Raw genomic sequence first — 57,532 nt, forward strand, 5'->3', positions numbered from 1 at the left:
ATCGGATGTCTGCCAGATATCGATGCCGGTTACCTGCCCCTCCGGCAGGCGATGCGCCGCGCCAATCGCCAGCAGACCGCGCCCGCAGCCAATGTCCAGAACGTGTTCGTCTCCACGCCACACCAGCTTTCCCAGAAGTTTTTCGCGCTCTGGGACTTTTCGAAAACTGCTCCAGATCATGGCAAGGGTGCCAAAGGTCATGAAAGCAGCAGGCCATTCCATCCAATTGATGCGAAGCGGCATGGAATCCACAAAACTCAGGCCGTAAACCAGCCACAACAGCAGCGAAACAACCGTCATGTTGCGCACGACATCTGGTGCGTCGAGGCCATAGGGAAAGAGCTTTTTCATAGGGCGCATGTTCCAGTGGGATGAAAAACCAGCCTCGTCCCTGACAGTTGGAGCAGCTTATGCCGCGGCTGTCTTCATGCAAATCATCCCTGTGTGTCTGCGATGTGATTCGCCCGTCAGGATACGGCCATGAGGCGCAGATCTCCCGCCACGGCGGCTGTATTTATGCTCACCAGGCGCTCTTTCATCAGCCATTCCGGGCGTACGCTGTCTAGAGTGTGGATCGGAACAATTCGCCCCTCACGTGCCGTCAGTGTGGACGCAGCCTGCTGTGCGAGCGGAGAGTCGGCTTCCATCAGCATGGTCGAACATTCCGGCAGCGCACCCGGATCAACGCGCTGGACCCAGTCTTTCAGTCCTGCCGAAAGACGCGACATCCATTCCACAGCATGGTCCGGTCCTAGAACCAGCGCAACGTTCCCCGTGCCCAATGCCATACCCACAGCTCTCAGAATCGCGGGCCAGCTATCTCCGGCGCACAGGACTGGCCCACCGGGTACAAGACTGTAGGTTTCTGTCTCGCCGGATGGAGCAGGCAGCGTCATCGTCAGCCCGACCATACCGTGCGAGATGTCCTGCCTTATGCGTCTGGCAGAAACCGCGTCCCGGCTTTCGAGAAAGGTCACAAGGCTTCGGGCCGCATGAGGGATCATGCTGGCTGTCGTAGCGCCTTTGGGTACGTGCCAGGGATTGACCTGCGCGCTCATGCGTCTCAGCGCAAAAGGACCGCCCATCTTGGGACCCGTACCTGACAGGCCATGCCCTCCGACGGGACGGGAGCCTGCCACGGCCCCCAGAAGTCCTCGGTTGACGTAAATATTTCCCGCAGTGCTACGCGCTACCGCACGGTCGATGGTGGAAGACAAACGGGATTGGATGCCGAAAGCCAGCCCATATCCCGTGGCGTTCACCGCATCAATCACCCCGTCGAGTTCGCTGCGGGCATAGCGGCGGATATGTAGGACCGGACCAAAAACTTCGTTGCTGATATCTGCAACGCGCCCGATTTCAATCAGGGTGGGAGCTACAAAATGCCCATGGCGGCAGGTTTCTCCCGGTTCAAGGCTCCATATCGGCCGACCTGCCCGCCGCATGCGATCAATATGGTCCTCGATTTCAGCCTGAGCCTCCGAGGAAATAACCGGTCCTATATCCGTTAGAAGACGCGCAGGATTGCCGATCGAGAGTTCGCGCATGGCACCGCGCAGCCTCTCCAGAAACGCGTCCGCACAGTCTTCCTGAACGAGTAGGATGCGGAGCGCTGCACAGTTCTGCCCGGAACTGTCGAACGCTGAGGAAATGATGTCGCGTATGGCCTGTTCGGGCAGGGCGGAACTGTCCACGAGCATCGCATTTTGCGCGCTCGTCTGCGTGATGAGTTGAACGGGCAGGCCGGTTCGTCCTACCCGCCCGAAAAGGCGGCGGGAGAGGTCTTTTGCGGCGGCTGTGGCGCCGGTGAACATGACTGCGTCCACACGCATGTCTTCCACAAGTGCGGTGCCCAGAGCTGCATCGCCGGGCAACATGTGCAGCGCTTCGGGAGGGACGCCCGCATCATGCAGGATCTGCGTCGCGCGGGCTGCGATCATAGGGGTTTGTTCGGCTGGTTTGGCAATGACGGCATTGCCTGCAGCCAGCGCGGAAGCAACCTGCCCCGTAAAGACGGAAAGCGGCGCGTTCCATGGGCTCAGACACGCCACAATCCCCAATGGCGCCACCTGCACGCGATGATCACGCCCTCGCAGACGCTCTGCATCATATCGCAGCAGATCGACCGCTTCCCGCAGCTCACGAACAGCGCTGGAGAGCGTTTTGCCTGCCTCACGGATCAAAAGAGCCAGAAGCTCAAAGCTTGCGGCTTCCATAAGGTCTGCAGTGCGATCCAGAACCCGGGTCCGCTGTTCGGGCGATTGCAGGGACCACGCCGTCAGGCCCTGTTCAGCAGAAAGCAGTGCTGCGGTGAGTGTCTCGCCATCTGCTTCCACAACTTCCGCAACACGATCATTGCGCTCCGCGGGGTTGTAGAGAATGCGCGGACGTCTTGTTGGGGCAGGCGCGTCCGGCGTTATTGGTTCCAGTCGATAGACGGGGCCAGCACGATCAATGGACGTTTCAAATGACCGCAGGGTTTGCTCGTCCGTAATGTCAAAGCCTGCTGAGTTCCGATGTCCTGGTTCAAACAGGTCTGAAGGAGCGCGAATGGATGGATTTGCACATTCGGATGCAGGGATTGCCCGCGCGGCCCTTACTGGATCGACAATCAGTGCTTCGACCGATACGGCCTGAGACGCAACCTGATTGATGAAAGAAGAGCTAGCACCATTTTCAACAAACCGGCGAAGAAGATAGCCAAGTAGTGTTTCGTAGGTGCCAACCGGCACATACACCCGGCAGGGTACGTCGAGGCCTGATGGACTCAGAACTTCCCGAGACAGTGTTTCCGCCATGCCATGCAGGCATTGGAATTCGTAGCGGCCAGCCTGAAAGGGGCCTGCGATTGTGTGGATATGTGCGATCGTCTGGGCGTTGTGCGTCGCGAACTGGGGATAGATTTCTGCTGGTGCGCTCAGCATGCGGCGGGCGCAGGCGAGATAGCTCAGATCCGTATGGCATTTGCGCGTAAAAACCGGGAAATCCAGCCCCTCCACCTGTGCACGCCGGATCTCGCGGTTCCAGTAGGCGCCCTTGACGAGCCTGACCATAATCCGCCGGTGCGTACGAGCGCCGATATCGATCAGGATATTCAGGAGTTCCGGTGCGCAGCGATTATAGGCCTGAAGTGCGAAGCCCAGACCATTCCAACCCTCCAGTTCCGGCAACGTGCATAGCGCCTCGAACACGTCGAGCGCGATATCCAGACGTTCGCTTTCTTCCGCATCGATCATGAGACCGATATCCAAATGCCGTGCGCGGATGGCCAGCCTCTGAAGGACAGGCAGGAGTTCGTCCATGATGCGCGCGCGTTTCGTGCGGCTGAAACGTGGATGCAGTCCCGAAAGCTTCAGGGACAGGCTGGGGCGCTCATGGATCGTTCCCGAAACACCGGCATGTTGCCCAAGTGCCTCAAGCGCCTGTTCACATCGCTCCAGAAAAGCTGAGGCATCCGTGGCCGTAAGGGCAGACTCTCCAAGCATGTCATAGGAAAAAGTAAATCCGCGTGCTGCCTGTTCCCGACTGGCCTTCAGGGCTGCGTGAATGTTTTCTCCGGGAACGAACTGGCTGCCCATTATGCGAATGGTGCGGTCCATCGCACGCCGGATCATGGGTGCGCTTGTCAGTGATGTCAGGCTCCGGAGACTGAAGCCCTTTGAAGCCGTCAGGCGCCCTGCCAGAGACATGCCTTTGGCAGCCGCATTGACCAGTAGTGATTTGTCGCGCCCGATGTTGCGTGCCCAGTCTCCTTTCCCGACCTGATCTCGGATCAGGGCATCCTGCGTGGCTGTGTCGGGAATACGTAGCAGGGCTTCAGCCAGTCGTAGCAGAGACTGACCTTCCGCAGAGCCGAGGGGAAATGCCTGCATCAGGCTCTCCAGCGCTCCGGGATCACGCTCGCGCATCTGAAGAGAAAGCCTGCGCGCGAGATCCGATACCTGCAGCGCCTGTTCGCCATCGGGTGTTGCGTCTGCCATCAGCGCTGCAACGCATTCCGCCTCCGGCCTGCAACGCGCTGCGGACAGAGCATCCCGCAGGGCTGAAGGCACCGGGCGTGAAAGCAGAAACTCGGAAAACACGTCGAGTGAGCGCGGTAGCGGCTTCGTCGTCGGGTGGGGCATGTTGTCCATCCAGTCCAGGCGAACAAAGCCTGTGGCGGCTTCGTAACTATGGGCGGTCTATCAATTTGGTGAGGGAAGTGAAGGGGTAAAAAGCCTTTTCTGCCTTTAGAGTTTCCTTAAGGAAGCTCAGGCAGTGTGGCGTGGAAAGGATACCCCATGCCCCATAGCCAGCTCGAAACGTCTCTTGAGCAGACCGCCTGCGCCGCTTCAGGGAGGAGAGAGGAACTCGAGAATGCGGAGTTGCTGTTTGGCAGCGGATTGCTCGACGAGGCGCGGAATTCTGCGTTAGCGGCCATGGAAGAGTTCCCGCTTCCTGCGTCTCTGATGTTGGGGCGGATTGCGCTTCGGTCGCAGAATTTTGTGGAGGCTGACTACTATTTCCGCAGGGCGCTCGAATGTGAGAATGCAGCCACAACACGCCTTTTCCTCGTTGCGGCATTGACGGGCGCGCGGCGCCCGCAAGAGGCGCTTTCGGAACTGTGTGTTGCTATTCGGGAACTGCCCGAAACTGCCCGAATGATGTTTCAGGTTGGCGGTCTGTATGAAGCTCTGGAACAATTCGAGGATGCCGAGGCTTTTTACGAGCGAAGCCTGAAAAAGCAGCCCGCTCCACGCGTGCAGCATCGTCTGGGAACGGTACTGCTGATGCAAAACCGTGTGGCAGACTCCATTGCCGTGTTTGAAAGCTTATGCAGAGCCGAGCCCGGGAACATCGATTATCGCATCGATCTGGGCACTGCATATGCGCGATCCGGCAATTTTGAAAATGCATTATCCTGTGCGCTGGAGGCAATTCGTGCGCGGCCTGAGGATGTTATGGCACTCAATAACGCGGGTTATGCGTTGCAGTGCCTTAACCGGAGCCAGGAGGCACTCCAGTTCTATGACCGGGCTGTGGTGGTTGACCCGGATTATGCGCCCGCCCGTTTTGGTAGAGCAGTGGCTCTTCTCAAAAATGGCGCCTTCGCAACAGGCTGGGCAGAGTATGACTGGCGATGGCTCCACGGTCAGAGCATGCGAACAGACCTCAAGGTTCCATTCTGGCATGGAGAGGATCTTACCGGCAAAACGATTCTTCTGCACTCGGAGCAGGGGTTTGGCGATACGCTCCAGTTCATTCGCCTTGCTCAGGATGTGGCAAGGCTTGGTGTCCGTGTATTGGCACACGTGCCCCCGGCTCTCGTCAGGCTGATGGAGAATGTTGAAGGGCTGGCTGGCGTATATGCGGCATGGGACGGAAGTGTTCCCATTGATTATCACTGTCCGTTGCTCAGTGTTCCTGCACGAATTGGCTTGATTCCCGCTAATTTTCCAGCCGCGCCATATCTGTCCGTTTGCCCGGAAATGCAGAAGGAATCTGGGGAAAAGCTCCGGCACACAGTGGCGGGGAAGGGAGATAAGCCAGATCTGATCGTAGGGCTGGTCTGGGCAGGCGACCCGCGCCCGCATGATAAGGCCGCTGCACACACTGATGGCCGTAGGAGTATGACGCTGGCGGATTTCGCACCGCTGGCCCGCGTTGAAGGCGTGCGTTTCGTCAGTTTCCAATTCGGGGTTGCCCGCGAACAGATTTCTACAGCACCCTTTCCCATTACGGACGCAATGGATGGCGTAACCGATTTTCTGGATACCGCTGCCTTGTTGTCCGGCATCGACCTTCTGATCAGTGTTGATACATCGATTGTGCACCTGGCTGGAGGGCTCGGTGTGCCGGTGTGGGTGCTATCGCGTGCAGATGGGTGCTGGCGCTGGGGGGAGAACGTCAGTACGACCCCGTGGTATCCTCAGACCCGTATCATCCGTCAGGAAAAAGCCCATGACTGGGCGCCAGTCATAGCGGAAGCTGCGGGTCTTTTGGGGCAGGTGGTAGACATCTATCGGACGACTCTGGCTGGGGTCGCGTGAAAATCAGGCCACCATCATCTCTGCAATTGTCCGGGCAATTTCTGCGATGATCGCATTCCCCGCATTTGCGGAGAGGGGGCTTCCAGTCAGATAGATCGAAAGGGCGAATGGCGTCTTTTCGGGAGGCATAATGAAAGCGATGTCGTTGATCGTTCCACGACTTCCCGTTCCAGTCTTGTCTCCGACTCTCCAACTCTTGGGAACACCAGCCCTGATCCGGGCATCGCCAGTCTGATTGGCAACCATCCATTCCAGCAGTGTCCGGCGCGATGCAGAGGAAAGCGCATCGCCGCTAAGAAGTTGTGTGAGATTGCGGCTCATAGCTTCGGGAGTTGTGGTGTCTCTTGGATCACCAGGAAGGGCTTCGTTGAGTGCTGGCTCCCAGCGATCCAGTCTGGTCACCGTGTCGCCGATACTGCGCGCAAAAGCTGTCACCATAGCTGGGCCACCCAGCACCCGAAGAAGCGCATTGGCGGCCGTGTTGTCGCTGTAGCTGACGGCTGCACTGCACATATCCCCCAGTGTCAGATCAGCCGTTCCAATGTGTGGCTGAGTGATGGGCGAATAGTGCATGAGATCCTGAGGGCGGATCAGGATCTTTCGACTCAGGCTCTCCCGTCCTCTGTCGACCCGTGCCAGAACGGCTGCGGACAACAGCGCCTTGCAGGTGCTGCACATCGGGAAGCGTTCCCCACCGCGATACGTGACAGCAGGTCTCGTTGTTCCTGAAAGATACGCACAGACGCCCAGCCTTCCCCCGCTTTTGCGTTCGATCCATGCCAGCTTGCGATGAACATCATCTTCGGCAGCTCTGAGCGTGGTTGGGAGAGAGGACAGCAGAATTCCCGCCGTTAACAGACGTCGTGTCATGTAAGGACGAGGCATGTTTTTATTCTTTTCACGAAAAGATCCGCGGGTGTTCTTATGTCTGCCCGCAGAGTGCTGTCGTTTGCAACAGATGTGAAAAGGTCATGCATGGGTGGTGGCTGGCCCAGGATTTGGATACGGGCCCTGAAAACAGAAAAACCGGGCCATCAAGCCCGGTTTTTCTGCTGGTATCTCAGAACTGACAGGTTTTAGCGCGGGGCCAGAACCATGATCATCTGGCGGTTCTCAAGACGGGGCATCTGCTCCACCTTCGCCTGCTCTTCCATCTCAAGCCGGATGCGTTCAAGCATCTTGATGCCAAGCTCCTGATGAGCCATTTCGCGGCCCTTGAAGCGCAGGGAAACCTTGACCTTGTCGCCGTCCTTCAGGAAGGACTGCATAGCCTTGAACTTCGTCTGGTAGTCATTTTCATTGGTGCTTGGACGCACCTTGACTTCCTTGATTTCGACGACCTTCTGCTTCTTGCGAGCTTCGTTCTTCTTCTTCTGCTGCTCGTACTTGAACTTGCCGTAATCAAGAATCTTGACAACAGGCGGTTCGGCCGTGGGGCTGATTTCAAGCAGGTCGAGACCTACCGAGAATGCACGTGCCAGAGCATCGCGTGTCGTCATGACACCGATCATCTCACCATCAGCGTCGATCAGACGTACCTGCGGTACACGGATATCCTCGTTGACGCGCGGTCCTTCGCGGGTCGGCGCGGCTTGTTGCATCGGCGGTCTAGCTATGGTCGGCTCCTGTCGTCAGTTTCGTCGGAAAACCAGCTCACCAGGCACCACATCCAACCTGCCAGAGCAGGACGGGACATGTGCGGAAGCCAATTCCGTTTTTCTGCACATAGTCCTGCCCATGCTCTGGTGCAAGGGGATTACGATCAAACCTGACGTGCGCGGGCGATATCAGGCGCCATAGCTTCGTTTGACAGTGTTTTTGTGGCGTCTTCGAGTGAAAGTACTTCCTGAGTCGCGCCCCCTAGACGACGCATGGCGACTTGTCTCAACTCCGCTTCGCGACGTCCCACCACCAGAATGACAGGAACACGCGCGAGGCTGTGTTCGCGGATCTTGGCATTGATCTTTTCGTTGCGAATGTCCGTCTCAACCTGAAGCCCGGCAGCCTTGAGAGCCTGCGTGACTTCGAGGGCGTATTCGGCGGCATCCGTCACGATGCTGGTAACCACAACCTGCGTCGGGGCCAGCCAGAGGGGGAACTTGCCCGCAAACTGTTCGATCAGAATGCCGATGAAACGTTCGAAACTACCCAGAATGGCGCGATGCAACATGACTGGACGATGGCGCTGGCTGTCCTCGCCGATATACGACGCGTCCAGACGTTCTGGCAGAACATAATCCACCTGAAGGGTTCCACACTGCCAGTCACGACCGATGGCGTCTGTCAGAACGAATTCCAGTTTGGGGCCGTAGAAGGCGCCTTCGCCGGGATTGTATTCATATGAGACGCCTGCCATTGCGCAGGCCTTCTTAAGCGAACCTTCCGCACGGTCCCAGACCTCATCGGAGCCTGCGCGTGCTTCCGGTCGATCGGAGAACTTGACCCGGAATTTATCGAACCCAAGATCGGCATAGACCTCTGCCAGCATCGACACAAACTTCGCGGTTTCATCCGCGATCTGATCGTCCGTGCAGAAAATATGCGCGTCATCCTGCGTGAAGCCTCGAACGCGCATGATGCCATGCAGTGAGCCCGAGGGCTCGTAGCGATGACAGGCGCCAAATTCGGCCATGCGTAGTGGAAGTTCGCGATAGGAGCGCAGGCCATGCCGGAAGATCTGCACGTGGCACGGGCAGTTCATCGGCTTGAGCGCGAGTGTCTTATCCTCGTCTTCTACAGTCGCGATGAACATGTGCTCGCGATATTTGTCCCAGTGGCCCGAGGCTTCCCACAAGGCGCGGTCAACAAGTTGCGGCGTGCGGACTTCCTGATAGTCGTTCCGCTCCTGGGCGCGGCGCATGTAATCCTGCAGAACCGTGTACAGGCGCCAGCCTTTGGAGTGCCAGAAAATTTGGCCGACCGCCTCTTCCTGAATGTGGAAGAGATCCATCTCGCGGCCGATACGGCGATGATCGCGCTTCTCGGCTTCCTCAAGGCGCAGGAGATGGGCGTCCAGCTCCTTCTTGTCGCGCCATGCGGTGCCATAGATGCGGGTCAGCATGGGGTTGCGGTGATCTCCGCGCCAGTATGCACCAGCGACACGCATCAGTTTGAAGGCCGTTCCAACGTCCGCTGTGCCGCGTAGATGCGGGCCGCGGCACAGGTCGAGCCATTCGCCCTGGCGGTAAATCGAGATCTGCTCGGTTTCCGGAAGGTCGCGGATCAGTTCGGCTTTGAAATTCTCGCCACGCTCTTCGAAAAAAGCAATGGCATCGTCGCGGTCCCAGACTTCGCGCACGAAAGGCGCATTGGCCGCAACGATCTCGCGCATCTTTTCTTCGATGGCTGGAAAGTCTTCCGGAGTGAACGGCTTTTCACGGGAGAAATCGTAATAAAAACCGTCTTTGATGCTTGGCCCGATCGTGACCTGCGTCTCTGGCCACAGAGCCTGCACGGCCTCTGCCAGAACGTGCGCTGCGTCATGACGAATCATCTCGAGCGAATCTTCGTCCTTGCGCGTGACGAATTTTACGCCTGCATCAGCGGCAATTTCAGTCCCTAGATCGACCAGCTTGCCGTCCACTTCCATGGCGAGGGCGGCTTTTGCCAGCCCCGGGCCAATCGAGGCTGCGATGGTCGTGCCCGTCACAGCCCCGTCGAACGTGCGGACGCTACCGTCGGGTAAGGTGATGGCGGGCATGGAGATCGCTCCTCTGCGAGTGGCTTCCGTCAGACCTCTGACGGAGAAATGGAACGCGTAAATGCCCTCAAGCGTGCTCGACCTGCAAGTGCCAGCAACACAAAAGAGCGTATCGTTACGCTGTTTTCAGGCTTGATCGGGCGTCTGGATGACAAGTGCCGCAATATTCTGGGCGTTTGGTTGTCGCCCTTCACGCCAGCCAGCATCCATGAAATGAATGATCGGCCAGATGCCATAATACGCATCCCGCACGACGTCCGCGTTGCTGTAAGCATAAAAAAGCGGATCAAACAGAACGTATTCGTGCTGTCGTCCCTCATGGCGTGTGCGATGCGCCAGAAAGCCCGCAGCGACCGTAACGGGTGGTCGGGGCACCATATTTGTTCCAAGCAGCAATGCCGGGTCGATACCAAGCTCCGTGAGGCGATGGTCAATCATCGGGGCGTAGATATCGGGTGTGTCTCGATACGAGCGCAGGAAATCTTCATAGCTCGCCAGGAAATAATAGCGAAGGTGATAGCTTTCCTTGCTGCTGCCAGCCTCCGGGGAGGCTGGCAGCCCTGAAAATGCATCTGGAAGATGGGCCAGCTTCTGACGCGCGAAACTGCGGATATCTTCGTAATCTGGTCTGTTATGCAGGTGGATATAGACAAAAGGCGTCCGAACGCAGCGATCGGCATGGACGGTTCCGGGTGCATGCAGGCCACGATCGAGGCTTACGATCGTGTTTGCGCGGAAAAGGGCACGCGGCACAGATTGCGGGCGGTAATATCCAGGAGCCTCAGGAACATTCAGCAGGAGCCTGTCCGTTATGAGGGTCGCTTCTTCATTCTCGAGGGTTGCAAACTGCGCCAGAATTTCTGCTGGATTGACCGAAAGACGGTCCAGGCACAGGGCAAGAAGCTCGTCACAATCCATGGGTAAAGAAAAATCGCAGAGATTTTGCTTATCCCAGCCGCGGATCAGATCTGCCATGATCTCACCCTTGCGCAGAAAATCGCTGTGCTCCGTATATTCGCGAACAACCTGAACACCTTTTTTTTCATAGGCTTTCAGGATTTTCAGGACGTGTCTGTCTGTTGAGCCGTTGTCGATGACTGTCAGGTTGGTGAGACCGAAAATGGCCCCGTGCCAGAGAATCCAAGGTTCAAGGAGCGTGGCTTCGTTTTTCTGCATCGTCACGCAACGGACCACGGTCATGCTGGCAGCAGAGCCTCCACGCGCGACGCTGGCAGAAGCGCCAGATCAGCGACAATCAGCGAATTCGTCTTTTGAGGAGAAATGGTTAGCGGCGCCGTGAGGCGTGGGTCGCTGTCACCAGAAAAAAGCGTCAGGCAAGGGGTATCCATCGCCGCAGCAAGGTGCATCGGGCCGGTATCATTGCCAATCACAATCTCCGCATGCCCCAGGACCCCGGCGAGGTCGGGGAGGGATGTTTTGCCTGTGAGGTCTATGCTGCCTCGGCAGGCGGCGTGAATATCCTGACCAAGTGGGATGTCCGTGTCTCCACCGACGATGACGGGTGTGATTCCGCGGTCTGCCAATGCTGATGCAATGTCTGCAAAACGGGAGACAGGCCAGCGCTTGCGGGGGCGGTGAGGTGCGGCGCCCGGGACGAGAACCGCATACCGGCCGTTGATATGAGGGCCACGCGTTTTGAGCCACGCTGGCACTTCACGGGCAATCGGTGTGATGCCCGCGCTGCGAAGCTGGTCATCCAGCCTTGCCAAAGTGTGCATGTCGTTGCGTGAAGGGTTCGCGTGGGGGTGGCTGCAGCCTTTGGAAATTCCGCACCATGATCCTGCGTCAGAAAGCTTGAAATAGCTTTTTGAGCGCCCCGATGTCTGAAGGTCGAACACCTGATCGAAGCCGCGAAGATTGCGCGAAAGCCGCAGAAGACCGAGAGGATTGCGGAGCGAAGGGCGCTCATCCGTCACGACATTATCGAACCACGGAGTTTCCTGAGCGAAAGCCACAAAAGGCGCTGTCGTGAGGAGTGTGATGGACGCATGGGGGTTCGCTGCGCGAATGGAGGCGAACGCGCCGAAAGCCTGAACGAAGTCGCCCAGTGCGCCGAGCTTGATGACGAGGATGCGGGTCATGATACCCGCTTTCTAACAGGGTCCACCGAAACGCCAACCGTCAAAGAGGGTTGGTGATTCGGCATGACCCCGCGACGGCCTCTATCAGGCCGTTGTATCAAGGCCAGCAGAAGCCTTGCTGGCAGAAGCGTCGGGCGCGCCCTTGGCGACAACGACCATGGCAGGCTTCAGCAGGCGGTCCTTGAGTTTCCATGCTGGCGTCCATGCCTGCATGACATGACCAGGAGTGTGCTGGTCAGAAGGCTGCTCGGCCATCGCCTGATGCAGGTTTGCATCGAAAGGCTTGCCGGTCGGGTCTTCGCAGGTGATGCCGTGGCGTTCGAGAATGCCAAGGAAGGAGCGTTCCGTGCCCTGAAGACCTTCACGCAGCTTGGTGATGAGTGTGTCTTCGGAATCCGTATGCGCAGGAAGAGACGCGATTCCGCGCTGCAGGTTTTCTGCTGCTTCCACCACGTCGCGTGCGAATTTCTGCACCGAATACTGGCGGGCATCTTCCACTTCGCGCTTGGCGCGTGTGCGGATGTTCTGGTTTTCCGCTTCTGAGCGAACCCAGCGATCCTTGACCTCGGCCAGTTCCTCTTCGAGGGCGGCGATACGGGCCTCAGGCGTGGTTTCTTCGAGAGTATCGTTGGACGTTTCGTTCATGCCGGGAGTCTCGACGCCCGCGTGAGGCGCGTCGTAGGGCGTTTCCGGCGTGGTGTTCTGGTCTGTCATGTCACGACCTTTTTCTATGGGGCGGGCCATCGTGCGGCCCCGCACTTCTTCACGACATAGCGACGATTGTGACGAAGACAAGGGTTGCATGTGTGTACGATGTCATTGAAATGCCCATTTTCCGCCACGGTGCGTGTTACGTTATAGAGATATGACGCACCAGATTTCAGAAGACGGACCCCTTATGGAGACGCCCCGCACCCCTTACGTGCCGCCTGCAACGCAGGCGCCAGCCGCACCGGCTCCTGCTGCAGCGCCGATTATCGCGCTGGTGGATGACGACCGGAACATTCTTGCTTCCGTCCAGATGACGCTCGAATCCGAAGGCTTCGTCGTTCACACCTATACGGATGGAGAAAGCGCGCTTCAGGGAATCACCACACGGCCGGTCAGTCTGGCAGTGCTTGACGTAAAAATGCCACGCATGGACGGCATGGAGCTGCTCCAGCGCCTTCGGGCACGCTCGACCCTGCCGGTGATTTTCCTGACTTCCAAGGACGAGGAACTTGATCAGCTCATGGGGTTGCGTCTCGGCGCGGATGACTACATCACCAAGCCATTCTCCCAGCGTCTGCTGATCGAGCGTATCCGTGCATTGCTGCGTCGACAGGATGCAAGCCGCGCAGAGGCGACGGGTGCTGTGGCGCTTGGTTCGGCAATCGTCCGAGGCAAGCTTTCACTCGACGAGACACGCCATCAGTGCCTGTGGGACGGTCGCGATATTGCGTTGACCGTCACGGAATTCCTGTTGGTCAAGGCGCTGGCCCTGCGTCCGGGAATGGTGAAATCGCGCGATCAGCTCATTGATACGGCGTATGGCGACAATATTTATGTCGATGATCGCACGATCGACAGCCACATCAAGCGCGTCCGCAAGAAATTCCGTCAGATTGATGACAGCTTCAACCAGATCGAGACGCTGTATGGAATCGGTTACCGCTACAAGGATGAGTAATCAGGGGTGAGATGTTTCGTCTGCGCCCGTAGAGGTATTGCCACGCATGGCTGATCGCCCGCCTTCTCCGGTGCCCGCATTGCATGTTTCGCCTGAAGAGGCGCGTCAGCATCGCCATATACGGCGCCGAGCCGGGTTCCTGCGGCTTTGGCTGGCGCCTCTGCTGCGTGCCATTCAGAGGCGTGGTCAGCGCTTTCCAAAAGCGTCCGTGGCATTCTCCCGGGAGCGCCTGCTCTCACCATTGCTGATCCGAATCCTGTTGCTGAATGCGCTCCCTCTCGCGCTTCTTGCGGTGACGCTGCTGTTTCTGAACCAGTTTCAGAACAGTCTTCTCGAAACGGACGTCAATACGCTCCGTGAGCAGGCACATATCTATGCGGGCGCACTTGGGCAGTCTGCCGTGCGCGAGGCGCCAAAAACGGCAGGGCATTCTCTGCCGGGCGATGATCTGATGCTGGATACGGCTCTGGCCCGGCGCCTGCTGATGAGCCTGACGGAGCCAAGTCCGAACGCCCATGCCCGCCTCTTCGATCCTGACGGAAAGCTTGTCGCCGATAGCCGGGGCCTTCCTCACCACGTTCATGGCGCGTCGGACGTGCAGGCTGTCGCACCCAACGATCCGATTGATGCAGACGGGGCGTGGCACCCCCCGCGTAACAACGTGTTGGAGACGTTCTACGACTGGTTGCTCTCGTTGCTGCCTCTGGCGTCGAGCGGCGATATATCTACTCTGGATACGCCAGTTTCCGATGCTGATGGCCCTAATGATGCCCAGCCCCTGAAAGCACAGTCCGAGCTTCCCCCGTTCATTCGGCGAACTGCGGACAGGCAATTGGTCATTACGGTCGTGGAGCCCGTCATTCACGATGGACAGACGGTTGGAGAAATCCAGCTGACGCGTCATGCTCCTGAAGTGGACCGCTCGCTGTTTGCCGTGCGGTCATCCATTTTGTCGTTGGTGCTGGTCGCGTTGTCCGTGACGGTTCTGCTGTCATGGTATCTTTCGCTCACGATTGCGCGCCCATTGCTGACCCTCGCACGGGCGTCACACGACATGAGTGCGTCTGATAGCGGGCGGACGGATCTCGTGCCGGAGCGTTTGCTGGCCAGACGCGATGAAATCGGCGGCCTTGCACGTGCGCTTCGTGGGAGTGCGCTCGCTCTGTGGGCACGCATGGATGATATCGAGCGTTTTGCCGCAGATGTCAGTCACGAGATTAAAAACCCGCTTTCCTCGATCCGCTCAGCTATCGAAACTTTGCCGCGGATTGAGAACATCGAACGCAGGGACCGGCTCCTGGGGATTATCGGGAGCGATGTGAGGCGGCTGGATCGTCTTATCAGCGATATTTCCGATGCAAGCCGCATTGATGCGGAGCTGTCACGTGCGCGGCCGGAGCCTGTGGCTGTGGTTGCTCTGCTTTCGATCCTTGCTGAAATGCATCAGACCACACGCAAGCCCGAAGATCCCATTCTGCGCATGGATGTACGCGAACAGACTCCTCCGCTCCGTGCTCTGGCTGTTGAGGACCGGCTTGTTCAGGTGCTACGAAATCTGATCGGCAACGCCGTGTCGTTCTCTCCTGAAAAGGGTGTGATTGCGCTGCATGCGAGTGCCCGAGAGGTTGCGGGGAGCGGGCCGGGAACGGGAAGTGTTGTCGAAATCACGATTAGCGATCAGGGGCCGGGCATTCCGCCCGGCAAACTAGAGAGCATTTTCGACCGTTTTTATTCAGAGCGGCCGCACACTGAGAATTTCGGGCAGCACTCGGGGCTGGGTCTTGCCATCAGCAGGCAGATTATCAGCGCACTTCGTGGGAATTTGTTTGCCGAAAACATCATGGATGCTTCTGGCGTGATCAAAGGTGCCTGTTTTGTTGTTCGCCTGCCGCGCGCGCCCTGAACGAAGATCTACGCCTGTTCCGTGCTCTACGCCCCGGCTTTGAAACGATCTGACAACTAGGGTGTCCTGCGGTGGGGGCGTATTTTCAAGAAAAAGAAGCGTCGAGACAAAGGGGATTGCGAGCACCAGAACGGCAAGTGGTCTTATGGTCATGGCGCTTTCTCCCTTCTTCAGGCGTGTGGTGTGGTGACGGATGCAATGCGGGTCTGCTGCGCTTCCTGCTTCACGCGGGCCAACCTCCGAAGTTTCGCCAGATCATGGCGTGCGTTTGCTTCGCTGTCTTCCTGGCATTCCGTGAAAGCCGTCGAAAATGCATCGCTGTTCTGGGTAAGGCTGCTGCAGACAGATTCTGCGGCTTTCTGCACGCGCTGCTTGGCTTCATTCCAATCCGTGTCACGGGTGAGGTCCAGGCCGTCAAGTTTAACGGTGCTGCTCAGCGTGTTTGGAAAAGGGGTGATGCTCGCCCGGGCATTGTTTAAGGGAACGGCGAATACGGCAAGTAGCGCTGCGGAAAGAATTGAAAGACGGATCATGGCACGAAAACTCCTGCGGAAAACTGACGCTCATGGCGTCCAAATTTCTCTATGCAGGTCTCGTGCCAAACCTTATTGAGCGCCAAAAAATATTCAGAAAATTCGCCATGAAGCTAAAATAATCTCCATTTTGGCTTTCTAGAGCATTTAATGGTCAATTTTTTCAAAATGGATGTGGGGAAGCAATCAGACTCAGGGCGATACGTTGATCGGGATGAGGAAATTTCTGCACGATACGGAGCGTCAGAGCTGGATGTGCGGGAGCGAGCGCTTCGTGAAGCGTGTTCTGGCACTGTGCAAAATCGTCGCCACTGCGGAGCATTGCCGCAATATGGCGTGTGTGTTGCAGTGTAAGGCTGTGATCCGCGAGGGCAGTGGTCAGCGCCTGCAATGCGACCCTGCATTCGTCACTAAGGCGCTGGGGGCGGTCCCCGACTGGCCCCATGCCGTTGAAATCTATGCAGGTCACTTCGTCACCGTGGACGGTGACGTTTTCGTTCGTGGAGAAAGTGCCCAATGGTTCAGGTTCCCGGTCCGCCTTGCGGGCGTCATAACCCTGCTGTCGGAGCACTGCAATCCATCCATGCGTCGTGTGTTGCGCTCGACGGCTTTGCGATTCTGTTCACCGGGCCTTCCGGTGCGGGGAAATCAGACCTTGCTCTGCGCATGATTGATGCGGGATTCGTGCTGCTCGCAGATGACCGGGTTGAGCTTGATCACGCATTCGCTACCGCTCCTGAAAATCTTCGCGGGCTGCTTGAGGTCCGGGGTGTTGGTATTCTGCGTCTGCCGTTTGTGGAACGGGCAGAAATTCTGCTCCATGTCGGACTCGGTGCTTCTGATAGCAGGCTCCCCGAGTCCCGCCGTGATCCTCTGACGGGTGCTGTAAGTCTGAGGCTGGAGGCATCGCATCCGGCGGCTGTAGCCCGGATAAGGGCAGCGTTTCTTGCGTGTCGGGGTGTTTACGGATGGCATGCCGGGGTCGGCGATAGCTGACGTGACAGGCTTTGTATCGAAACTGTTTCTACAAGCCGAAAATAGGGCTAGAGTGTGGCACATGACGCCGGAGCATGTTTCCGAACCTGAAACGCCAGTAGGTTTTGGCCCCAGAAGGATCCTGATTGTCACCGGTCTGTCCGGTGCAGGAAAGTCGTCCATTCTGCGTGTGCTGGAGGATCTGGGATATGAGGTCGTGGATAATCCGCCCCTCAATCTTCTTGATGCGCTCGTAACACGATCCGGTGCCAAGCTTGCAATTGGTATTGATGTCCGCAGTCGTGGGTTTGCGGTGGGGAAGGTTCTGGAAGGGATTGTCAGGCTCAAAAGCCTTCCCGGAAATGAGGTACAGCTTGTCTATGCGACTGCGGAGCCCGAAATCCTGCTACGTCGCTTTACTGCCACGAGGCGCCGTCATCCGCTGGTAACCAGTGGAACCGTTCTCCCGGGAATCGAAAAAGAAACCGAGCTTCTGGCGCCATTGAGAGCCCGGGCGGATCTGGTTGTTGATACATCGGACCTCCCATCCCCTGAGCTGCGCCATCTCATTGAAATGCGCTTTGGAGACGGGACCGAAGGGGGGCTGACGGTTGCCCTGATGTCTTTCGCCTATCCTGCGGGGCTTCCGCGTGAGGCCGACATGGTTTTCGACGCACGCTTCCTTCGCAATCCTCACTATGATCCCGAGTTGCAGCCCAAAACAGGTCTTGATCAGCCTGTTGTGGACTATGTAAAGGAAGATCCTTCCTATGCAGCGTTTTTCGCCCATATACAGGGGCTGTTAAACCTTGTGCTTCCTCGGTTTGTGGAAGAGGGAAAGAAATACGCAACGATTGCGGTCGGGTGTACGGGCGGCAGGCACCGTTCGGTGACGCTCGTTGAAGAACTGGCCCGCACGCTGCCGGTAACGGCGCCTGTAGGCCCCATAATGGTTTTGCATCGTGAACTAGCCCGCCAGGGCCTCTCGTCCTGGCGCTGGGCCGTGCCTCCCCTCACGAGAGTGGACGTACAGAACGAGGAACGCGGATGATCGGGCTTCTGCTCGTTACACATGGACGCCTTGGTGAAGTGCTGCTGGAAACGATGATGCATGTTGTCGGCCCTCAGCAGCAGATTGGCGTTGTGGGTGTCAGTGATACGGATGATCCGGCGTTACTGAGGCCACAGGCGGATTCTATGGTGAACCACCTTGATACCGGCGATGGTGTTCTGGTCCTGACGGATATTTTCGGAAGCTCTCCTTCGAATCTGGCGCTTGCCCTGCGCGAGCCGGGCCGGGTCGAGGTTGTTTCCGGGGTGAATGTTCCGATGCTTGTAAAGATCGCCAAGACACGCGGTGACCTGGACCTCGCTGCATGCGTGGAAAAAGCAACCATGGCGGGGCGCAAGTATATCGCTGCTGCGTCGCAATTGCCTGCTCCGTGTCTACATGGTGGGCGGATTGCCTGCGCATCATGAATGACACCACTATTTCCCCGCGTGTTGTCACAATCGTCAATCATCTTGGGCTTCACGCCCGGCCAGCTGCCAGAATGGTGACGACGGCCGAGCAGTTTCAGGCTGAAGTGACAGTCTCACGTGGTGGAAACAGTGTCTCGGCGCTGTCGATCATGGGCTTGATGATGCTGGGTGCCGGGCATGGTGAGACCGTGACCCTCAGCGCGCATGGTCCTCAGGCGCAGGAAGCGCTGGATGCTCTGGCTGCCGTCATTGCAGACGGATTTGGCGAGCGTGACTGAGGCATCTTCCAAGGCCACGAGCCGAACGCCCCGCAAAACTACATCCCGTAAAATCGCTCATTCGGTGCAGGTGCTGCACGGCAAGGCCATCACACAGGGGATAAGCCTCGGTCCGGCGGGGCGTGTGGAGGAATTACCTCTTCCCGAGATCACCCAGCGTCTCAGTGCAGTTGGACCCGACGCGGAACAGGCCCGGCTTGATGGCGCGATTACGCGCGCATTACGTCAGATTGAGAAAATGCGCGACCGTCTGAGCGGCCTTCCGGAAGAGGGGCGGGAGGAAGTAGCGAGTCTACTGACGGTCTATGAGCGGATGCTGGGCCCGTCCCGCCTGATCCGTCAGGTGCGAGCGAAAATCGCGCAGGATGGCCTTTGTGCGGAAGCGGCTGTTGCGGAGGAAAGCGAGTCTCTTGCGCTTCAGGTTGCGCGGGCAGCGCAGGCAATGGCGGATCGGGGCGATGGCGCCCAGCCGGATTCTTCACTGAGGCTTGCAGGTGAGTTCGAGGAAATTGGCCGTCGTCTGCTGCGGAATCTGACAGGCATCTCCTATCGCGCTTTTTCAAGTCTGGCACCTGGATCGGTTCTGGTTGCCGAACAACTGCGGCCTGCTGATGTCGCGATGATCGATCCGGCCAGAATTGCGGCTGTCGTGACGCAGGGCGGTGGTGGCGCTGATCATACGGCCATTCTGCTGCGTGCCCTGGATATTCCCTCAGTGCTTGCCGTACCGGATCTGATGGCAAGAGTGGGTGAGGGAGACATGCTCGTCGTGGACGGGCATTTGGGCACAATTACGCTCGCGCCAAATGAGGCTGAGCTGCGTCTTGCCCGTGAGGCAGCCCAGCGTGAGGCACAGGAAAAGCGCAGTTACGGTCGCCTGCGTCGCCTTCCGGCTCAGTTGCAGGGCGGCGAGGCAATAGAGCTTCATGCCAATCTGGAGCTACCGGCAGAACTGCCCATGCTTTTGCGTAATGGTGCGAAAGGAATTGGACTTCTTCGCAGTGAGTTCCTTTTCGGGGAGCGGGAAGACCTGCCGGATGAAGACGGTCAGGCCGCTGTTTACCGCTCTATCGTCGCAGGGATGGATGGTCATCCGGTAACGATCCGCGTGCTGGACTGGGGTGGCGAAAAAGGCCGTGCCTGCATGCGGCGCCTCGGTTTGTCAGACAGTATTACTGATGGAGACAACCCTGCGCTCGGCCTGCGCGGCCTGCGTCTGCTTCTTCGGGTGCCAGATGTTCTCGAGGCTCAGTTTTCTGCAATTCTGAGAGCTGCTGCTCCCTCTGCCGATGGAGCAATCGGGCAGGTTCGGGTTCTACTGCCGATGGTCACGTCTGCTGATGAAATCGTGGCGGCACGGGAAATCTATGAGAAGGTCGCGCGCAGGCTCAAGCGCCGTGGCGAGCCGATGCCGGAGACACTTCCTCCTCTCGGTATCATGGTGGAGACACCAGCCGCGGCTTTGACGGCGGATTCGTTGGCTCAATACGCTGATTTCATTGCGCTCGGCACCAACGATCTGACCATGTACACTCTGGCGGTGGATCGTGCAGACGCTGCCGTGGCGGACCGGTACAGCCCGTTGCACCCCGCGGTTCTGCGTTTGATCAGCATGACAGCCACCTCTGCTTTGCGGGCGCATCGTCCGATTTCAGTCTGTGGCGAAATGGCTTCTGATCCAAGGGTGGTCGCGTTGCTCATTGGGCTTGGGATTCGGTCATTTTCAATGAGTTCTGCAGCACTTCCGCGCGTGAAGCGTCTGGTTCGTACGCTCACGCTGGAAGATTGTGATCAATTGCGCAGGCAGGTGATGTTGGAAACCGATTCCGAGGTCATCCGGGATCTGATTCGTAACTTTGCAACCTGATCCGATGAGACAGCTATCGTATTCGGGTGCTGTGATGCCATATTGAGATCATGGTTTCTTTGGATTCTTCTGCAGCGCTGATTTCCTCCTCCGAAGCGCCGGTTTTCCCGGCGCCTGTTCTTGATCGTCTGGATCGCGCCGAAATCTGGTGCCGTGAGCACGGGCAACGCCTGACCGAGACACGTCGGCAGGTCCTTGGGTTGATCCTGTCTGACGTCAAACCATCCGGTGCCTATGATCTGCTGGCAAAACTCAGGGCGACGCACGCCAACGCTGCGCCGCCTACGGTTTATCGGGCGCTGGATTTCCTGCTAGAAACCGGTCTGATCCATCGGATTGAGCGGCTGAGTGCATTTGTCGGGTGTACCCATGCCATTGATTGCGGGCATGGGTGCGATCATGCGCAATGGGGTGTTCACCGGGCACAGTTCCTGATCTGCAGAGGGTGTGGAAAAGCTCGGGAGTTGGAGCAGGATAGCGTTGCAGTTGTGCTCCTCGAAGCTGCCCGGGCCGTGGGGTTCCAGCCGGAATCTGCGACAATCGAAATCGAGGGGCTGTGTGCCGTGTGCCAGCGCAAGGACAAGGCAGCCGATAGCGATCAGGCCTGACGGTCTTGAGCGTGCGCCATCCCCGAAGGCCCGCTCTGCTTTTTCAGGATCTTCCCAAGCGGCCTGCGCCTGTGGTGCGTCGGGCGCATGTCAACAGAATTGCTGGCGACGTGCAGCCTGATCTGCTGGAGTGGACACCCCCGCAGACGCATCTTCCCGGTCCTGAGGTGGATCTTCAGCTTTTCTCGCCACTGAATTTTCGACCACCCTCGGGCGACGCATTTCTTTATCATCTGACAGACACTGCAAGCGCCACACGATATCTGAGCGAAGGTTTGCCCCTTCAGGATGATCTGGCGCTGCTGGATGCTATCGTGATGGTCAACGCCCTTTCGGAAAACCTCCCTGACAGAGATCTGACGGTTCTGCGTGTTCGGCGCAGGCTTGTCCGGCGCTGGCTGCGCAAAGGGACGGCCGAGGGGCATGCATGTTATGTGCTGGTCCAGAATGCCAGCGATGGCACATGACGAACAATACAGGAAAACAGCTATGGCAGGGAACGGGGCAGCAGGACTTCTGGCGGAAGTAACGCGTGGTGGGCGTGTGGAATCCTGGCATCTGGGGCGCGCAGTGGTCGTGGATGCGGATGGCAGGATTGTCTGGTCCAGCGGAGACGTCGAAGACGCTGTCTTTCCGCGTTCTACGGTCAAATCCCTTCTGGCAATCGAACTTGTCGAGAGCGGTGCTGCGGACCGTTTGAGGCTAGGGGATGATGCGTTGGCTCTGGCGTGTGCGTCTCATGGTGGAGAGGCGGCGCATGCGGCCGTTGCCGCGTCCATGCTGGCATCTGTAGGGCGGGACATGTCGTCTTTGGAATGTGGAGCGCACTGGCCCCTTTATGAGCCGGCTGCCCGGGCGTGGGCTGTTGCGGGACACGATGCCCCTTGCCCATTACACAACAATTGCTCCGGGAAACATGCGGGGCTCGTGTGTCTGGCTTGTGATCAGGGGGTCGATCCTGCGGGTTACATTGATCCCAGGCACGAAATCCAGCGCAGGGTCACTGACGTTCTGGAGGCGGTTACAGGGGCGCATCATGGAGACGAAAACCGGGGCATAGATGGATGTTCCATGCCAACCTATGCGATCCCTTTGCGGGCACTGGCCCATGGATTTGCACGTTTTGGTACGGGAGCAGGTCTTTCGCAGGGCAGGGCGCATGCTGTCGCCCGGCTGAGAAAGGCCGTTGCCGCAGACCCGTTCATGGTTGCGGGTACGGGACGTTATGACACGAAGATCATGAACCATTTCGGTGAGCGCACGTTTATCAAGATGGGTGCCGAAGGTGTCATGGTGGCCAGCCTTCCTGAGGAAGGCCTCGGTATCGCAGTGAAAACCAACGATGGCGCCAACCGCGCTGCTGAAGTGGCCATGTCTGCCCTTCTGCAGCGCTTTGGCGCAAAGAGCGTCCTGAAAACGGATGCAGACCGGGCTGTTCTGGCTGAGGCTTCAACGCAGATCATGCGGAACTGGCAGGGCAGAATCGTGGGTGAGCTTCGGTCAGCCATCGAAATAGACTGATTTCGTGATAAGATTAAATTATTGGACATTTTTTACGTAGGGGAAAATGTCCGCTTCACAAAGAGGTAACGCGACTCAATGAGTGACCAGGTTGAGACCGGACAAATGACATCGGACGTGGATGACGATGACAATGCGTCGTCGATTTTTGACGCCACGAAATTCAAGATCGTTGCCATCGGTGTCATTGCGGCACTGGCTGGCCTGATGTCTGGCCTTGATATTGGTGTGGTGGCGGGCGCGCTTGAACCGTTCGGTAGGCAGTTTCATGCTTCCACGATCGCTCTTGAATGGGTTGTCAGCTCCATGATGGCGGGTGCGGCTGTGGGGGCGGTCAGTGCAGGCTGGCTCTCGCATTCATTGGGCCGAAAGCGCTCTCTCATTCTGGGTGCCGCTGTTTTTGTGGGGGGAACGATCGGTTGTGCGTTGAGCTGGTCTGTTCCGTCGATGATCGTCTTCCGCGTTGTGATGGGGGTTGCGGTTGGTATCTCTGCATTTACTGCGCCGCTCTATCTTTCGGAGATAGCAAGTGAAGAGACTCGTGGTGCCATGGTCTCGACCTATCAGCTGATGGTGACGGTCGGAATTTTCGTAGCGTTTCTCTCTGACACGTATTTTTCCTACACCAACGACTGGCGCATGATGTTCGGGGTGGCGGGTATTCCGGCCATTCTGTTCCTGATCGGCGTTCTGTTTCTTCCGTATAGCCCGCGCTGGCTGATCATTCAGGGACGACATAAGGAGGCCCGGCAGGTGCTGTTGGATCTACGTGATGACCCGCTGGAAGCAGCGCAGGAAATCCGAGCAATCCGTGAGCAGCTCCAGACGAAGCAAAACGGTTTTGCGCTTTTCCGCACCAACTCGAATTTCCGTCGCTCTGTTGCTCTGGGTGTCATGCTTCAGGCCATGCAGCAGCTCGCGGGCATTAATATCGTGATGTATTACGCCCCCAAAATTCTTGAGGCGGCGCATTTTGATGCCCATTCCCAGATGTGGTGCACCGCTATCATCGGTCTGGTGAACATGCTGGCCACATTCGTCGCTGTGGGTCTGGTGGATCGCTGGGGCCGCAAGCCCATTCTCTATTCGGGCTTTACTATCATGGCACTTGGCATGGCCTTCCTGGGTGTCCTGCTGAATAATGGGATGGAAACGCAGTCCTCCCAGATCATCGCTGTGTTCTTGCTTATGGTGTTCTGTGCTGGCTTTGCGATGTCTGCTGGCCCGCTGATGTGGGTGCTGTGTTCGGAAATTCAGCCTCTGGCAGGTCGTGATTTTGGTATTTCCATATCCACGCTGACAAACTGGGTGACCAACCTCGCGGTGGGTGTGAGCTTCCTTTCTCTTATGCAGATGCTGGGATCGGCGGGAACCTTCTGGCTTTTCGCGGCTCTTAATGCGCTCTTTCTGGTGCTAACGATCCTGTTTGTTCCTGAAACAAAAGGCATGTCGCTTGCGAAAATCGAGAAGCGCCTGATGAAAGGCACCAAGCTGCGACATCTGGGGCGGTAAAATATTTCGTCGATTTCCGGATTTTTCGATGCGTCCGACCCTTTGGGTCGGACGTTTTGTTTTGTGCTGCAGAAACTGAGGATTTTGACATGGGCGAGTTCCGCACGACTTCCACGAGGGATGATAGTAGCGGATACGCCTTTGTCCTGCTCGTTTACGGGCTCTATATTGCGCGCTTCTTCACGGCGATCACACTGCTAGTGGGTGTGATTGTGGCGTATGTCCTGCGTGGTTCGGCGTCCGGTCTTTTGCGTGCTCATCTGGATTGGCTGATAAGGCTTTTCTGGTGGGACGTTGGAATGCTGATGCTGTCTGGTGTTTTGTTTGGCGGCTGCTTTTTCATTGAGCCTCCGGGCAGCTCTGGCTGGGGGCAGCTGGTTTTTCTTGTCCCGATTGTCGTTTTTCTGATCTGGAACGTCGTCATGCTTATTTCGCTGGTCTTTGGCTTGCGGGAACTCATGCGGGATCGACCTCCGGTGGGCAGCCGCTTTGGCGGGGGAGGCTCCTGAAAACTGGCGAAATGCGCCATTTGGCTCATTTGACGAGAATAGCTCTGAGTGTTTTTGCCTGAAAACAGGTGTTGGCACGATGTTTGCATCAGAACTTTTGTTGATGCCATGCGCACCCAGGAGTTCAGGAATGTACGCCACCTATACCCCCTACGAGCCTGCCAGGGCTGACGCCGGACGCGATCTCGTCCTGCTGATTTATGTGCTTTATGCCGTCGGATTTTTTACAGGAATTACGGCGTTTATCGGTGTGACGATTGCTCATATGTCTCGCCGTTCGGCAACAGGCCTCAAACGCGCGCAGTTGGACTGGCAGATCCGTCTTTTCTGGTATGGCGCTTTTGCCCTGGCCTTGATCGGAATGCTTCATCTGATGGTTGCAGGCCTTGGGGCCATTACAGGTGGTCTGGGGCTGGTGTTCATGGTCGTGCCGTGGGGCCTCACACTCAGCTGGGCCATCCTGACCATCTGGGCCATCGCTCGCGGTGTGCATGCAGCTCTTCTGGGGCGCTCCATCGCGTCCCGCCCGTTCTGATCGAAAGGCCCTGACATGAACATTCGTAGAAATCTTGCCGTTGCGACGCTTGGTGCACTGTTCTGCACATCCGCTTTGCCTGCTATGGCTGCGCCTCTCAGCATGAGCACGCTGTCTGATGATATTCGGTTGGACAGTCTTCCTGAAGGCGGGACCCTCAACACCGTCAGTGGCGATGTCCGTGTGCAGTCAGTTGGGGGGGCACTCTCTGCTAATCTTGCGAGTGGAGATTTTCAGGCAGGAAAAGTTGTTGGTGGGCTGAATGTTCATTCCGCCAGCGGCAACATCACCGTCGACACTGTCACGGGACCGGTGGATATCCGCAGTGCCAGCGGGGATGTGGATCTCCATAAGGTTGAAGGAACGGTCAATATTGAACTGGCCAGTGGAGATGTCGATCTTCCTTCCGTCACGTCTAATATGCACGTTCGGACTGCCAGTGGCGATGTGAAGGCAGCATTGGTCGGCAGTGGCGGAACCTCCCGGAGTGTCGATATCCGCACAGCGTCAGGGAATGTCGTCCTGCATTTGCCGCATGATTTTGACGGTAGGCTGGATCTTGGGCTGACAGAGACGGCCAGCACGGTTGGCAAATACCACATTACTCAGGATTTCGGCCTCAAGGTTGAGACCGGTGAGTGGGAGACGCATGGTCTGGGGGAGAAGACGCGTCGCCTTTACGTCGTTGGAACCATTGGGTCTGGCCGGGATGTAGTGAAGGTTCATGTCGCGCACTCGAATATTACGGTCACGCATGACTAGTACGAAGAATGCTGTCGTTGAGCTGTGACATCATCTGCCCGTGAGGGAGCTATATTTTCCGTTGTAGGGAGTATCAATTCCCAATAACCCGGAAGTCAGTTCTATGAGGGGGGTCACGTCGACCACTTGCAGGAACAGGAGACGGACCAATGGAAAAAACACTCTACGCCACGATGCGTGCTCTGCCGGGTCAGGAAGAGCACGTTGCCTCCCTGCTGAGCGCGTTGAGCAAGGACGTACGCGCTGAGCCTGGGAATGTACGCTTTGTCGTCTACAGGCTTGAAAGCGATCCGGCGTTTTTCCATGTGGAAGAAACCTACCGGGACCAGAAAGCTTTCGAAGCCCATATCGCGATGCCTCATGGACGCCGTTTCAACGACGCCATCAAGACACTTGTCGAAGGCGGTGCCTCAACCGTTGTCTTTCTCACCGCCGTGAGCTGAGGTCTTTCCGCGCCAGCCCAGGCGACGCAGTGTCTGGGCCATGTGCGGTGCGGGGTTCGCCTCGGCGCTCAGTGTTTCCTCATCACTCAGCGTGACGTTCAGGCTATGCGCCAGAAGGTGAAGCCCGCGGGGATCGCGCTGGCCGTAGATCGGGTCTCCCAGGATTGGGGCTCCGATGCTGGCACAATGGATGCGCGCCTGATGTGTACGTCCGGTCAGGAGTTCCAGTTCAAGCCAGCAAAGACCATCCGCACGGCCCAGAACCCGCCAGCGGGTATGTGCGGGATCGCCTTTTTTCGCCGCGATCATCTTCCAGCCCTTTTTGTCGGACTGACGCATCAGGGACGTGGTAATTTCGCCGGAATCCTCGGTCAGGTTTCCTTTAACTACAGCCCAGTAGAGCTTGTTGACGCGACGCTCCTGAAAGGCTTTCTGGGCCTCCAGCAGGGCTGATTTCCGGCGTGCAATCAACAGGCAACCCGACGTATCCGCATCAAGACGGTGCGCAAGCCACGGGCCACCACGCGGGTGTGGCGTGAGGCGGCTTTCTGCTGAATCTTCTGTCTGGGGGCCGGGATGCACGGCAAGGCCTGCAGGCTTGTCCAAAATCAGGAAGCGCGGCGTTTCCAGCAGGATGGGAAGCTCTTTCCCCTCCTTGAAAATAGAATACGGAGTAGGGGAGGGGGGAGCCTCACGCCGCTTGTTGGCTGGCGGACGCGAAGGCAGTTCAGGCTTTTGCTTGCGGGAAGGTTGCCTGGAGCGATTGTTTTTCAACGACTATTCTTCATCTGTACGGCGGCGCACGAGGATCTCGCGTTTGCCGACATGGTTTGCGGGGCCGATAATGCCTTCTTTTTCCATCTGATCGATCAGCTTTGCAGCGCGATTGTAGCCGATGGAGAGATGGCGCTGGATAAAGCTGGTCGATGCGCGGCCTTCACGGGCTACGATATCTACTGCCTGATCGAAGAGACTGTTTTCAGTTTCAGAAGCGTTTCCGCCACTGCCGCCGCCTGAGCCACCGGAGGACGGTCCCTCTTCGTCCTGACCGGAAACGACGTCATCATTATAGATCGGTTCGCCCTTGGAGCGAAGATCCGCCACAACGGCCTCGACCTCGTCATCGCCCACAAACGGGCCATGAACGCGTGTTATGCGGCCGCCACCCTGCATGAACAGCATGTCACCCTGACCAAGAAGCTGCTCTGCGCCCTGTTCCTGAAGAATGGTGCGACTATCGAACTTGCTGATGACCTGAAAGGAGATACGCGTTGGGAAATTGGCTTTGATGGTGCCGGTAATCACGTCCACGGAAGGGCGCTGGGTTGCCATGATGACATGAATTCCCGCGGCACGGGCTTTTTGGGCGAGCCGCTGTACGGCAGTTTCGATTTCCTTGCCTGCGACCATCATGAGGTCAGCCATCTCGTCGATGACGACGACGATGTACGGCAGGTTTTCAAGTGGAACCTGCTGTTCGTCAAAGACGGGTTTACCCGTTTCCGGGTCGAACCCGGTCTGCACGCGTCGTGTTACCATCTCGCCTGAGGAGCGTAGTTGGCGCACACGGTCATTATAGCCGTTGATGTTACGGACCTGTAGATGCGCCATCAGACGATAGCGGCGATCCATTTCCTGCACGGTCCATTTCAGGGCGCTGACCGCCTTTGCGGGTTCCGTGACAACCGGTGTCATCAGATGCGGAATACCGTCATAGATCGACAGTTCCAGGATTTTCGGGTCGATCATGATCAGGCGGCACTCTTCCGGGCTTAACCGGTAGAGAAGCGACAGGATCATTGCATTGACGCCAACGGACTTACCTGAGCCTGTCGTACCCGCGACCAGCAGATGCGGCATCTTGGCGAGATCCGTATAGACTGGAACGCCCGCGATATCCTTACCGAGCGCGATTTGCAGTTTTCCGGTGCTGTTCGCCCATTCCGGCGTGTAAAGCAGTTCCGAAAAATAGACAGTTTCGCGTTTGGCGTTCGGGACTTCGATGCCAATCACGTTTCGGCCCGGCACAGTGGCGATACGCACACTCAGAACCGAGAGCGAACGCGCAATATCGTCGGCCAGACCGATAACACGGGAAGAGCGTATGCCGGGAGCAGGCTCCAGCTCGTAAAGCGTGACGACCGGACCTGCGTGAATATCACCTATGGTCCCCTGCACGCCGTAATCGGACAGCACGCTTTCCAGAAGACGCGCATTGGATTGCAGTGCTTCCGGGGAGGGGCCTGTGGAAGCAGCAGGAGGGGGATCGCGCAGAAGGCTCAGGGGTGGGAGCACCCAGCCAGCGGCAGGTGCAGGCGGACGCTGCTGCGCCGGGCGGGGTGCAGGCTGTGCGGGACGATCTCCCATGCGCATACCAAACAGTCCACGGCGCGGTTCCTGCGAGGGCTGGGCCTGCGGCACAAACTCAGCCTCGGGCTCATGGTCTTCATCCATGCGTGCTGGTGCAGGCTGGCTGTCGCGTTGGCGTGCAATTTGTGCAAGGCGCTCCGCATAGGGATTGGATGGGACGTTTTCCTGCTCTTCTGGCGGTGTACGGCCGTCCGTCGATGGAGAGCGATCCTCCGTGCCAGGACGATGAGTCTGCCCGGCTGAACTGCCTTCGCGGCGCATGACGGCAGGACGTTCAAGCGCCTCTTCCGTTTCGGGCAGTGGGGGCTGCATCCAGCCTGTATTTTGCGGAATAAAGGGCGCAGGGCGCGTGTGTGGGTCGCTGCGGCCAAAGTTGCGCCGCAGGAATGACATTGGCGCGGCATCTGCTGCCGGGGCTCCGGAGGCTCCCGGTTGCGGGTCATAAAGCCGTGCGTCCGGTGCGGGCCGATCGGATGTGGCTGGTGCGTTCATGCGCTGTGCAAGGGCGAAGGGCTGGCGCCCCACCATCATGACACCGCGGCCCATGGCTTGCCATTCGCGCCATTGAAGACCCATGGCGAGGGGCATCAGAATGCCCATCAGAAGCAGGACGAGAAGAACCGCAATCCCACTGCCCGCCGCACCGATTTCGTCATGCGCTGCGCCAAGAATTTTCTGCGCCAGTGATACGCCAAGCTGGCCACCGAGGCCATTCGCTGTTGGCCATTCGACGTTCAGGCCGGGCATCAGGGTCTGAAGTGTGCCAATGAACGTTGCGCCTGCCGGAAGCAGGAGCAGCGCTGCGCCAATCCTGAGCAGTGGCAGGCTCATGCCATGATGGCGGACCATGCGCCATGCCCAGGCGAGCAGCACCACGATCGGCAGTCCACTGCCAAGGCCAAGCCATTGCACCAGACCATCGGAAATGGTGGCGCCGGTTCGGCCAAGCAGGTTGGTTGGCTGGGTACCCGTCGAGGTGTTGAAGGAGGGATCGTGCGGGTTGAAGCTCCAGAGCGCGATGCCGATCCCGACAGCGAGAATAAGCAGGCCGAGGCCGAGGAGTTCCATAAGGCGGGCCCGCAAGGCACTCCGCAGACCAGGGGTCATGTGGCGGTCGTGCTTCTCACGGACGAAATTTCGAACTGTACTGGTCGATCGGCTGAACGCGGCCAAGTCTCGTCACCCCGTCGGTTTTTTGAATGGCGGTACTGGAAAGTTCTGTGAACTATAGCCGACAGGGCTCTGAATACAGAGGAAAAATTAAGAAGACGTGACCGAATGTCTCCATATCGTCACCTGGGCTGCGCCAAAGCGTCGGCTGCACAGGATTTCGGGCACAAATGTGGCAGAAACCGGCTTCAATCCTGCGATGAACGGAACAAATTCTTCCGTTGCGCCTGTTTCGGCAACAATAAGTGCGTCTTCAGCGATCCATCCATTTCGTGCCAGCGCGCGCAGACCCGATTCGACGAGTGATTTTCCGTATGGCGGATCCAGAAAAATCAGCGTGTGTGGCACATCCGCTTTGGGCGGATGGGTAACGCTGCAACTCAGGACGCGGGAGACATCACGGGCCTGACAGATATCCAGATTGATGCGCAGTGCAGCGAGGGCCGCACGATCGCGCTCAATGAAGGAGGCCCGGGCCGCACCGCGGGAGAGGGCTTCCAGGCCCATGGCCCCCGTACCTGCATAGCCGTCCAGAACGATGGCTTCCTCAAGGGCTTCACGGCCATACCAAGGAGCATGGACAAGCATGTCGAAGATAGCCTGCCGGGTGCGGTCCGATGTGGGCCGCGTCCGCTCGCCTGCAGGGGCTGCAATCGTCCGGCCCTTGTTCTCTCCACCAACAATCCGCATTGCTCAGCGCGTCCGGCGGCGAACGGGAGCGGCGAGGCCGGGGATCTGTTCTCGCAGGGTCTTGCCGGGCACTTCTTCAAGCTCACGCGCCTTGAGCGTACCGAGCTGGAAGGGGCCATAGGACACGCGGATCAGGCGGCTGACATGCAGGTTCAGGCCCTGCATCACCCGCCGGATTTCGCGGTTTTTTCCTTCCTTGAGGCTGACGGTGAGCCAGGAATTATCGCCCTTTGTGGAGTCCAGCCCGGCTTCGATCGAGCCGTAGCGAACGCCTTCGAATTCGGAGCCATGGATCAGCTCGGCCAGACGTTTTTCATCCACGACGCCAAATACGCGCACACGGTAGCGGCGGATCCAGGCACTGCCCGGTAGCTCCAGCCGACGTGCAAGCTCACCGTCATTGGTAAGCAGCAGCAGGCCTTCGGAGTTGATGTCCAGCCGCCCGACACTGACGACGCGTGGCATGGCTTCGGGCAGGGATTCAAATACCGTCGCACGGCCCTGTGGGTCCTTGTGCGTGGTCATCAGCCCGTCAGGCTTGTGATAACGCCAGACGCGCGTGCGCTCAGGCTCGCCCACGGGATTGCCATCCACCAGCACGATGTCGCCTGATTGAACGAAGGTTGCCGGGTGCGTCACCGGCTGCCCGCCCATCGCGATGCGCCCTTCCTCGATCATGCGTTCCACGTCTCGCCGGCTGGCCACACCTGCGCGGGCCAGGAACTTGGCGATGCGTTCGCCTTTCGGGGTATCGGTATTTGTTTCTTCGGTCATCGTGCTGCCTCCACCAGCGCCGCATACAGGCGACGGTCGCCGGGGTCGAGGGTGAATTCGGGATGCCACTGCACACCAAGGGCAAAACGGGCGCTTTCAAGCTCGATTGCTTCAATAACACCATCAGGCGCCAGAGCGCTGATTTTGGCGCGTCCAGGCGTCCGGACAGCCTGATGATGTGAAGAATTTACGGACATCGTGCTGCTGCCGACGATCCGGGCAAGCTGGGTGCCGGGAAGAATGGACACTGCATGGCCGGGTTCGTGGCGGGGGTTGGGCTGTTCGTGCTGCTGTTCGGGAGGCAGATGCTGGATCAGCGTGCCTCCTGCTTCCACTGCAAGCAGTTGCATGCCGCCACAGATGCCAAGCACAGGCCTGTCTCGTACCAGTGCTGCACGCAGAAGCGCATGTTCGGCGCTGGTGCGAGAGCTTTTGAGGGTGGTGAGAGGGTGTGGCTCTTCTCCATAGAGAGCGGGATCGACATCAAATGCACCGCCGGTAATGATCAGTGCGTCCAGCCGGTCCATCAACGCATCGGCATTCTGACCGTATCCCAGACATACCGGCAGACCGCCCGCTTCACTCACGGCTGTCAGGTAATTTTCGCGGAGGGCATGAAACGGATAGCGCGAGAAAGCTCTCTCGCTGCCAGGTTCATGGTCAAGCGTGATGCCGATCAGTGGTGGACGCGGAAGTGTCATGGCCGCATCATCACATCATGATCCAATCCGATACAAGCCGCGCCATGCAGGAGGCGCTCGATGCTGCGCAGGACGCGGCTGATCACGGAGAGGTGCCGGTAGGCGCTGTGATTCTGGGGCCGGATGGCTGCGTGCTGGCTATTGCCCGGAACCGCGTGGAAGAAATCCATGATGCATCCGCGCATGCCGAACTGCTGGCGATGCGTGAGGCTGCCCGCAAGCTTGGATCAACAAGGCTCAATGGTTGCACGCTGATTGTGACGCTTGAGCCGTGTCCCATGTGTGCGGCTGCGATTGTGCATTTCCGTATCGAGAGGGTGGTGTTCGGTGCATATGACCCGAAAGGTGGCGGCGTTGAGCATGGGCCACGTATTTTCGAGAGGCCAGGATGTCTGCACAGGCCAGAAGTGGTTGGAGGTCTCCGCGAGACGGAGGCCTCCCACCAGCTGAAACGCTTCTTTCAGGCGCTTCGTATTACGAAAGATGTATGCCTTACGGATGTTTCACGCGCCCGTCAGCTTGTTGAACGGGAACATAGTCCATAGTTCATCGCTAGTAAGACATTCATGTCTGATGAAACATTCGGGACCATTATGACCTCACGTTTCCGCGCTTCTCTCGCTGCCCTCGCCGCTGCTACGATGCTGACGGCTCCTGTTGCCATGGCCGATACAGGTGCCATCAAGCCTCAGACGCAGGTCCAGGCGCTCCCGAACTTCGTAAACCTCGTCAAGCAGGTGAAACCGGCTGTTGTCTCCATCACTTCCCACATCAAGGAGAGTGTAGTCGATCAGGAAGAAGGTGGCGGCATGGGAGGCGGCCAGCAATCCCCGTTCCCATTCCCGTTTCCGTTCCAGATGATGCCGCAACAGCAGCAGCCGAACCGGACAGTCGAAGCACGCGGATCGGGTTTCATCATTTCGGCTGATGGTTACGTCGTCACGAACAACCATGTCGTTAACGGTGCCACCAAGGTTACGGTGACGCTCGATGACGGTACGACACTGCCAGCCAAGATCATTGGCCGTGACCCGAAGACGGACGTCGCACTTTTGCGCGTCAAACCCAGTGGCAAGCTTCCATATATCGAGCTTGGTGAGTCCGATGATGTGCAGCCTGGTGAATGGGTCGTGGCCGTCGGTAATCCCTATGGTCTTGGCGGGACAGTGACGGCGGGCATCGTATCCGCTTTGGGTCGTGACCTGCATTCTGGAGCCTATAACGACTTCATTCAGATCGATGCGCCGATCAATCACGGAAATTCCGGTGGTCCGCTGTTCACGCAGGATGGCAAGGTCATCGGGATCAATTCCATGATCATTTCGCCTAATGGCGGTGGCTCGATCGGGATTGGCTTTGCCATTCCGTCCGACACGGTGAAGTCTGTTGTGACACAGCTTGAGAAGACCGGTCATGTCACGCGAGGGTATCTGGGCATTGAGGGGCAGGATATCTCGCAGACGATGGCGCAGGCGCTTAATCTGAAATCGCCAGAGCCGGGTGCTCCCCCGCGTGGAACTCTTGTGGCGTCTGTCTCCAAGGGCAGCCCTGCTGAAAAAGCTGGCGTAAAGAGTGGTGATGTCATCGTCACGCTGGATGGTCATCCGATCCGCAACGGCCACGATCTTGCTGTGAAGGTGGTTTCCATAGCGCCGGGAACAGCAGCGACGCTGGGTCTGCTTCGTGATGCGAAGCCGATGGACCTGAAGTTCACGGTAGGTAATCTCGCCGCACAGGAGAGCAGTGGCAGCGGTGCGGGCAATGGTGATCAGGCTGCGGGACCGGGCAAGCTGGGCGTTTCGCTTGCATCCCTGACGCCTCGCGCACGTCAGGAACTCGGGCTGGACGAGAGCGTGCAGGGTGCTGTGGTTGCTGATGTTGCGCAGGGCTCTCCTGCTGATCAGTCTGGCATTCGCCCGGGTGATATCATCGTGGCGGTTGGTAGCCATGTGACGCCGAACCCGCATGCGGTTGTCGCACAGGTTCACGATGCGCTGGGCCGCAAGCAGCCGCCGCTACTGCGTATCCTGCGTGATGGTCAGCAGCTTTTCGTTGCGGTCTCTCCGACCGGCAATGACGACAGCGATGACAGCTCTTCCGGTGACGCCCAGTAAGAGGGTTATCTGAAATCTGTGCTTTCCCGACCTGCGTGACAGGTCGGGAGAGTTCAGCCGGGTGCCGTTGATGTATCGAGAGAGCCTGTTGCGAAAGCCAGGCTCGCTGCCGCGATCAATGCGGCGTAATATGCGTCTGATTGTGCAAGGCGTGCATCCAGCAGCCCGTTTTCGATAATGGTTGCCTGCGTGACTGATCCCTCGCCGTTTCTATAGGCTGCCAGTGCTGCGTCGAACCCGGTTTGCGCGGCGATGTGCAGTTTTTGCGAAGCTTCGTAGGCGCTCAGACTGGAGCGCAATCCGTTTTCCGCCGCTACGATCTGGCGAACGGAATTGTCCTGTGTTTCCTGCAACGTTGTTTCAGCACTGTCGGACTGGTTTTCGGCCTGTCTGAGCATTGCGGCCCGCATACCACCATCGAAAATTGGCACGCTGATGCCGCCAAGGATCAGGCTGCTGAAGCGGTTGGAGGCCAGATTGAGCGTTGGCGCGCTGTCTGACCCCACGCCGGGCACGGACGAAAGTGCCAGATGGCCAGTGCTGTAGGCCACGTTTCCACTGACGAAAATCTTGGGCAGGAACTCGGCCCGCGCAGCGCGCACCCGGCTTTGGGACGCTTTGGCTGCAGCATAGGCCGCCAATACATCTGGTCTGCGCGAGACGGCCTGATGGATCATGGATTCCGTCAGTCGAATATCGGAAAGTGCAAGTGGGCGTCCTGAAACGTCCTGCGTTTGCAGATGTGTGAGAGGCGCGGCGCCCACGGCATTCATGAGGTCCAGGCCGGTGTTTTCCGCGCTGCCCTGCGCCTGTACCAGCCGTAATTCGGCCTGTGCCGTGGATTGCTGGGCCTGCGTCACATCGACGATCGTGCCCTGACCGTGGTGTAGTCGGGCCTGTGCCGCGACTTCTACGGCACGGGCATTTTCGAGTGTTTTTTTAATCAGCGCCACGCGTGCCTCTGCGGCGGCGTGCATGTAGAATGCTGTAGTGACTGCGTAGATGACCTTCTGGTGGACGCCCGTGAAGACGATGTCTGTCGCCAGCGCGCCTTGCTGTGCCGCTTCCAGAACGGCTTCGCGTTTTCCGAAATCGAACAGCAGCCACTCCATGCCAAGTGTCTGCACTTCTCCCCGACCAGAATTGCTGTTTCGTGTTCCGCTATTCAGCAGATTGTTCTGGGACGCCGCGTTGTTGATCTCATCCCCGATAACGCCGCCGTTGCTGATCGTGGGTGTGCTGCTTGTGCCGTTGCTGTGGCTGTAACCACCCACAACGCTTGCTGTGAGGTGCGGGAGATAGAGGCTGCGGGCGATCCCTGTCGCGAGTGCTGCGTCCTTGGCCGCATTCCAGGCTCGCCGTGTTGACGGGTTTGTGGACTGGGCGATGTCGATCAGGTCTGCGAGTGAATATTCGCGCCCGGCAGCAAGCTGTGCAAGCTGAGTGCGCGCGGGGAGGGTGGTGTCAGATGGAAGGGTGTAGCCCTTGGGCAGGAAAAGCCCCCGTTTGCCGGGATGCCCGGAAACGATTTCTCCTGTGCGACTGATGCCCGGCTGCCATGGCTGGTCCGGTCGCGTGGGGGCGTCCTTGAGTGCCTCCGTGGCGCAGCCGCTTAAAAGGAGCGCAGCGAGACCCAGAGTGGCCGGGCGAATGCGGTGGGTCATGACGCGACTTTTTCCAACTGTTCGAAATGATGGTCCGGCGCAGGTGATTCGGGGATGAGCATATCTTCTGTGAGGGCAGACGCTGTGCGCAGAACAGTGTCCCGAACTTTACGCTGGCCGGTGTCAGTACGCATGTGGACAGGTTCGGCTGCGGCATTTTCCATTGTGCGTTCTGTGGCCGAGATGGCTTCCTGAACACGCGCGGCAAATACCATTCTTGAAAGACGTGACGATGCCTCGACCTGTGATTTCAGGAGCGTTCGGATTTTGCCAAACTCCTTGCCCAGATGCTCTGAAGCACTTGCAGGCCAGAAGGACGTGAAAACGGCATAGGTGATGAAATTACCGAGCAGAATGCCGATGATACGGTCCCGCGCAGTTGTCATGTCTGCCGTGGGGCCGAAGGTTTTGAGGTCCGATAGAAAAAATGCCAGACCGATCTGTAGTCCTGCATACGCAACCCGTGCATCTCCGGTCTTGATCCATGCTGCAAGAAACGAGGCTGCGTAGATCATGACAAGAAATTCCACGACATTCGTGAAATGTGGGATCAGGAAAATGATGGAGGCAATTGCCATGATGCCACCAATCAAGGCCCCTGAAATACGCAGTTTCAGTTTGGCAATCATCTCTCCCATCGTCGGTAGAGCCACGATGAAGCAGGTAATGATGCATGTGTGGATGCCGTCCCAGTCCAGCGCTTTGAAGATCAGATAGCTGGTCATGACTGCAGCGGTGCCCTTTACGGCAAAGCGTACGTGATCGGGGTTTGTGAAGGCATCGGGAAAGAAAAAGCCCGCAGGTTTCGGCTCTTCCGGGATCGATTCTTCTGAAGGTGTAGTGAACTGCTGCAAAATAAGCGCGATTTCTGTAATCGCCGGATCGCGGGCGTGGATATTGATTGCGATATCGGTCGGGCAGTCTCCTTCAGCAAAAACAACAGCCATTTCCTCCATGACTGCTGCAAGCTGAGTGAGTGCTTCATCCTCGCTATGTCTTTCGTGTCTATGGATATGGTCTGCGAGTGCCAGAATTGCCGTGCTGCTGATAGCAGCTTGCTTGAGCCGTGCCAGAGCGGAGGGAGCCCAGATTTTTTCAAGAGCTGCCATTTTCAGGTTTTTAAAAAGGGGCCCCGTGCCTTCGCGTAGAAGGTCCATTGCGTCCTGATGGGTTGCGGTGTCGGTTCCGCGAAGCAGTGCCGCGCTCATACGAAGACGCAGGTCGATGCTGTCTGTCAGGACGGTTTTTGGTGAGGGGCAGATCAGCAATCCCAGCACGATCATTACAAGGCCCGGCACGGCGATGATGAGCCATGCGTAGAGCAGGGCGCGTGTCACCAGTTCACCGACTGGCACCTGATCAATCGCAATCAGGGCATAAACCATGATCAGGCCCAGCATGTAGGCCACAGGTTTGAGCTTGCTTGCTGATCCGAGGAAGAAAAAGCCGAAGGACATCAGCGCTACTGCGACGACATCTGCAATCAGGTGATTGATCGTGAGCAGTACGCAGCAATAGAGCAGCCCGAGCAGGATCGCGAAAACAATACTCAGTGCCGCACCGGCGATGGCATTGGTGACGCGGTCCTTTTGCCAGATGGCCAGCGCCACCACGGCCGTCAGCGACGTTTCAGGGATCTGCCAGATCTCGCCGATCAGAACGCATGAGGTGCAGGCGGCAGCCATACGCAGGCTGTAGCCCATGCGTCCGGGGAGTGGCCGCAGGGCCAGGTGCAGCAATCGCCGAAGCGAAAGTGCCGCAGGATCAGTGACAGGCAGCGCCATGTCTGATCTGGACGCTGGCCGTGGCGCCCAGCCTCAGCAGGACGGGGTTCGCAGGGTCCAGGCGGATGCGAACAGGAAAGCGCTGCGCGACATGAACCCAGTCCATCTGTCTGGGTACAAACGGCAGGCTGCGCGAAATACCAATCGAATCTCCTGACAGTACGCCCCAGCCGATGCTTTCAACATGCCCGCGCAGTGGTGTCGCGCGATCCAGCATCGAATACACTGTGGCGCAGTCTCCGATATGCACCGGCCCCAGCGTGCCTTCGCGCAGGGCCGCGGTAGCATACCATTCGTCATTGGCGATCAACGTGAACAAGACCTGCGAAGGGGCCAGAACTTCTCCTTCCTGCACGGTCAGGCTCGTCACATAGCCATCAGTCGGTGCGCGCACGATCGTCTGGCTGAGGGCATATCGCGCGTGTTCCAGTGCGACGGCGCTGGCCTGTTCTGCGGCCAGCGAACTGTTGAGGTCTCCGATTGCCGTCTGGGCCGAGGCCTGTTGCTGTTCTGCCTCGCTCAGAGAGACGCTTGCGTTGTGCAGAGCTGTCTTTGCCTGATCATATTGCTGCCAGGGAATATAGGCGTGGTCTGCAAGAGGTTTCAGGCGGCTTTCCGTGCGTGCCGCGAGGTCGCGGTTCGTGCGGGCGCGGATTGTCTGCTGCTCGGCAATGGCGGCACTTCCAGCCCGCACCGTTACAAGGCGACGTTCGTTTTCGACGGTTGCGTGGGCGAGGGCGAGGTTGGCCTCAGCCTGCTTGACGGTCAGTTCATAGGGGACAGGATCGAGCCTGTAGAGAATGTCTCCGCGATGAACGCTCTGATTGACATGCACCCGTAGGTCAATGAGGCGCCCGCCTACAGTGGAAGCCATATGAACGAGTTCGGCGTCTATCGAACCGCTATCGGATGATGGATATGCGGAAGTCTGGTAATTTACGTAAGCCCCCACGGCGATGGCCCCTGTGATGCAGCAGGCTGCGATGAGGATGCCGATGGGCTTTTTCCCAGAGAGGTGGATACGCTTCATGGCGTCAGGGTCCGAAGCAGAGCAGCCACGACAGCAAGGCTGCCATGACGCCAAGAGACGTGTAGGTGAACAGTCGTAGGCTGAGAACGGCATCAATACCAGCAAGCACAAATGCCACCCGTAAGCCTACCGCCACACCCACTCCAATCAGTGCGCAGATCATCCAGCCCGGGAAATAAGCCCCCGCGATGGAAAAGGCGGGTGCGCCATGTAGTGAGCAGCCTCCCGCGACGAGCAGCAGCAGACTGGGGGCCTGATGTCGGAGCGTTCGCGGCAGGTGCATGTTCCGGCTATTCCGAAATGGCGTCGAGCAGCGCGTCGACATCCTGTGGGCGGGTGTAGAAGCTGGTCACGAGACGGATAAGCGTGCCTTGAACGCCATCAGGTGTAGGCCAGCGATAAAATCCGAATCCTTGGCTTTCGAGGTGATTGGCAACCTGATCGGGCAGTACGACGAACACTTCGTTGCTCTGCACGTCGAACGGAAGATGCGCCCCCGTATGGCGGCGCAATCCCTCGACAAGGCGAGCGGCCATGGTGTTGGCATGCGCTGCATTCTTTAGCCAGAGATTGTTCTCCAGCAAGGCCAGAAGCTGCGCACTGAGGAATCGCTGCTTGGACCACAGATGTCCACTGCGCTTGATGCGTCTCAGGAAGTCGCGGAGAAGAGGGCGAGTGCGGTCGTTGATGAAAAATACAACAGCTTCCGCCGCCATGGCGCCGTTTTTGGTGCCCCCGAAGGTCAGAACGTCCACGCCGGATTTCCATGTGGTTTCTGCGGGTGTGCATCCCAGGTTTGCAATGGCGTTTCCAAGGCGTGCGCCATCCATATGCACGGGGATTTCGTGATCATGCGCAATCGCGCAGAGCGCCTGCAGGGTTTGCAGGTCATAGACCGTTCCCCATTCCGTAGCCTGTGTCAGAGACAGTGCCTGAAATGGCGGTGCGAGAACGCCCGCGCCCTTGTTGGTCTTGAGTGCGGGCGGAAGTGTTGCCGGGTCCATGCGACCGTCGGCAGAGGGAATGCCCACCAGTTTGGCGCCATGTGTGAAAAATTCCGGCGCTCCTCCCTCGTCAGTATTGATGTGCGCGCTTTGATCACAGAGCACGGAACCATAGGGAGAAACGAGCGCGGAAAGTGCCACGCTATTTGCGGCTGTTCCCGTAACCAGCGGGAAAACGGCCACTTCTGTCTCGAAAAGCTTGGAGAATTTTGCATCCAGAGAGACTGACAGATCATCCCCGCCATAAGAGCCAACACTGCCCTCATTGGCTCGCAGCATGGCTTCCATGACTTCCGGACATGCAGGCGTGACGTTGTCACTGGCGAAGTTCTTGCGTATTTCCTCGGACACCACAGACGATCCTTAATCCTGACGACCGCGCGGGTCATGCTCGGAACCGTAACCGAAAGACCGGCCCGTTTCCATCCGGAGAGCTCATGAGCACCGTTTCCCCAGACATGGCCGCCAAAATCATTGACGGAAAAGCCATTGCACGATCCCTGACCGAACAGGTGGGGCGTGATGTTGCCGCTTTTGTGGAGCGCGGCAATACCTTGCCCGGTCTGGCGGTGGTTCTGGTCGGTAACGATCCCGCGTCCGAAGTGTATGTGAAGAACAAGGCGCTTCAGACGCATCGTGCTGGCATGCGTTCTTTTATGCACATGCTCCCGCAGAGCACGTCTCAGGCCGAGTTGCTGGATCTGATCGCTGACCTGAACGCAAACTCCCAGATACATGGGATTCTTGTGCAGTTGCCTCTTCCCGCGCAGATTGATCCGGTGGTCGTGACGAACGCCATTGTCGCGCATAAGGACGTTGACGGTCTGGGAGAAATCAACGCCGGGCGCATGGCGCTGGGCATTGACGGCATTGTTCCGTGCACGCCTTTGGGATGTCTCAAGCTTCTCCAGTCTGTCCACACAGACATGCAGGGCAAACATGCGGTCATCATCGGGGCGTCCAATCTGGTGGGTAAACCGATGGCGCAGCTTATGCTGCGTGAAGGGTGCACTGTGTCAGTTGGTCATATTCACACGCGTGATACGCGCGCTTTGGCCCGTGAAGGTGATATTCTCGTCGTTGCTACGGGCAAGCACGGGCTGGTGCGGGGCGACTGGATCAAGCCGGGCGCGACCGTTATTGACGTCGGGATCACCCGTGTCCCCACCGAGCATGGTAAAACACGCCTTGTCGGGGATGTCGCCTTTGAGGAGGCGCTGCCGGTAGCTGGGCATATCACGCCTGTTCCGGGCGGAGTGGGCCCGATGACAATTGCCTGCCTGCTGCATAATACCCTTCAGGCCGCGCTGCTGGCCCAGAACGTTGTTTCGCGCCCTGATCAGAAGGTATGAGTCGTGTATCGGTAGAGTTGATCCCGCGCAATTCGCAAGGGTTGCTTGAGGATCTGGCCGTCACGCGCAGTACGTTACCTGCTGTGCAGACGATCAATATCCCTGATCTGCTGCGGTTTGACCTTCGCAGCCATGATGCAGCCTGTCTGCTTATCAGGCAGGCCCCGATGGAGGTGATCCCTCATGTCAGGGCGATCGATATTGCGCCGGATGCACCATTGCCGGGGGCTGACAGGCCGGAACTAACATCCGTGCTCGTTATCGCCGGTGATCCACCGCCGGATGCTGATCGGCCAGTCTGGCCAAACACGTCCGAAGAAATCATTACGAGATATCGGAGAGAAGCGCCGCATCTGAAAGTTTACGCAGCGTTCGATCCTTACCGGCGTGCACCCTGGCATGAGTTGGATATTGTACGGCGCAAGCGGGATGCGGGTGCATGCGGCTTTTTCACGCAACCGCTTTTCGACTGCGCAATGCTTGAGATGTGCATGGAATGGCTCCGCGATGATTCGGTTTTTTGGGGCATATCCCCGGTTGTGGGTGAGCGGTCGCGCCGATACTGGGAACGTGTCAATCACGTGGTGTTTCCGCATGATTTTCCGGCAGATCTTGAGGGTAATATTGCTGCCGGGCGCAAAATGCTTTCCCTGATTCATGCAAAAAATGATGATGCCTATCTTATGCCGGTCAAAGTGGATCTGGCATCGTATCTCGGCGCGTTTCACGATATCATAACGGGGTAGAAACCGTTTCGAGGAGCAAGTGCCGGGATGTACCCCCGTTTTTTATTGCTGATTCTTCTGGGGGCCGCCTCGGCTTCTCCAGTCTTCGCCGCTCCGAAATCCGATCCTGATCCGCGCAAGGTCTTTGCGCCCCTGACCTTGCCGGACGCACCAAATGTCTACCGGTCCGGTTCGGGTCTGCCCGGCCCGTCCTATTGGCAGAACCGGGTTGATTATACGATATCTTCCCGGATCGATCCTAAGACGCATATTTTGCAGGGCTCGGAGACCGTTACCTACTCCAACAACAGTCCTGACGTTCTGGATGTTCTGTGGCTCCAACTGGACCAGAACATTTATCGTGAAGATGCCCGGGCTATTTTTGGCGACCGATACGCCACGCATCATACTGACGGCATCAAAATTGCACGTGTTACCGTTTTGCAGGGCGCCCAGCAGACGGACGTCACGCCACTGATCAATGACACGCGGATGCAGATTCACCTACCGCGCGCTCTGTCTTCGCGTGCAAGCGTGCGGTTGCGGATCGAGTGGCAGTATACCGTGCCCGGAACATGGGGTGGGCGCACTGCTGTTACGCCTTCCAAGCAGGGCGATATTTATGAAATCGCACAATGGTTTCCGCGCCTGAGCGTGTATGACGACCGCCATGGCTGGAACACGCTGCCATACCTCGGACAGGAATTTTTCCTGGAATATGGCAACATCGATTACAGTGTGACAGTTCCATGGAACTACACGGTGGTGGGTTCCGGCGCCCTCATGAACCCGCAGGATGTGCTGACAAAAGACGAGCGTGCACGTCTTGCGCAGGCCGCACAGAGTGACGCCCGCGTCATGATCCGGACGCTTGACGACGTTACAGACCCGCAAAGCCATTTGAAGCAGAGCGGTGAGGTGACTTGGCATTATGCGATGCCCAACACGCGTGATGTGGCTTTCGCAGCCTCACCGGCGTTTCTGTGGGATGCTGCCCGTATCAATCTACCTGCTGTGAGTCCGTGCCCGGGGTGCCGTGCGGTGCCTCGTCTTGCGATGTCTATTTATCCGCGAGAAGGCATCGGGTCGCATGGATGGGACCGCTCAACAGAATACGTCAAGCATGCCATCGAGTATTTCTCAGAGAAATGGTTTGAATATCCATGGCCAAACGCTGTCAATCTAGGTGGACACGGGGCCGGGATGGAATATCCGGGAATTGTTTTTGACGGCATGGAAGATCGTGATCCACAGCTCTTCTGGATTACCACGCATGAACTCGGACATGGCTGGTTTCCGATGATTGTGGGATCAGATGAGCGTACGGATGCTTTCATGGATGAAGGATTTAATACTTTCATTGATGCTTATGCTTCGGATCACTTCAATCATGGTGAATTTGCTCCGAAGAAAGATCCGGAATTTGCACCCAGGACTGGTGTGCCAGCAGACGATATCGTGCCATTACTGCTTGATAAGGCGGCGCCTGTTCTTACGACACCCGCTGATCAGATTTCTGAAAAATACCGCCATAGTGTGACGTATTTCAAAGGGGCATATGGCCTGAAGCTGCTGCGCGAGCAGATCCTTGGTCCAGATCGTTTTGATGCTGCGTTCCGTCGATATATTTCAGTATGGTCCTTTCGCCATCCTGATCCTTCCGATTTCTTCCGAATGATGGAAAGTGAAGGCGGAGAGAATTTATCGTGGTTCTGGCGTGGATGGTATTTTTCCAATGCTGCTCCCGATTATGCGGTGGGCCGCGTGACGGCAGTTTCTGGAAAGCCAATTACGGTGGACGTACATAACTACGGCACGTTGCCGCTGCCGGTGACTGTACGTTTGGAGTTTGCGGATGGCAGCCATCGCGATATGCGCATTCCGACGGAAGCTTGGCGTCAGGAAAACAACGTTAGCCTGACCTTCGCAGCGCATGAGGGCCTCAGAAACGTGATAGTCGATCCGGATCATATGATTCCAGACGTTGATCGCACTGATAACAAGGCTTCTCTAACGCATTGATAAAGTTCTTCTTGAGTTTATACGTCTGCCATTGGATTGATTTATGAGCTCAAGAAGCCAGGACTATAAAGTCGGAGAGTAATTAAACACAAAAAGACCGGCTTAAACGCCGGCCTTTTTATGGCAAATAAACTCTTAAAATTACGCCTAATTTTGATTGTTAGCCCATCAGCTGCAAAGGGCGATGGGCGTTGTCTGAACTTCCAGAAGTGGGGAGCTGGGTGGAATAGGATGACATGGGAGCTGCCTGTTTGGCAGGCTTCAAGCCATCAATCATGTCTTGATTGATGTCCATCAGGGGAGCGAGGGGCAAATCCCGGTTAAGAGCGATATTGGAATAACGCATGGACCATGTGCCAACAGTAATGAGGTCCTGCTTGAGAATATCATCGAGCGGGCAGTCCACACGATTAAGACTGCTCAGCAATACAGACCAGAGCTTCTGGTTGGCAGAGAGCGCTTCAAGGCGCGCTGTTGGGGTTTTCTGGGTTTTGAGAAGTGTATTGACGTGAGTGAACGCCATGACTTCGATTTCGCGTCCAGAGAGGTAGGAGCCGGATTGCTGCTGATATTGAGAAGCGGCGTAGCTCAAGATCGATTACTCCTGGGAAGAGGCAGAGCTGTTTCAGAAGTTTTCCGGCCCATAATGTGCGGATGGAAAACTTCTGGAGCAGATCGGTAAAGGAGTGGTGGGTGCGGGAAAATCCTGCACCCACCTTTCCTGATCAGCCGCGGAAGAGGCTGAGAAGGGTCGAAGACTGCGAATTTGCAATCGAGAGAGACTGAATAGCCAGCTGCTGCTTTGTCTGCAGGGAGGTCAGCTTGGCGCTTTCCGCTGCAAGATCAGCATCCGTCAGCGCACCAACACCCGTAGTGAGGGAGGAGGAGAGGTTGCTGGCAGAAGTCTGAAGCTGGGTAATAGTGTTGCTCCCAACGCCAAGGCTGCTGGAGATCTGACTCATCTTTGTAATCGCTGCATTTACAGCAAGCTGAACCACATTTGTACCAGATGTCACCGTCGAATTAAGTGACTGGTTTGTATTATAGGTGTTGGTTGCAGTTGCGCCTGTCGTTGTCGCCGTGTCCCACTTTGCTGTGATCGCATTGCTGTTTGCAGCAATAGTGGTTCCACTGGAGTTTGCAGTATTGGCAAAGCCAGCGTTATTCATGGCGTTGTTCAGAGACTGGTTCATGGTCGTCTGGGTTGCGCTAGAACCGATATTGACATCGATAATGTTGGTGGTTCCTGTTCCGCTTGAAACGGAATAGGTGACGTTACCGCTATTGTCTGTCTGCGATGTGATCGTGTTACCGTTTTTCAGGTTGTAGGTGGTGACACCTCCGGAAGTCGATGTTCCCGAAATGGAGCCACCTGCGCTCGTCAGGGCGCCTGAAGTTAGCGCGAGATCACTTACTCCCGAAGCTGTCTGAAGTGCAGCTAGGGTCGCAGTCTGTGTTGTCGGGTCACTGTCGAGAACAAACTGCGTTGTAACGGCAGGGTTGCTGCTCGAAGAGTTCTTCAGTGTCGCGGATGCGTTTTGGAAAGTTAGAGTCGAGCCTGAAGCAAGGGTTGCGGATGCTGTGTTGAGAGTAATGGCTGGTGCCTGCGTCGTCGTGGCTTCTGCAGTTGAGGCTGTCGTGCTGTCCCAGGAAATCTGGCTCAGCCCACCAGTAAGCGCGGCAGAATAGGTGCCATCGCTGTTCAAGGATGTCGCGATGCCAGCATTACCCATAGCCGTGGCCAGAGTTGCTGCCTGTGCTGCAGTTTGAGCGCTCTTCTCTGCTGCTGTGGCCGTGGGCATGTTGGCAGAAGAGCTGGTGTTGACGTCAATGATGTTTGTAGTAGCGGAGGTTGTTTTGACGGAATAAACGGTATTTCCGCTCGCATCTTTCTGGGCGGTGATGCTGTTTCCGCTTTTAAGGGAATAAGTTGTTACGCCATTCGCTGTGGAGGTGCTGCTGATATCAGTTGTATCCGTAAGAGTACCATCTGCATTTACAACCATGTTGGCTGCCGTGGTGATACCAGCTGCCGTTGCAATGCTGCTCGAAAGCGTGGAAGTGGAATTCATTCCACCCGAGACAGTTGTGCTCTGATGGTCATCCAAAATGAACTGATTCGAAACAGCAGGAGTGCTGGAGGACGCTGATTTGTTAGCAGCAGCATCATTCTGAACCGTCAGGACACTGGCGTTCGTGAGCGTCGCGCCAACGGTTGAGAAGGCAGCCTGGGTCGGTGCTGAGAGGCTAACGGATGAGGCAGAAAGGTTGCCGCCGGCGATTGTCAGCGTGCCGTCATTGGCGCGCGCAACGCCGAAGCCGGCGTTCGACATGGCCTGCATAAGAGTGGATGTCTGATCCGTGCTTTTCTGCGAGCCTGTTTCAGAGGCAGAAGCGCTTGTGTTTACGTCAACGATGTGACTGGAAGCCGTCGTGTTGCCGTTCGCGTCCTTTGCTGTCGACACATCATAGGAAACGTTTCCGCTGGCGTCTGCCTGAGCCGAAATCGTGTTGCCGTTTGTCAGGGTGTACGTCGTGGTCCCATTGGAGGATGTGGACGAAGACTTGATTGCAGAGGAGGACAGCGTACCGTTGGCGGCAACCTGTACGTTCGATCCGCTGGTTCCCAGGGCGCTGTCAACGGCCTTGCTGAGCAGGCTGCTAAGCGTCTTGGTCGATGCCAGGCCTGAGCTGCTCTGATCGTCCATGACGAAGCTCGTGCTCACGGCAGGATTGGAAGCCGTGCCAGAACCGGAGGCTGCAGCGAGGTTCTGCATGGACAGGACGGAAGCCTGAGCGGCAGAGCCATTGTCGCTTGAAATGTAGGATGTTGAGCCGACGTTCAGTGAAGCGCCAGACATGGTGCTGCTCAGGCCCTGAAGGCCGAGACCGGTTGCGGTTGCGTTAGCACCCTGCTGCGTGAAGAGGTTGCCGTTAATGTCCTGTGCTGCGGAAAGGTTGGTGTAGTTAACGCCATTTCCTGTTGCGCCTGCGAGCAGGTTCACGCCCTGAAAGGTTGCTGTGCTGGCATTGACGTCAATCTGCTTCAGCGAGCTGCTGAGCTGGGAATTCAGTGTGTCAGCATTCACGCCGTTGTTGGCGGCTGTTGTGACGGACGTCGACAAGCTGCTGAGAATGTCTGAAATTGCGCTTGCGCCAGACGTGGCGGTGCTGAGGGCACTGCTTGCAAACTGGAGGCCAGTCGAAACACCGGAAAGTGCGGAAATTTGGGACGTTGCCGTCTGTGCGATGGCGTAGATCGCGGGGTTGTCGGACGCGTCATTGACGGTCTTGCCGGTTGAGACTGCGTTCTCTGTTTTGTTCAGATCTGAGGTGGTCTGATTGAGAGACTGCAGGGCAGCCATTGCGGCTGTATTTGTGTTGATTGAAAGTGTCATTGGAATTTTCTCCGTGAGTGCATTTTTGCCTCACCAGATAAGCACCCAAAGATTAACGAAAGCTGAAGGATTACTGAGGATTTTTGTATCTGTCGGAATTGGTCCCGGGCTCCCTAAAATCTAGTAAAGATGATGGGGCTTATTGCTTTTTCTGGAGGAGAACGTAAGAAGAACCTCTTATGAAGAAAAGCCTTTCGGCACGTCTTGCGATTCTCTCGGATGCCGCGAAATACGATGCGTCCTGCGCATCCAGCGGCTCGAATAAACGTGACTCCTCGGCGAGTGGCGGTCTTGGGTCCACGACAGGCAATGGCATCTGCCATGCCTACACACCGGACGGGCGGTGTATTTCGCTGCTCAAGATTCTTCTGACCAATTTTTGCATTTATGATTGTGCGTATTGCATCAACCGTTCGTCTTCGAATGTTGAGCGAGCACGCTTTACCCCTGATGAGGTTGTCTGGCTGACGCTTGAGTTTTATCGGCGCAACTGCATTGAAGGGTTGTTTCTCTCGTCCGGGATTATTCGGTCATCGGACCATACGATGGAGCAACTCGTACAGGTGGCGCGTGATCTGCGTCTCAAGCATGGCTTCCGGGGCTATATCCATCTCAAGACCATCCCTGATGCTTCTCCCGCATTGCTGGAAGAAGCAGGGCTGTATGCAGATCGTCTGTCGATCAATGTCGAGCTTCCAACCGAGACCGGTCTGAAACAATATGCGCCGGAAAAAGAGGCTGCGGGTATCCGGCGTGCCATGGGTGAAATGCGCCTCAAGATCGAGGCAGGGAAAGACCGCACGCATACTGGGAGGCCAACGCGCCGGTTTTCACCAGGCGGGCAGAGCACGCAGATGATCGTTGGAGCGGATGGCGCGTCTGATCAGCAGATCCTCTCTAGCAGTTCAGGGCTTTATGGCTCCTATGGTTTGCGGCGTGTGTATTATTCGGCCTTCAGCCCCATACCCGATGCATCTGCTTTGCTGCCTGTGAAAAGCCCGCCTTTGCAGCGGGAGCATCGCCTTTATCAGGCTGATTGGCTGTTTCGGTTTTATGGCTTTGATTTCAGCGAAATCACAGCAGGCCGTGCGGATGGAATGTTGGATCTGGAACTGGATCCGAAGCTGGCCTGGGCTCTCGATAATCGGGCGCAATTTCCCGTCGATTTGAATCTTGCGCCTCGTGAGATGCTTTTGCGGGTCCCTGGGCTTGGATTAAAAGCAGTAACGGCCATTGTATCGGCCAGGCGGCATGGTGTTATCAGGCTTGAGGACCTTGCGCGGCTGAATGTTTCCATCCGTAAAGTGCGGCCGTTTGTGAAAACCGTGGGGTGGAGCCCGGCAAGCCTGACGGACCGGCATGATCTTCGCACATTGTTTGTGCCATCGCCTCAGCAGATGAGCCTGTTTTGAATACTCTGGTTTTCGAACTGGAGGATACGGGGCGCTTTGAAGTATGGCGAGATCTGGCGCGTTCTGCGTTACAGCGTGACATTCCGCCAGAGAAGATCGAATGGCGGCTTCGGGGTAAAGAGGTCGGGCTTTTTGATGCGCTTCCTGCAATGCAGGTTGATGGCCCACCTATCAGGGAAGTATTGCTCAGGGCGTCCTGCGTCGATCTGCTGCGCGGGATCATGCGCCACTCGGACCCGGGGCGCTTTGCTCTCGCATATCGGATTGCATGGCGTGCGCAGTCATTACCCGCGATTGCCGGACTGACAACGGACCCTGATGTCGCGCGCGCCCGTCGTATGATGCATCAGGTAAGGCGCGATTATCACAAGATGACGGCGTTTGTGCGCTTCCGCGAGCAGGAGTCAGAAGAGGGAAAAACGCGCAGACGTTTTCTCTCGTGGTTTGAGCCTGAGCATCATGTTCTGGAGAGCGTTGCCCCGTTTTTTGCGGGACGTTTTGCCGATATGGACTGGCTGATCCTCACGCCGCGTGGGTCGATCGGATGGGATGGTACCAAGACGGTCTATAGCCCTGAGCCGTGTGTAAAGCCTGATATTCACGACGATCTTGAGGCGCTGTGGCATACCTATTATGCCTCCACTTTCAATCCCGCGCGTATCAAGACAAAAGCTATGCGCTCGGAAATGCCGCGCAAATACTGGAAAAATCTTCCCGAGACAGATCTGATTCCGGAACTGCTTGCCGGTGCAGAAGCACGGGTTGCGGAAATGGCCGCACGGGAAGCCGGACCCGCTCCCATGTTTCATGAGCGCTTGCAGGCCCGTCAGAAAGCGCAGGCTGCCATTCAGGAAGATGCTCTGGATTCCATGGGGACATTGCTCTCTTCGTTGAGGCGATGCACGCGTTGCCCCCTACATTGCAATGCGACACAGGTTGTTCCGGGGGCAGGGCCTGAACGTGCAGAAATCATGGTGATTGGAGAGCAGCCAGGCGATCAGGAAGATCTGCGAGGCGTGCCGTTTGTGGGGCCTGCGGGGCAGGTGTTTAATGAGGCTTTGTCAGAAGCGGGGCTGCTTCGGGGTGAGATGTATCTCACGAATGCGGTCAAGCATTTCAAGTTTCTGACGAAAGGTCGACGCCGGATACACCAGACGCCTGACGCTCAGGAAATCGAGGCCTGTAAAGACTGGCTGCATCAGGAAGTTGCGTTGGTCAGGCCGAAATTGATCATCACGCTTGGTGCAACGGCGCTCCGAGCAATGGAAGGCGGCGGGGTTCGTCTGGCGACGGTAAGGGACACGATCCGCCCAGGAGTGCCAGCGAGACTTGCGACTGTTCACCCTGCTTACCTGCTGAGATTGCCGGACGAAGCAAGGGCGCTAGAGGAGCGTAAGCGCTTCTTTGCGGCTTTTGAGACCGTACGGCAGTGGAAAGAGCTTGCGGTTCGGGAATAGGAAACCAGCTAGTTTTTTTGTGTTGAAGGGCGCCTGTCGATATGTCATGGATGACCGAACCGATCGGTCAGCGAAGAGGAATCGCCTGTCAGCTGTTGCCGGTCATTTTCAGACAGACCCGTTTTTTCAGAGTGAGACACACACTTATGGCGCAGGGCGATCAGGACGATCACGCGCAGGATCATCAGCAGTCCGACCAGCAGGGACAGCAGGATGCAAATGCAAGCAAGAATCAGAAGAAACGCAGCCCGCTCGTAAGGATCGTGCTGCTGCTTCTTGTGGTTCTGGCTGTAGTGGGCATAGGTCTCTACTGGTTTCTGACCAGAAACGACATCGATACCGACGATGCCTACACGGCTGGCCGCAAGATCTCCATTGCGCCTCACGTCAATGGGTATGTGACAAAGCTTCTCGTGAACGACAACCAGTTTGTCCATCGCGGTGAACTGCTCGTCTCTATTGATGACCGGGACTATCTCGCATCTCTGCACAAGGCTCAGGCTTCAGTTCAGCAGGCAGAGTCCAACATGTCAGCGTACAGGCTGTTGCTGGCGGTGGCGCACAAGAACTTCCCTGGCCAGCTGGTAACAGCACAGGGCAGTCTTTCTGCGGCGCAGGCGCGTCTTTTCAAGGCCGAGACTGACTACAAGCGTCAGCACAGTGTTTCGCGCGCTGCGACAACGCAGCAGGACATTGATTATTCCCGTGCTGCCCTTGAAGAAGCTAAAGCTCAGGTCATGCAGGCTCAGGGTCAGCTGACGCAGGCTGAGCCGGTCAAGGAGAACGTGGCAAACGCAGACGCCCGTGTTGATCAGGAAAAAGCTGCGCTCGCATCGGCTCAGGCTGATCTGGAGCAGGCCGAGCTGAATCTGGGCTGGACGCAAATTCGTGCTCCGCATGATGGCTGGATCTCGCAGCGTAACGTCGAGCAGGGCGACTTTGTCCAGACCGGGCAGGAAATGTTCTCGATCGTTGAGCCTGAGATCTGGATCACGGCGAACTACAAGGAAACGCAGCTCGCACGGATGCGCCCGGGCCAGCAGGTCGATATCGAAGTCGATGCCTATCCGCAGCTTCACCTTCACGGTCATGTGGACTCGCTTCAGCTGGGCTCAGGTCAGTCTTTCAGCGCGTTCCCTCCCGAAAATGCCACAGGCAATTTCGTGAAGACTGTCCAGCGTATTCCAGTGAAGATTCTGATCGATAGCGGTCTTGATCAGAACATTCCGCTGGCTCTTGGTCTCTCCGTAGAACCCACGGTCTATGTGAAATGAGTAAACCTGCCGAGCATCACGACAACTGGAAGCCGTCGCACAATCCCTGGCTTGTTGCGGTAACGGTTACGCTGGCGGCGTTCATGGAGGTGCTGGACACCACCATCGTCAACGTAGCGATGCCACATATCGCGGGATCGCTCGGCAGCTCCTATGACGATGCCACATGGGCGCTCACGTCCTATCTCGTGGCGAACGGTATCGTTCTGACGATTTCGAGCTGGCTCTCGCGCCTGTTTGGCCGAAAGCGTTACTTCCTGATCTGTATTAGCATGTTCACGGTGTCGTCCTTCCTGTGCGGACTGGCCACATCGCTGCCCATGCTGATTGTGTTCAGGTTGATGCAGGGCTTCTTTGGAGGCGGTCTGCAGCCCAGTCAGCAATCCATTATTCTCGATACATTTCCACCAGAAAAGCGTGGTGCTGCATTTGGGCTTACGGCCATTGCAACCATTGTCGGGCCGGTATTGGGCCCGATGCTGGGTGGCTATCTGACGGACAACCTGTCCTGGCGATGGATTTTCTTCGTCAATATCCCGTTCGGCATCATTACCGTTCTTGCGGTTACGGCGTTCGTTGAAGATCCTCCGTGGGAACGCAAGAAGCGTGAGCCCGTGGATGTCATTGGCATCTGTCTCGTCTCTCTGGGGCTGGGTTGTCTTGAGGTCATGTGTGACCGTGGACAGGATGATGACTGGTTCGGTTCGTCGTTCATCATCACGATGGCTGTGCTGGGTGTTGTAGGGGTTGTGGGAGCCATCATCTGGCTTTGCTACGCCAAGAACCCCCTTGTGCGTCTGACAGTCATGAAAGACCGCAATTTTGCAACGGGCATGTTCCTGATCTCAATGGTCGGCGCGCTGCTTTATGCCTCGGCCATCATTGTTCCGCAGTTCGCGCAGCAGGTGCTTGGATACACGGCCACAACATCGGGTCTGCTTCTGGCACCGGGCGGTGTGGCAGTTATCTGCCTCATTCCACTTGTGGGTAAACTGATGGGCAAGGTGCAGTTGCGCTATCTCATCGCATTCGGGTTCTTCTCCATGGGAATGGCGATGTTCACGGCCGCTAACCTTTATGCAGCGATCGATTTCAAGCATCTGATGCTCTATCGCATCGGGCAGACGGCCTGTCTGGCTTTCCTGTTCGTGCCGATTTCGACCGTGGCATATTCGACGTTGCCCCGGGAGCTGAACTCTGACGCATCGGCACTGTTCAGTATGGCCCGGAACTACGTGGGGTCGCTTGCTATCTCACTGGCTACGGCTGCCCTGATCCAGGTTCGACAAAAACAGCAGAACTATCAGGCAGATAATATGATCTCCTCCAAAAAAGAGGTGGCCAATTATGTCCAGACAGTTCAGCAGGCCGCAGAAGCACACGGAATGGCAGCTGGAAAAGCACATTCCTTTGCCATCGCCCAGCTGTATCAGGAATTCACCACACAGGTGGCAATGAAGTCTTATAACGAGATCTTCAACTGGATCGGTGTGATGGCGCTTTGTGTGGTTCCGCTATGCTTCCTGCTTTCTTCGACTGGCAAGAAAGCAAAAGCAGAGGGCGGAGCTCACTGATGTTCGGTGCCGTAAATCTTCAGGAAGCTGTCGGCCGTAAAAACCGCCAGCTTCTGGATGCTGGCTGCGTCATCCTCAACCGGCAGCATGAGCCGACGGCGCTGTACGATACGCGTCTGGCACATCATCATGAACTGCTCGGCCGTGAGGGCTGGGTCGTCGATAACGACGACGCCTTCGGCGGCTTTGCGGGCAAGCCATGTGGACAGACTGTCAAGCGTACGGGCGAAGCCATAGCGCCAGAATGTATCGGCCAGATTGGGAAACTGCGAAGCTTCCGCCACGATGATGCGGTACAGGCTCATGGAGGCGGGGCTGAGCAGGACCTTGACGACAGCGGTCGCGAGTTGGATCAGGCCTGTTCGGAAGTCGAGCCCGTCATCATTGACCGCAGCAAAAAGCATGTCCAGCTTGGTGCGGCTCTGTTCTTCGAAGAACGCGGAGAAAAGGGACGCCTTGCCATCGAAGTGGTTGTAGAGCGTTCCCTTGGAAACGCCGGCTTCCCGCGCGATCTGGGACATGGACGCCCCTTCATATCCAGACGCCAGAAAGACGGTGCCAGCACCAGCCAGAATCTGGTTGCGCTTGGCACGAATGGCGCACGCGGAGGCGCTGTCTTCGTCTCTGGCAGTACCAGAAAGGCGATCGTCCTCGATGCTGCTCATGCTGGCCAAGGGTCCTTTTGTCATTCATCCGTAATATTGAACATGCTGACCGAACTGGTCGGTCATCGCAAGATCATTTCCGTTTCAGGAGCCTATTTGTGAGCGCACGCCCTCTTTCCCGCGCGCTGCTGTCCGGCTGCGCCGCCCTTGCCCTGTCTGGATGCATGGTCGGGCCGAAGTATCAGGCCCCAAAGCCCTGGTCGCCCCAGCAATATGCCAATCATAGCCTGGGCGCGCCTTACAGCGTGACCAGCGAAACGGAGATGGCGAGCCAGTGGTGGCAGCTTTTCCATGACGCGGAACTCACATCCCTTGAAGAGCGCGTGGCAACGCAGAACCTTTCGTTCCGGCTTGCCACGGCAAACCTCGCGCAGAGCCGCGCACAACTCATTATGGCAGGTGCTGAGCGTTTTCCGGGTCTGAGTGCTTCCGGATCATACTCACGCTCGCAGTATAGCACGAAGGAACTGCAGGAAGTTATTAGCCGTGTTGGCCATAACGTTGGCGGGCAGTATGGTAATCTGCTCTCTGATTCTGCTGGAAGCGCGACTGTTCCCCTGCTGAATCAGTGGAAAGACTCCATCGACGCGACCTACGAGATCGACCTCTGGGGGCGTGTGGCGCATGAGTATGCGGCGGCCAAGGCGGATCTACAGGCATCGGACGAAGAGCGGCGTTCTGTTCTGATTGCCCGTCAGGCCGACATGGCTCGCGCATATATGACATTACGCGGGGACCAGCAGCGTCTGAAGATCCTGCAGGACAACGTGCAGACACTTCAGCATATCGTCACCATTGCTCAGGAACGCGTGCGTGGCGGGTTGGTGACGCAGCTTGATGTGGAATCCGCGAACGCACGTCTGCACGATACCGTTGCTCAGGAAGCCCAGCTTCAGCAGGGTGTGGCGCAGGAAATGAATGCGGTTGCGCTCCTGCTCGGTGCTCCGCCAGAGAGCCTGAATACCGAGCTGGAGAAGGGGGCAGGGATTCCTGTTGTTCCGCCAGTTGTGCCAGTGGGCATTCCGTCGGAGCTTGCGCAGCGTCGTCCGGACATTCGCGAGGCTGACGCCAAGCTGAGGGCTGCTGTTGCGGAAGTGGGCGAGGCAACAGCGGATTTCTACCCGAAAGTGACGATCAGCGCTGATTTCGGCTTTCAGACACTCTCGATCCGCGACATGGGTTTCTGGAACGCCCGTGCGTGGAATGTTGGTCCGTCCATCTCATTGCCGATTTTTCAGGGCGGACGCTTGCGTGGTCAACTGGCTTTGAAAAAATATGGACAGAAGGCCGCGGCAATCTCCTATCAGCAAACGGTCATTCAGGCTTGGCATGATGTGGATAACGCATTGATCGCGTATCGTGATGAGCAGTTGCATCGGAAGGGACTTGAGCAGGCTGTGGCAGATAACCGCCGTGCTCTCGCTCTCGCCCAGAGCCAGTATCGTAGCGGTCTGGTGACGTATCTGAACGTTCTGAATGCTCAAGGTCAGTTGCAGTCTGCACAGATCGATCTGGCAAACAGCGAAGCAACGCTCGCGACAAACCTGACCCGTCTTTACAACGCTCTTGGTGGCGGTTGGGAAACCGCGCTTCCTGTCAGTGTTGATCCGTCAAAAACCAAACTGGCTTCTGCAACGGCAGGCCCCTGATTTCCAGCCTGAAAGTCTCGGCAACTGGGCTTTCAGGCGGACGGCTTTTCAGCGCGTATAGCTTTTCTTTTCCCAAGCCGGTTGACTCTGATGATGTGCGGAGGGTATCGAGCACCCCTCCCACGCAGTTTGCCGAAGATGGGAACTTTTCCTGTTTCTAGGTAGCTCGTTGAAACTGCGATTTTCTTTTTCGGTAACTCACCGATAATCCACAGACTTACCCCCTGACCGAATCGTCGTGTAGCCGGGGTTTTTTCTTGGTTTGTGCATTTTGCGGGAGTCTGTACACGGCAGTCATGCACAGGCGTCCTGTTTAGCGGATTCTTAACTTCGGCGGTCTATTTTTGGGTCTCTTCCAACCGTGGAGACCTGTGATGCTCATACAAGATATTCGGAAAACCGCTGCTGAACTGATGGTTGAATATGGAGAGGCGGCGCTATGCATTGCCGCCGATCGCGCCGAGTTTGCAACGGACCGAAGGGATTTCGTCCGTCAGAAATATTGGACCGATATCTATGATATCATTCGCAGGCTCCCTGATTCAAAAAAACAGGTAAGCGCTGCTCTGGTCGACGCGAACTGACCAGCAGTTACTTGCGGCCCTCGCTTGTGAGGGCCGGGTAAAGATTACTCGGTAACGTCCCACAGCCACGCGGCCCCGCGCACGCCGGAGCTGTCTCCATGCTTATTGCGGACGATTGGCGTTGTGCATGTTGGTGTAATGACGTTGCGCGCGAGCAGAGGCGGCACTTTGTCATAAATCGTGTCGAGGTTTGAAAGGCCGCCACCTAGAACGATCATGTCTGGGTCGAGGACGTTGATGATCATTGCGCAGGCGCGTGCGAACCGGTCCATATAGCGGTCGAGAGCTGCGACAGCTGTTTGGTCGCCATTGCGTGCGGCATCTTCAATGCCAGCAGCGCTCTTGCTTCCAGGGCCCTTCCAGTCTTCTGCCAGTGCTGCACCACATAGGTAGCGCTCAAGACAGCCCTCATTGCCGCAGAAGCACTTCCGCATTGGAAATTCTTCAAGCGTGACCCAGGGAAGCGGCAGGTGCCCCCATTCCCCGGCAATGTGGTGGCGCCCTGTCACAACCTGACCACGCGTCACGATACCGGCGCCCATGCCCGTGCCGATGATAACGCCGAACACTGTCGCTGCGCCGACGCCCGCACCGTCCGAAGCTTCGGAGAGAGCAAAGCAGTTCGCGTCGTTTTCGGAGCGTACAGGGCGTGCCATGGCCGCCTCAAGGTCTCTACCGAAAGGCTGATTGTTCAGCCATGTTGCGTTCGAGTTCTTGATCAGCCCGGTTTCGGGAGAAATTGCTCCCGGAATGCCGATGCCAAGCGTGGAGGATTTTTGCCCGTCTGTCGCGATGTGACTGGAAACACAGCCAAGACGCTTTTCGACGTTTGCAACGAGATCCCTGACGGCAATGACCGCCTCAGGATAAATTCCAGGGTTGGGGATACGCTCGCGCAGTACCAGTTCGCCGGAGCGATCAAGGGCTGCGATTTCGATCTTTGTTCCACCCAAATCGATACCGAGGCGATAGTCAGCCATCTGTTGCCTAACTGTTTTCTGACAGCACTTGCCCGTGCAGAACCGGGAGTGTGTGATGAACGGGTAGAGAGGTATGCGACAGAGTTTCGTAACTGAAAACCTCTGTCGCAGAACTGTTTACATCACAAGACGCGGACATTTGATCGTCACGGTCTCAAGGAGACGGGAAAAATCGGTATTTTCCACCAAGTTTTTGAGCATGAGGGGTAATCTGGGCCTGAGCGTAGTGACAGGGGCAAGCTTACGTGAAGTGCGATTCGAGTAAGTCGCCAAGACATCGATGCCTGTGAGTGATGCTGAATATTTAAAAAGAATCGGAAATTATGGTGCCGGATGCAGGATTTGAACCCGCGACCTTCGGTTTACAAAACCGCTGCACTACCACTGTGCTAATCCGGCATATGGCGGTTTCCAGCCATATTTCTGCTTCAGAACTGATGTGACGAGGTATGATCTGTTCGGATCATTCTTGCCAGGTTCCTGAGCTGGAGCCGTTTTGAGGGTTGTTGCGTTTCCCGTCAAGAGGAAAGCGGCTCCAGAAATGACGAACTTTATAAATGACGTTCAGAGATGCCTGATGAGGCCTGAAATACCTTGGATCAGAGGCATTTCAGGTTTTTTGCTTTTTCAGGCCGGAGTTGCCGGAAGATCGGTTTGCAACTTTCCGGGGACGGGTGTTGGTGGCTCAGGAGTGTCGTAGGCCAGGTGTAA

52 protein-coding genes and 1 tRNA gene (2 of these 53 only partly in view) are annotated in these 57,532 nt (G+C 57.2%); 27 read left to right on the forward strand and 26 right to left on the reverse strand.

Annotated features, from left to right (window positions below; genetic code table 11):
- Together GWA01_RS08405 and putA are read right to left on the reverse strand one after the other, a co-directional pair.
- A protein-coding gene (locus GWA01_RS08405) for a class I SAM-dependent methyltransferase (RefSeq protein WP_186819517.1) crosses the window boundary here: on the reverse strand, positions 1–351 show its start. 378 nt of this gene lie to the left of the window's left edge; the window shows 351 of its 729 coding nt (coding positions 1–351); the start codon lies at positions 349–351; the stop codon falls past the left edge of the window.
- A gap of 116 nt (positions 352–467) precedes the next feature.
- Complete coding sequence (gene putA, locus GWA01_RS08410) at positions 468–4,124, reverse strand: bifunctional proline dehydrogenase/L-glutamate gamma-semialdehyde dehydrogenase PutA (RefSeq protein WP_146796300.1); 3,657 nt, start codon at positions 4,122–4,124, stop codon at positions 468–470.
- Between the two features lie 156 nt (positions 4,125–4,280).
- Between putA and GWA01_RS08415 the strand changes: the two genes are divergently transcribed.
- Positions 4,281–6,029, forward strand: coding sequence for a tetratricopeptide repeat protein (locus tag GWA01_RS08415; protein ID WP_228118512.1), 1,749 nt, complete (start codon positions 4,281–4,283; stop codon positions 6,027–6,029).
- 3 nt (positions 6,030–6,032) lie between these two features.
- Here GWA01_RS08415 and bla read toward each other — a convergent pair whose 3' ends face one another.
- From bla to GWA01_RS08445, 6 genes are all read right to left on the reverse strand, one after another.
- Entirely contained in the window at positions 6,033–6,914 is an 882-nt protein-coding gene (bla, locus tag GWA01_RS08420) for a class A beta-lactamase (RefSeq protein WP_146796303.1), read from the reverse strand.
- Positions 6,915–7,105: 191 nt separating this feature from the next.
- Positions 7,106–7,630, reverse strand: coding sequence for a translation initiation factor IF-3 (infC, locus tag GWA01_RS08425; protein ID WP_146796306.1), 525 nt, complete (start codon positions 7,628–7,630; stop codon positions 7,106–7,108).
- A gap of 161 nt (positions 7,631–7,791) precedes the next feature.
- Complete coding sequence (gene thrS, locus GWA01_RS08430) at positions 7,792–9,729, reverse strand: threonine--tRNA ligase (RefSeq protein ID WP_146796309.1); 1,938 nt, start codon at positions 9,727–9,729, stop codon at positions 7,792–7,794.
- Positions 9,730–9,855: 126 nt separating this feature from the next.
- On the reverse strand, positions 9,856–10,929 hold the full coding sequence (locus GWA01_RS08435) for a glycosyltransferase family 2 protein (RefSeq protein ID WP_146796312.1): 1,074 nt from the start codon (positions 10,927–10,929) through the stop codon (positions 9,856–9,858).
- Positions 10,926–11,831 (reverse strand): glycosyltransferase family 9 protein, encoded by a 906-nt coding sequence (locus GWA01_RS08440; RefSeq protein WP_146796316.1) that lies wholly within the window; start codon positions 11,829–11,831, stop codon positions 10,926–10,928. The genes GWA01_RS08435 and GWA01_RS08440 overlap by 4 nt, the downstream gene beginning before the upstream one ends.
- Positions 11,832–11,915: 84 nt before the next feature.
- The gene (locus GWA01_RS08445; RefSeq protein ID WP_146797685.1) at positions 11,916–12,545 is read right to left on the reverse strand and encodes a nucleotide exchange factor GrpE; all 630 of its coding nucleotides are present in this window, start codon (positions 12,543–12,545) and stop codon (positions 11,916–11,918) included.
- A 184-nt stretch (positions 12,546–12,729) separates the two neighbouring features.
- On the opposite strand from GWA01_RS08445, the gene GWA01_RS08450 reads away from it, so the two are divergent.
- Positions 12,730–13,500: a response regulator transcription factor gene (locus GWA01_RS08450; RefSeq protein WP_146797690.1), complete on the forward strand. Its 771-nt coding sequence runs from the start codon at positions 12,730–12,732 to the stop codon at positions 13,498–13,500.
- A gap of 46 nt (positions 13,501–13,546) precedes the next feature.
- Positions 13,547–15,403, forward strand: coding sequence for a stimulus-sensing domain-containing protein (locus GWA01_RS08455; protein WP_146796319.1), 1,857 nt, complete (start codon positions 13,547–13,549; stop codon positions 15,401–15,403).
- Between the two features lie 170 nt (positions 15,404–15,573).
- On the opposite strand, the gene GWA01_RS08460 is transcribed toward GWA01_RS08455, so the two are convergent.
- Together GWA01_RS08460 and GWA01_RS08465 are read right to left on the reverse strand one after the other, a co-directional pair.
- Positions 15,574–15,936: a UrcA family protein gene (locus GWA01_RS08460; RefSeq protein ID WP_146796322.1), complete on the reverse strand. Its 363-nt coding sequence runs from the start codon at positions 15,934–15,936 to the stop codon at positions 15,574–15,576.
- 163 nt (positions 15,937–16,099) lie between these two features.
- Positions 16,100–16,453, reverse strand: a complete 354-nt coding sequence (locus GWA01_RS08465; RefSeq protein ID WP_146796325.1) for an endoribonuclease L-PSP — start codon at positions 16,451–16,453, stop codon at positions 16,100–16,102.
- Here GWA01_RS08465 and GWA01_RS08470 point away from each other — a divergent pair.
- The 13 genes from GWA01_RS08470 (at position 16,453) to GWA01_RS08530 (ending at position 26,428) form a co-directional block, all read left to right on the forward strand.
- A complete protein-coding gene (locus tag GWA01_RS08470; protein ID WP_146796328.1) occupies positions 16,453–16,932 on the forward strand; it encodes an HPr kinase/phosphorylase in 480 nt (159 codons plus the stop codon). The genes GWA01_RS08465 and GWA01_RS08470 overlap by 1 nt on opposite strands.
- A 61-nt stretch (positions 16,933–16,993) precedes the next feature.
- Positions 16,994–17,962, forward strand: a complete 969-nt coding sequence (gene rapZ / locus GWA01_RS08475; protein ID WP_146796331.1) for an RNase adapter RapZ — start codon at positions 16,994–16,996, stop codon at positions 17,960–17,962.
- Positions 17,959–18,390 (forward strand): PTS sugar transporter subunit IIA, encoded by a 432-nt coding sequence (locus tag GWA01_RS08480; RefSeq protein WP_146796334.1) that lies wholly within the window; start codon positions 17,959–17,961, stop codon positions 18,388–18,390. Before rapZ ends, GWA01_RS08480 begins: the two co-directional genes overlap by 4 nt.
- Positions 18,387–18,671 carry an HPr family phosphocarrier protein gene (locus GWA01_RS08485; RefSeq protein ID WP_146796337.1) on the forward strand — a complete coding sequence of 95 codons (285 nt, stop codon included), beginning with the start codon at positions 18,387–18,389 and terminating at the stop codon, positions 18,669–18,671. The genes GWA01_RS08480 and GWA01_RS08485 overlap by 4 nt, the downstream gene beginning before the upstream one ends.
- Positions 18,664–20,538 carry a phosphoenolpyruvate--protein phosphotransferase gene (gene ptsP / locus GWA01_RS08490; RefSeq protein ID WP_146796340.1) on the forward strand — a complete coding sequence of 625 codons (1,875 nt, stop codon included), beginning with the start codon at positions 18,664–18,666 and terminating at the stop codon, positions 20,536–20,538. The genes GWA01_RS08485 and ptsP overlap by 8 nt, the downstream gene beginning before the upstream one ends.
- A 50-nt stretch (positions 20,539–20,588) precedes the next feature.
- The gene (locus tag GWA01_RS08495; protein ID WP_146796343.1) at positions 20,589–21,146 is read left to right on the forward strand and encodes a Fur family transcriptional regulator; all 558 of its coding nucleotides are present in this window, start codon (positions 20,589–20,591) and stop codon (positions 21,144–21,146) included.
- 11 nt (positions 21,147–21,157) lie between these two features.
- On the forward strand, positions 21,158–21,613 hold the full coding sequence (locus GWA01_RS08500; protein WP_146796347.1) for a hypothetical protein: 456 nt from the start codon (positions 21,158–21,160) through the stop codon (positions 21,611–21,613).
- A 22-nt stretch (positions 21,614–21,635) separates the two neighbouring features.
- On the forward strand, positions 21,636–22,667 hold the full coding sequence (locus tag GWA01_RS08505) for an asparaginase (RefSeq protein WP_146796350.1): 1,032 nt from the start codon (positions 21,636–21,638) through the stop codon (positions 22,665–22,667).
- A 78-nt stretch (positions 22,668–22,745) separates the two neighbouring features.
- Positions 22,746–24,179: a sugar porter family MFS transporter gene (locus GWA01_RS08510; RefSeq protein WP_146796353.1), complete on the forward strand. Its 1,434-nt coding sequence runs from the start codon at positions 22,746–22,748 to the stop codon at positions 24,177–24,179.
- Between the two features lie 89 nt (positions 24,180–24,268).
- Entirely contained in the window at positions 24,269–24,688 is a 420-nt protein-coding gene (locus tag GWA01_RS08515) for a hypothetical protein (RefSeq protein WP_146796356.1), read from the forward strand.
- 130 nt (positions 24,689–24,818) lie between these two features.
- Positions 24,819–25,223 (forward strand): hypothetical protein, encoded by a 405-nt coding sequence (locus GWA01_RS08520; RefSeq protein ID WP_146796359.1) that lies wholly within the window; start codon positions 24,819–24,821, stop codon positions 25,221–25,223.
- Positions 25,224–25,238: 15 nt separating this feature from the next.
- Positions 25,239–25,985 carry a DUF4097 family beta strand repeat-containing protein gene (locus tag GWA01_RS08525; protein WP_146796362.1) on the forward strand — a complete coding sequence of 249 codons (747 nt, stop codon included), beginning with the start codon at positions 25,239–25,241 and terminating at the stop codon, positions 25,983–25,985.
- Between the two features lie 149 nt (positions 25,986–26,134).
- Complete coding sequence (locus GWA01_RS08530; protein WP_146796365.1) at positions 26,135–26,428, forward strand: putative quinol monooxygenase; 294 nt, start codon at positions 26,135–26,137, stop codon at positions 26,426–26,428.
- Here GWA01_RS08530 and GWA01_RS08535 read toward each other — a convergent pair.
- The 5 genes from GWA01_RS08535 to GWA01_RS08555 all read right to left on the reverse strand — a co-directional run bounded on the left by GWA01_RS08535 (position 26,396) and on the right by GWA01_RS08555 (position 32,133).
- Positions 26,396–27,202, reverse strand: coding sequence for an RluA family pseudouridine synthase (locus tag GWA01_RS08535; RefSeq protein WP_306416082.1), 807 nt, complete (start codon positions 27,200–27,202; stop codon positions 26,396–26,398). The two genes, GWA01_RS08530 and GWA01_RS08535, sit on opposite strands and share 33 nt — an antisense overlap.
- A 3-nt stretch (positions 27,203–27,205) precedes the next feature.
- Positions 27,206–29,905: a DNA translocase FtsK gene (locus GWA01_RS08540; RefSeq protein ID WP_146796368.1), complete on the reverse strand. Its 2,700-nt coding sequence runs from the start codon at positions 29,903–29,905 to the stop codon at positions 27,206–27,208.
- A 153-nt stretch (positions 29,906–30,058) separates the two neighbouring features.
- Positions 30,059–30,658 carry a 16S rRNA (guanine(966)-N(2))-methyltransferase RsmD gene (gene rsmD, locus GWA01_RS08545; protein WP_146796371.1) on the reverse strand — a complete coding sequence of 200 codons (600 nt, stop codon included), beginning with the start codon at positions 30,656–30,658 and terminating at the stop codon, positions 30,059–30,061.
- Between the two features lie 3 nt (positions 30,659–30,661).
- On the reverse strand, positions 30,662–31,432 hold the full coding sequence (locus GWA01_RS08550) for a pseudouridine synthase (RefSeq protein WP_146796375.1): 771 nt from the start codon (positions 31,430–31,432) through the stop codon (positions 30,662–30,664).
- Positions 31,429–32,133, reverse strand: coding sequence for a gamma-glutamyl-gamma-aminobutyrate hydrolase family protein (locus tag GWA01_RS08555; protein ID WP_146796378.1), 705 nt, complete (start codon positions 32,131–32,133; stop codon positions 31,429–31,431). Before GWA01_RS08555 ends, GWA01_RS08550 begins: the two co-directional genes overlap by 4 nt.
- Positions 32,134–32,150: 17 nt before the next feature.
- Here GWA01_RS08555 and GWA01_RS08560 point away from each other — a divergent pair, with 17 nt between their 5' ends.
- Positions 32,151–32,678: a nucleoside deaminase gene (locus GWA01_RS08560; protein WP_146796381.1), complete on the forward strand. Its 528-nt coding sequence runs from the start codon at positions 32,151–32,153 to the stop codon at positions 32,676–32,678.
- Between the two features lie 48 nt (positions 32,679–32,726).
- Positions 32,727–34,247, forward strand: coding sequence for a Do family serine endopeptidase (locus GWA01_RS08565; RefSeq protein ID WP_146797696.1), 1,521 nt, complete (start codon positions 32,727–32,729; stop codon positions 34,245–34,247).
- 53 nt (positions 34,248–34,300) lie between these two features.
- Here GWA01_RS08565 and GWA01_RS08570 read toward each other — a convergent pair whose 3' ends face one another.
- The 5 genes from GWA01_RS08570 to GWA01_RS08590 are packed head-to-tail and all read right to left on the reverse strand — an operon-like array spanning position 34,301 to position 40,080.
- Positions 34,301–35,911 (reverse strand): TolC family protein, encoded by a 1,611-nt coding sequence (locus GWA01_RS08570; RefSeq protein WP_146796384.1) that lies wholly within the window; start codon positions 35,909–35,911, stop codon positions 34,301–34,303.
- Positions 35,908–37,695, reverse strand: a complete 1,788-nt coding sequence (locus GWA01_RS08575) for an FUSC family protein (RefSeq protein ID WP_146796387.1) — start codon at positions 37,693–37,695, stop codon at positions 35,908–35,910. Before GWA01_RS08575 ends, GWA01_RS08570 begins: the two co-directional genes overlap by 4 nt.
- Positions 37,676–38,725 carry a multidrug transporter subunit MdtN gene (mdtN, locus tag GWA01_RS08580; RefSeq protein ID WP_146796390.1) on the reverse strand — a complete coding sequence of 350 codons (1,050 nt, stop codon included), beginning with the start codon at positions 38,723–38,725 and terminating at the stop codon, positions 37,676–37,678. The genes GWA01_RS08575 and mdtN overlap by 20 nt, the downstream gene beginning before the upstream one ends.
- Before the next feature lie 4 nt (positions 38,726–38,729).
- Positions 38,730–39,008 carry a YtcA family lipoprotein gene (locus tag GWA01_RS08585; protein WP_186819518.1) on the reverse strand — a complete coding sequence of 93 codons (279 nt, stop codon included), beginning with the start codon at positions 39,006–39,008 and terminating at the stop codon, positions 38,730–38,732.
- Between the two features lie 7 nt (positions 39,009–39,015).
- Positions 39,016–40,080 carry a threonine aldolase family protein gene (locus tag GWA01_RS08590; RefSeq protein ID WP_229316053.1) on the reverse strand — a complete coding sequence of 355 codons (1,065 nt, stop codon included), beginning with the start codon at positions 40,078–40,080 and terminating at the stop codon, positions 39,016–39,018.
- An 86-nt stretch (positions 40,081–40,166) separates the two neighbouring features.
- On the opposite strand from GWA01_RS08590, the gene folD reads away from it, so the two are divergent.
- From folD to GWA01_RS08605, 3 genes are read left to right on the forward strand one after another with little or no spacing between them, the layout of a single operon-like run.
- On the forward strand, positions 40,167–41,081 hold the full coding sequence (folD, locus tag GWA01_RS08595) for a bifunctional methylenetetrahydrofolate dehydrogenase/methenyltetrahydrofolate cyclohydrolase FolD (protein WP_146796396.1): 915 nt from the start codon (positions 40,167–40,169) through the stop codon (positions 41,079–41,081).
- A complete protein-coding gene (locus tag GWA01_RS08600) occupies positions 41,078–41,827 on the forward strand; it encodes a methylenetetrahydrofolate reductase (protein ID WP_146796398.1) in 750 nt (249 codons plus the stop codon). Before folD ends, GWA01_RS08600 begins: the two co-directional genes overlap by 4 nt.
- 27 nt (positions 41,828–41,854) lie before the next feature.
- Positions 41,855–43,828 (forward strand): M1 family metallopeptidase, encoded by a 1,974-nt coding sequence (locus GWA01_RS08605; RefSeq protein ID WP_146796401.1) that lies wholly within the window; start codon positions 41,855–41,857, stop codon positions 43,826–43,828.
- Between the two features lie 160 nt (positions 43,829–43,988).
- On the opposite strand, the gene GWA01_RS08610 is transcribed toward GWA01_RS08605, so the two are convergent.
- A complete protein-coding gene (locus GWA01_RS08610) occupies positions 43,989–44,420 on the reverse strand; it encodes a flagellar biosynthesis regulator FlaF (RefSeq protein WP_146796405.1) in 432 nt (143 codons plus the stop codon).
- Positions 44,421–44,553: 133 nt separating this feature from the next.
- Positions 44,554–47,226, reverse strand: a complete 2,673-nt coding sequence (locus tag GWA01_RS08615) for a beta strand repeat-containing protein (protein WP_146796408.1) — start codon at positions 47,224–47,226, stop codon at positions 44,554–44,556.
- Positions 47,227–47,405: 179 nt separating this feature from the next.
- Between GWA01_RS08615 and GWA01_RS08620 the strand changes: the two genes are divergently transcribed.
- The 4 genes from GWA01_RS08620 to GWA01_RS08635 all read left to right on the forward strand — a co-directional run bounded on the left by GWA01_RS08620 (position 47,406) and on the right by GWA01_RS08635 (position 52,943).
- Positions 47,406–48,638 carry a putative DNA modification/repair radical SAM protein gene (locus tag GWA01_RS08620; RefSeq protein WP_146796411.1) on the forward strand — a complete coding sequence of 411 codons (1,233 nt, stop codon included), beginning with the start codon at positions 47,406–47,408 and terminating at the stop codon, positions 48,636–48,638.
- Positions 48,635–50,095: a UdgX family uracil-DNA binding protein gene (locus GWA01_RS08625; RefSeq protein WP_186819519.1), complete on the forward strand. Its 1,461-nt coding sequence runs from the start codon at positions 48,635–48,637 to the stop codon at positions 50,093–50,095. Before GWA01_RS08620 ends, GWA01_RS08625 begins: the two co-directional genes overlap by 4 nt.
- A 146-nt stretch (positions 50,096–50,241) precedes the next feature.
- Complete coding sequence (locus GWA01_RS08630) at positions 50,242–51,369, forward strand: HlyD family secretion protein (protein WP_146797702.1); 1,128 nt, start codon at positions 50,242–50,244, stop codon at positions 51,367–51,369.
- Positions 51,366–52,943: a DHA2 family efflux MFS transporter permease subunit gene (locus GWA01_RS08635; protein WP_146796414.1), complete on the forward strand. Its 1,578-nt coding sequence runs from the start codon at positions 51,366–51,368 to the stop codon at positions 52,941–52,943. Before GWA01_RS08630 ends, GWA01_RS08635 begins: the two co-directional genes overlap by 4 nt.
- Here GWA01_RS08635 and GWA01_RS08640 read toward each other — a convergent pair.
- On the reverse strand, positions 52,937–53,608 hold the full coding sequence (locus GWA01_RS08640) for a TetR/AcrR family transcriptional regulator (protein ID WP_146796418.1): 672 nt from the start codon (positions 53,606–53,608) through the stop codon (positions 52,937–52,939). The genes GWA01_RS08635 and GWA01_RS08640 overlap by 7 nt on opposite strands.
- A 98-nt stretch (positions 53,609–53,706) precedes the next feature.
- Here GWA01_RS08640 and GWA01_RS08645 point away from each other — a divergent pair, with 98 nt between their 5' ends.
- Complete coding sequence (locus GWA01_RS08645; protein WP_146796421.1) at positions 53,707–55,257, forward strand: efflux transporter outer membrane subunit; 1,551 nt, start codon at positions 53,707–53,709, stop codon at positions 55,255–55,257.
- A gap of 374 nt (positions 55,258–55,631) precedes the next feature.
- Positions 55,632–55,841 (forward strand): hypothetical protein, encoded by a 210-nt coding sequence (locus tag GWA01_RS08650; protein ID WP_146796424.1) that lies wholly within the window; start codon positions 55,632–55,634, stop codon positions 55,839–55,841.
- A 44-nt stretch (positions 55,842–55,885) separates the two neighbouring features.
- On the opposite strand, the gene GWA01_RS08655 is transcribed toward GWA01_RS08650, so the two are convergent.
- The 3 genes from GWA01_RS08655 to GWA01_RS08665 all read right to left on the reverse strand — a co-directional run.
- Positions 55,886–56,821, reverse strand: coding sequence for an ROK family protein (locus tag GWA01_RS08655; RefSeq protein ID WP_146796427.1), 936 nt, complete (start codon positions 56,819–56,821; stop codon positions 55,886–55,888).
- A 324-nt stretch (positions 56,822–57,145) separates the two neighbouring features.
- Positions 57,146–57,220: transfer RNA gene (locus GWA01_RS08660), tRNA-Thr, on the reverse strand.
- Between the two features lie 228 nt (positions 57,221–57,448).
- Positions 57,449–57,532: the 3' portion of a mechanosensitive ion channel family protein gene (locus tag GWA01_RS08665; protein WP_228118510.1), read on the reverse strand. It continues 2,322 nt past the right edge of the window; the window shows 84 of its 2,406 coding nt (coding positions 2,323–2,406); its start codon lies off the right edge, out of view; its stop codon occupies positions 57,449–57,451.

The organism is Gluconobacter wancherniae NBRC 103581 (genome assembly GCF_007988885.1).
Lineage (GTDB): Bacteria > Pseudomonadota > Alphaproteobacteria > Acetobacterales > Acetobacteraceae > Gluconobacter > Gluconobacter wancherniae.

Bases quoted from the DNA above. Each gene is read 5' to 3' on its own strand.
- putA (WP_146796300.1), bottom strand. From the start codon at position 4,124: ATGCCCCACCCGACGACGAAGCCGCTACCGCGCTCACTCGACGTGTTT.
- GWA01_RS08415 (WP_228118512.1), top strand. From the start codon at position 4,281: ATGCCCCATAGCCAGCTCGAAACGTCTCTTGAGCAGACCGCCTGCGCC.
- bla (WP_146796303.1), bottom strand. From the start codon at position 6,914: ATGCCTCGTCCTTACATGACACGACGTCTGTTAACGGCGGGAATTCTG.
- infC (WP_146796306.1), bottom strand. From the start codon at position 7,630: ATGCAACAAGCCGCGCCGACCCGCGAAGGACCGCGCGTCAACGAGGAT.
- thrS (WP_146796309.1), bottom strand. From the start codon at position 9,729: ATGCCCGCCATCACCTTACCCGACGGTAGCGTCCGCACGTTCGACGGG.
- GWA01_RS08435 (WP_146796312.1), bottom strand. From the start codon at position 10,929: ATGACCGTGGTCCGTTGCGTGACGATGCAGAAAAACGAAGCCACGCTC.
- GWA01_RS08440 (WP_146796316.1), bottom strand. From the start codon at position 11,831: ATGACCCGCATCCTCGTCATCAAGCTCGGCGCACTGGGCGACTTCGTT.
- GWA01_RS08445 (WP_146797685.1), bottom strand. From the start codon at position 12,545: ATGACAGACCAGAACACCACGCCGGAAACGCCCTACGACGCGCCTCAC.
- GWA01_RS08450 (WP_146797690.1), top strand. From the start codon at position 12,730: ATGGAGACGCCCCGCACCCCTTACGTGCCGCCTGCAACGCAGGCGCCA.
- GWA01_RS08455 (WP_146796319.1), top strand. From the start codon at position 13,547: ATGGCTGATCGCCCGCCTTCTCCGGTGCCCGCATTGCATGTTTCGCCT.
- GWA01_RS08460 (WP_146796322.1), bottom strand. From the start codon at position 15,936: ATGATCCGTCTTTCAATTCTTTCCGCAGCGCTACTTGCCGTATTCGCC.
- GWA01_RS08470 (WP_146796328.1), top strand. From the start codon at position 16,453: ATGGTTCAGGTTCCCGGTCCGCCTTGCGGGCGTCATAACCCTGCTGTC.
- rapZ (WP_146796331.1), top strand. From the start codon at position 16,994: ATGACGCCGGAGCATGTTTCCGAACCTGAAACGCCAGTAGGTTTTGGC.
- GWA01_RS08480 (WP_146796334.1), top strand. From the start codon at position 17,959: ATGATCGGGCTTCTGCTCGTTACACATGGACGCCTTGGTGAAGTGCTG.
- GWA01_RS08485 (WP_146796337.1), top strand. From the start codon at position 18,387: ATGAATGACACCACTATTTCCCCGCGTGTTGTCACAATCGTCAATCAT.
- GWA01_RS08495 (WP_146796343.1), top strand. From the start codon at position 20,589: ATGGTTTCTTTGGATTCTTCTGCAGCGCTGATTTCCTCCTCCGAAGCG.
- GWA01_RS08505 (WP_146796350.1), top strand. From the start codon at position 21,636: ATGGCAGGGAACGGGGCAGCAGGACTTCTGGCGGAAGTAACGCGTGGT.
- GWA01_RS08510 (WP_146796353.1), top strand. From the start codon at position 22,746: ATGAGTGACCAGGTTGAGACCGGACAAATGACATCGGACGTGGATGAC.
- GWA01_RS08515 (WP_146796356.1), top strand. From the start codon at position 24,269: ATGGGCGAGTTCCGCACGACTTCCACGAGGGATGATAGTAGCGGATAC.
- GWA01_RS08520 (WP_146796359.1), top strand. From the start codon at position 24,819: ATGTACGCCACCTATACCCCCTACGAGCCTGCCAGGGCTGACGCCGGA.
- GWA01_RS08525 (WP_146796362.1), top strand. From the start codon at position 25,239: ATGAACATTCGTAGAAATCTTGCCGTTGCGACGCTTGGTGCACTGTTC.
- GWA01_RS08530 (WP_146796365.1), top strand. From the start codon at position 26,135: ATGGAAAAAACACTCTACGCCACGATGCGTGCTCTGCCGGGTCAGGAA.
- GWA01_RS08540 (WP_146796368.1), bottom strand. From the start codon at position 29,905: ATGACCCCTGGTCTGCGGAGTGCCTTGCGGGCCCGCCTTATGGAACTC.
- rsmD (WP_146796371.1), bottom strand. From the start codon at position 30,658: ATGCGGATTGTTGGTGGAGAGAACAAGGGCCGGACGATTGCAGCCCCT.
- GWA01_RS08550 (WP_146796375.1), bottom strand. From the start codon at position 31,432: ATGACCGAAGAAACAAATACCGATACCCCGAAAGGCGAACGCATCGCC.
- GWA01_RS08555 (WP_146796378.1), bottom strand. From the start codon at position 32,133: ATGACACTTCCGCGTCCACCACTGATCGGCATCACGCTTGACCATGAA.
- GWA01_RS08560 (WP_146796381.1), top strand. From the start codon at position 32,151: ATGATCCAATCCGATACAAGCCGCGCCATGCAGGAGGCGCTCGATGCT.
- GWA01_RS08565 (WP_146797696.1), top strand. From the start codon at position 32,727: ATGACCTCACGTTTCCGCGCTTCTCTCGCTGCCCTCGCCGCTGCTACG.
- GWA01_RS08570 (WP_146796384.1), bottom strand. From the start codon at position 35,911: ATGACCCACCGCATTCGCCCGGCCACTCTGGGTCTCGCTGCGCTCCTT.
- GWA01_RS08575 (WP_146796387.1), bottom strand. From the start codon at position 37,695: ATGGCGCTGCCTGTCACTGATCCTGCGGCACTTTCGCTTCGGCGATTG.
- mdtN (WP_146796390.1), bottom strand. From the start codon at position 38,725: ATGAAGCGTATCCACCTCTCTGGGAAAAAGCCCATCGGCATCCTCATC.
- GWA01_RS08585 (WP_186819518.1), bottom strand. From the start codon at position 39,008: ATGCACCTGCCGCGAACGCTCCGACATCAGGCCCCCAGTCTGCTGCTG.
- folD (WP_146796396.1), top strand. From the start codon at position 40,167: ATGAGCACCGTTTCCCCAGACATGGCCGCCAAAATCATTGACGGAAAA.
- GWA01_RS08600 (WP_146796398.1), top strand. From the start codon at position 41,078: ATGAGTCGTGTATCGGTAGAGTTGATCCCGCGCAATTCGCAAGGGTTG.
- GWA01_RS08605 (WP_146796401.1), top strand. From the start codon at position 41,855: ATGTACCCCCGTTTTTTATTGCTGATTCTTCTGGGGGCCGCCTCGGCT.
- GWA01_RS08615 (WP_146796408.1), bottom strand. From the start codon at position 47,226: ATGACACTTTCAATCAACACAAATACAGCCGCAATGGCTGCCCTGCAG.
- GWA01_RS08620 (WP_146796411.1), top strand. From the start codon at position 47,406: ATGAAGAAAAGCCTTTCGGCACGTCTTGCGATTCTCTCGGATGCCGCG.
- GWA01_RS08630 (WP_146797702.1), top strand. From the start codon at position 50,242: ATGGCGCAGGGCGATCAGGACGATCACGCGCAGGATCATCAGCAGTCC.
- GWA01_RS08635 (WP_146796414.1), top strand. From the start codon at position 51,366: ATGAGTAAACCTGCCGAGCATCACGACAACTGGAAGCCGTCGCACAAT.
- GWA01_RS08640 (WP_146796418.1), bottom strand. From the start codon at position 53,608: ATGAGCAGCATCGAGGACGATCGCCTTTCTGGTACTGCCAGAGACGAA.
- GWA01_RS08650 (WP_146796424.1), top strand. From the start codon at position 55,632: ATGCTCATACAAGATATTCGGAAAACCGCTGCTGAACTGATGGTTGAA.
- GWA01_RS08655 (WP_146796427.1), bottom strand. From the start codon at position 56,821: ATGGCTGACTATCGCCTCGGTATCGATTTGGGTGGAACAAAGATCGAA.